At 66.2% G+C, this 43,341-nt stretch carries 42 protein-coding genes (1 of these 42 only partly in view); 21 read left to right on the top strand and 21 right to left on the bottom strand.

Annotated elements, in window-relative coordinates:
* The first annotated feature begins 301 nt into the window (after window positions 1-301).
* Window positions 302-985: an HAD family hydrolase gene (locus AUL32_RS05925; protein WP_062112542.1), complete on the top strand. Its 684-nt coding sequence runs from the start codon at window positions 302-304 to the stop codon at window positions 983-985.
* A gap of 24 nt (window positions 986-1,009) precedes the next feature.
* Here the strand turns inward: AUL32_RS05925 and AUL32_RS05920 are convergent, their stop codons facing one another.
* A complete protein-coding gene (locus AUL32_RS05920) occupies window positions 1,010-1,597 on the bottom strand; it encodes a hypothetical protein (RefSeq protein ID WP_148640011.1) in 588 nt (195 codons plus the stop codon).
* A gap of 143 nt (window positions 1,598-1,740) precedes the next feature.
* On the opposite strand from AUL32_RS05920, the gene thrC reads away from it, so the two are divergent.
* Genes thrC through AUL32_RS05900 form a run of 4 tightly spaced genes read left to right on the top strand, consistent with a single transcriptional unit; the run spans window position 1,741 to window position 8,018 of the window.
* Window positions 1,741-3,150, top strand: coding sequence for a threonine synthase (gene thrC, locus AUL32_RS05915; protein WP_062112541.1), 1,410 nt, complete (start codon window positions 1,741-1,743; stop codon window positions 3,148-3,150).
* A complete protein-coding gene (locus AUL32_RS05910) occupies window positions 3,147-4,457 on the top strand; it encodes a M16 family metallopeptidase (RefSeq protein WP_062112539.1) in 1,311 nt (436 codons plus the stop codon). The genes thrC and AUL32_RS05910 overlap by 4 nt, the downstream gene beginning before the upstream one ends.
* 10 nt (window positions 4,458-4,467) lie before the next feature.
* Complete coding sequence (locus AUL32_RS05905; protein WP_062112538.1) at window positions 4,468-5,109, top strand: GNAT family N-acetyltransferase; 642 nt, start codon at window positions 4,468-4,470, stop codon at window positions 5,107-5,109.
* Window positions 5,110-5,117: 8 nt separating this feature from the next.
* Complete coding sequence (locus tag AUL32_RS05900; protein WP_062112535.1) at window positions 5,118-8,018, top strand: EAL domain-containing protein; 2,901 nt, start codon at window positions 5,118-5,120, stop codon at window positions 8,016-8,018.
* A gap of 33 nt (window positions 8,019-8,051) precedes the next feature.
* Here AUL32_RS05900 and AUL32_RS05895 read toward each other — a convergent pair whose 3' ends face one another.
* Window positions 8,052-8,660, bottom strand: coding sequence for a YqgE/AlgH family protein (locus AUL32_RS05895; protein ID WP_061975647.1), 609 nt, complete (start codon window positions 8,658-8,660; stop codon window positions 8,052-8,054).
* Window positions 8,661-8,714: 54 nt separating this feature from the next.
* Here AUL32_RS05895 and AUL32_RS05890 point away from each other — a divergent pair, with 54 nt between their 5' ends.
* Window positions 8,715-9,539 carry a protein-disulfide reductase DsbD domain-containing protein gene (locus AUL32_RS05890; RefSeq protein WP_192847433.1) on the top strand — a complete coding sequence of 275 codons (825 nt, stop codon included), beginning with the start codon at window positions 8,715-8,717 and terminating at the stop codon, window positions 9,537-9,539.
* A 27-nt stretch (window positions 9,540-9,566) separates the two neighbouring features.
* Window positions 9,567-10,052, top strand: coding sequence for a peroxiredoxin (locus AUL32_RS05885; RefSeq protein ID WP_062112530.1), 486 nt, complete (start codon window positions 9,567-9,569; stop codon window positions 10,050-10,052).
* Between the two features lie 15 nt (window positions 10,053-10,067).
* Here AUL32_RS05885 and rnhA read toward each other — a convergent pair whose 3' ends face one another.
* The 11 genes from rnhA to coxB all read right to left on the bottom strand — a co-directional run bounded on the left by rnhA (window position 10,068) and on the right by coxB (window position 19,216).
* Complete coding sequence (rnhA, locus tag AUL32_RS05880) at window positions 10,068-10,550, bottom strand: ribonuclease HI (protein WP_062112527.1); 483 nt, start codon at window positions 10,548-10,550, stop codon at window positions 10,068-10,070.
* The gene (locus tag AUL32_RS05875) at window positions 10,547-11,527 is read right to left on the bottom strand and encodes a homoserine kinase (protein ID WP_062112524.1); all 981 of its coding nucleotides are present in this window, start codon (window positions 11,525-11,527) and stop codon (window positions 10,547-10,549) included. Before AUL32_RS05875 ends, rnhA begins: the two co-directional genes overlap by 4 nt.
* Before the next feature lies 1 nt (window position 11,528).
* A complete protein-coding gene (gene ispH, locus AUL32_RS05870) occupies window positions 11,529-12,557 on the bottom strand; it encodes a 4-hydroxy-3-methylbut-2-enyl diphosphate reductase (protein ID WP_062112522.1) in 1,029 nt (342 codons plus the stop codon).
* Window positions 12,558-12,612: 55 nt separating this feature from the next.
* Window positions 12,613-13,407: an SURF1 family protein gene (locus tag AUL32_RS05865; protein WP_082659316.1), complete on the bottom strand. Its 795-nt coding sequence runs from the start codon at window positions 13,405-13,407 to the stop codon at window positions 12,613-12,615.
* Window positions 13,394-13,786: a DUF983 domain-containing protein gene (locus AUL32_RS05860; protein ID WP_062112519.1), complete on the bottom strand. Its 393-nt coding sequence runs from the start codon at window positions 13,784-13,786 to the stop codon at window positions 13,394-13,396. Before AUL32_RS05860 ends, AUL32_RS05865 begins: the two co-directional genes overlap by 14 nt.
* A gap of 89 nt (window positions 13,787-13,875) precedes the next feature.
* Window positions 13,876-14,757 (bottom strand): cytochrome c oxidase subunit 3, encoded by an 882-nt coding sequence (locus AUL32_RS05855; RefSeq protein ID WP_061975633.1) that lies wholly within the window; start codon window positions 14,755-14,757, stop codon window positions 13,876-13,878.
* A 71-nt stretch (window positions 14,758-14,828) separates the two neighbouring features.
* Window positions 14,829-15,437: a cytochrome c oxidase assembly protein gene (locus AUL32_RS05850; protein WP_062112517.1), complete on the bottom strand. Its 609-nt coding sequence runs from the start codon at window positions 15,435-15,437 to the stop codon at window positions 14,829-14,831.
* Window positions 15,430-15,585 (bottom strand): hypothetical protein, encoded by a 156-nt coding sequence (locus tag AUL32_RS05845; protein WP_061975629.1) that lies wholly within the window; start codon window positions 15,583-15,585, stop codon window positions 15,430-15,432. Before AUL32_RS05845 ends, AUL32_RS05850 begins: the two co-directional genes overlap by 8 nt.
* A 1-nt stretch (window position 15,586) precedes the next feature.
* Window positions 15,587-16,519: a heme o synthase gene (locus AUL32_RS05840; RefSeq protein ID WP_062112514.1), complete on the bottom strand. Its 933-nt coding sequence runs from the start codon at window positions 16,517-16,519 to the stop codon at window positions 15,587-15,589.
* Between the two features lie 124 nt (window positions 16,520-16,643).
* Window positions 16,644-18,248: a cytochrome c oxidase subunit I gene (gene ctaD / locus AUL32_RS05835; RefSeq protein ID WP_061975625.1), complete on the bottom strand. Its 1,605-nt coding sequence runs from the start codon at window positions 18,246-18,248 to the stop codon at window positions 16,644-16,646.
* Window positions 18,249-18,271: 23 nt separating this feature from the next.
* Window positions 18,272-19,216 carry a cytochrome c oxidase subunit II gene (gene coxB, locus AUL32_RS05830; protein ID WP_062112507.1) on the bottom strand — a complete coding sequence of 315 codons (945 nt, stop codon included), beginning with the start codon at window positions 19,214-19,216 and terminating at the stop codon, window positions 18,272-18,274.
* Window positions 19,217-19,525: 309 nt separating this feature from the next.
* Between coxB and AUL32_RS05825 the strand changes: the two genes are divergently transcribed.
* Window positions 19,526-20,023, top strand: coding sequence for an invasion associated locus B family protein (locus AUL32_RS05825; RefSeq protein WP_061975622.1), 498 nt, complete (start codon window positions 19,526-19,528; stop codon window positions 20,021-20,023).
* A gap of 102 nt (window positions 20,024-20,125) precedes the next feature.
* Window positions 20,126-21,541: a metalloprotease TldD gene (gene tldD, locus AUL32_RS05820; protein WP_061975619.1), complete on the top strand. Its 1,416-nt coding sequence runs from the start codon at window positions 20,126-20,128 to the stop codon at window positions 21,539-21,541.
* A 22-nt stretch (window positions 21,542-21,563) separates the two neighbouring features.
* Here the strand turns inward: tldD and pdxH are convergent, their stop codons facing one another.
* Window positions 21,564-22,181 (bottom strand): pyridoxamine 5'-phosphate oxidase, encoded by a 618-nt coding sequence (pdxH, locus tag AUL32_RS05815; protein WP_061977766.1) that lies wholly within the window; start codon window positions 22,179-22,181, stop codon window positions 21,564-21,566.
* A gap of 76 nt (window positions 22,182-22,257) precedes the next feature.
* Between pdxH and AUL32_RS05810 the strand changes: the two genes are divergently transcribed.
* The 4 genes from AUL32_RS05810 to AUL32_RS05795 all read left to right on the top strand — a co-directional run bounded on the left by AUL32_RS05810 (window position 22,258) and on the right by AUL32_RS05795 (window position 25,356).
* The gene (locus AUL32_RS05810; protein WP_062112505.1) at window positions 22,258-22,674 is read left to right on the top strand and encodes an RT0821/Lpp0805 family surface protein; all 417 of its coding nucleotides are present in this window, start codon (window positions 22,258-22,260) and stop codon (window positions 22,672-22,674) included.
* Window positions 22,675-22,842: 168 nt separating this feature from the next.
* Window positions 22,843-23,802, top strand: a complete 960-nt coding sequence (locus AUL32_RS05805; protein ID WP_062112503.1) for a DnaJ C-terminal domain-containing protein — start codon at window positions 22,843-22,845, stop codon at window positions 23,800-23,802.
* A gap of 124 nt (window positions 23,803-23,926) precedes the next feature.
* Window positions 23,927-24,745, top strand: a complete 819-nt coding sequence (gene fabI / locus AUL32_RS05800; protein WP_062112501.1) for an enoyl-ACP reductase FabI — start codon at window positions 23,927-23,929, stop codon at window positions 24,743-24,745.
* Between the two features lie 17 nt (window positions 24,746-24,762).
* The gene (locus AUL32_RS05795) at window positions 24,763-25,356 is read left to right on the top strand and encodes a histidine phosphatase family protein (protein ID WP_156421340.1); all 594 of its coding nucleotides are present in this window, start codon (window positions 24,763-24,765) and stop codon (window positions 25,354-25,356) included.
* Between the two features lie 24 nt (window positions 25,357-25,380).
* Here AUL32_RS05795 and AUL32_RS05790 read toward each other — a convergent pair whose 3' ends face one another.
* Window positions 25,381-25,605, bottom strand: a complete 225-nt coding sequence (locus tag AUL32_RS05790) for a DUF1344 domain-containing protein (protein WP_061975612.1) — start codon at window positions 25,603-25,605, stop codon at window positions 25,381-25,383.
* Between the two features lie 183 nt (window positions 25,606-25,788).
* Here AUL32_RS05790 and aroC point away from each other — a divergent pair, with 183 nt between their 5' ends.
* From aroC to AUL32_RS05755, 7 genes are all read left to right on the top strand, one after another.
* Entirely contained in the window at window positions 25,789-26,883 is a 1,095-nt protein-coding gene (aroC, locus tag AUL32_RS05785) for a chorismate synthase (protein WP_062112499.1), read from the top strand.
* 39 nt (window positions 26,884-26,922) lie between these two features.
* Window positions 26,923-27,849, top strand: coding sequence for a histone deacetylase family protein (locus AUL32_RS05780; protein WP_062112497.1), 927 nt, complete (start codon window positions 26,923-26,925; stop codon window positions 27,847-27,849).
* A 25-nt stretch (window positions 27,850-27,874) separates the two neighbouring features.
* Window positions 27,875-28,144, top strand: coding sequence for an exodeoxyribonuclease VII small subunit (locus tag AUL32_RS05775; RefSeq protein ID WP_061975607.1), 270 nt, complete (start codon window positions 27,875-27,877; stop codon window positions 28,142-28,144).
* A gap of 148 nt (window positions 28,145-28,292) precedes the next feature.
* Window positions 28,293-30,209: a 1-deoxy-D-xylulose-5-phosphate synthase gene (gene dxs, locus AUL32_RS05770; RefSeq protein WP_062112495.1), complete on the top strand. Its 1,917-nt coding sequence runs from the start codon at window positions 28,293-28,295 to the stop codon at window positions 30,207-30,209.
* A gap of 34 nt (window positions 30,210-30,243) precedes the next feature.
* Window positions 30,244-31,002, top strand: a complete 759-nt coding sequence (locus tag AUL32_RS05765; protein ID WP_062112493.1) for a TlyA family RNA methyltransferase — start codon at window positions 30,244-30,246, stop codon at window positions 31,000-31,002.
* Window positions 30,999-32,225, top strand: a complete 1,227-nt coding sequence (locus tag AUL32_RS05760; protein ID WP_062112491.1) for a class I SAM-dependent RNA methyltransferase — start codon at window positions 30,999-31,001, stop codon at window positions 32,223-32,225. Before AUL32_RS05765 ends, AUL32_RS05760 begins: the two co-directional genes overlap by 4 nt.
* A gap of 21 nt (window positions 32,226-32,246) precedes the next feature.
* A complete protein-coding gene (locus AUL32_RS05755) occupies window positions 32,247-32,909 on the top strand; it encodes a DedA family protein (RefSeq protein WP_062112489.1) in 663 nt (220 codons plus the stop codon).
* Here AUL32_RS05755 and AUL32_RS05750 read toward each other — a convergent pair.
* Window positions 32,856-33,605, bottom strand: coding sequence for a crotonase/enoyl-CoA hydratase family protein (locus AUL32_RS05750; protein WP_062112487.1), 750 nt, complete (start codon window positions 33,603-33,605; stop codon window positions 32,856-32,858). The two genes, AUL32_RS05755 and AUL32_RS05750, sit on opposite strands and share 54 nt — an antisense overlap.
* The gene (locus AUL32_RS05745) at window positions 33,602-35,401 is read right to left on the bottom strand and encodes an acyl-CoA dehydrogenase (protein ID WP_062112485.1); all 1,800 of its coding nucleotides are present in this window, start codon (window positions 35,399-35,401) and stop codon (window positions 33,602-33,604) included. Before AUL32_RS05745 ends, AUL32_RS05750 begins: the two co-directional genes overlap by 4 nt.
* 146 nt (window positions 35,402-35,547) lie before the next feature.
* Here AUL32_RS05745 and AUL32_RS05740 point away from each other — a divergent pair, with 146 nt between their 5' ends.
* Window positions 35,548-36,390: a fumarylacetoacetate hydrolase family protein gene (locus tag AUL32_RS05740; protein ID WP_062112483.1), complete on the top strand. Its 843-nt coding sequence runs from the start codon at window positions 35,548-35,550 to the stop codon at window positions 36,388-36,390.
* Window positions 36,391-36,516: 126 nt separating this feature from the next.
* Here AUL32_RS05740 and AUL32_RS05735 read toward each other — a convergent pair whose 3' ends face one another.
* The 4 genes from AUL32_RS05735 to purD all read right to left on the bottom strand — a co-directional run.
* A complete protein-coding gene (locus tag AUL32_RS05735; RefSeq protein WP_062112481.1) occupies window positions 36,517-38,610 on the bottom strand; it encodes a 3-hydroxyacyl-CoA dehydrogenase NAD-binding domain-containing protein in 2,094 nt (697 codons plus the stop codon).
* 12 nt (window positions 38,611-38,622) lie between these two features.
* Window positions 38,623-39,906 (bottom strand): acetyl-CoA C-acetyltransferase, encoded by a 1,284-nt coding sequence (locus tag AUL32_RS05730; protein WP_062112479.1) that lies wholly within the window; start codon window positions 39,904-39,906, stop codon window positions 38,623-38,625.
* Window positions 39,903-42,176, bottom strand: a complete 2,274-nt coding sequence (locus AUL32_RS05725) for an acyl-CoA dehydrogenase (RefSeq protein WP_062112477.1) — start codon at window positions 42,174-42,176, stop codon at window positions 39,903-39,905. The genes AUL32_RS05730 and AUL32_RS05725 overlap by 4 nt, the downstream gene beginning before the upstream one ends.
* 111 nt (window positions 42,177-42,287) lie before the next feature.
* Window positions 42,288-43,341 carry the 3' portion of a phosphoribosylamine--glycine ligase gene (purD, locus tag AUL32_RS05720; RefSeq protein ID WP_062112593.1) on the bottom strand. Its footprint extends 206 nt past the window's final position, so only the last 1,054 of its 1,260 coding nucleotides appear in the window; its start codon lies off the right edge, out of view; its stop codon occupies window positions 42,288-42,290.

Genomic DNA, 43,341 nt, shown 5'->3' with positions numbered 1-43,341 from the left:
CTCATCAACGCAAAACACGAAAGGCAGCCGATATCCGCCGCCGACCCTCAGGCAACATGGTTACCGAAGAGGGTTAATGGCCGGTGAAGCTCGCGCTCGATTGGCCACCGCCGCCCTCACGTGCTAGAGGCGCCCCACCTCGTGTCTGACCACCGACGGCCCGAAATCGCATCGGCAATCCAGGCACTATGGGACCGTTCCGGTCCGTCCCTTTGTTTTGCGCCTTCGATGCCGACGGCGTTCTTCCCCGTGCCTCGCCGCGCCGACGATCGGCCGGGCACACGTCTGAAAGGCAGCTCCGATGGCCCTCTCCCTGATCCTGTTCGATTGCGACGGCGTCCTGGTGGATTCCGAGATCATCTCGGCCAAAGTCGACGCCTCGCTTCTCGGCGAACTCGGCTACGAGATTTCGGCGGAAGAGATCGCGGAGCGCTTCGCCGGCCTGACGCAGGACCGAATCCTCGAACTCCTGACAGCCGAGGCCGGCATCCGCTTTCCCGAAGACTATGCCGACCGGCAGCGGGCGGAACTCGACCGGCGCCTCGCCGCCGAGATCACGCCGATCGCGGGCGTGCACGAGATGCTGGACCGGCTCGACCTACCGCGCGCCATCTGCTCGAACTCCTCCTCCGAGCGGCTGAAGATCGTGCTGGAGCCGACCAAGCTCTGGGATCGGTTCCGCCCCTATGTGTACGCCGCGCGCGAGGTCGGCACCAAGCGCCCCAAGCCCGCACCAGACGTCTATCTATTCGGCTGCCGCCAGTTCGAGACCGAGCCGCGCGAGACGATCGTGCTGGAAGACTCCGTGCACGGCGTCGCCGCGGCCGTCGCGGCGGGCTGCCGCGTCGTCGGCTTCACCGGCGGGCAGCACAGCTATTCCGGCCATGGCCACGCGCTGGCGGAAGCCGGCGCGGAGACCGTCATCAAGCGCTTGTCGGAATTTCCGAGCGTGGTGGAAGCGTTTTCGAGCTGGGAAGCGGCCTGACCGGCCGCCTTCCCCGCTTCGGGGTCAGCGGCTCGCGGTCTTGGCGCCGGCCGGCTTGGCTCCCGCGGGTGCCGGGCCTTCGTCGAAGCCGGCATAGATCACGAGCGTGCGGCCGGTCGGTTTGGGGAAGCGGACGGCGCGGTCGACATAGGTGAAGTTCACCGCGCCGCCGCTGGAATCCAGAAGCACGCCCTGCTGGCCGAGCTGGCTGTAGACCAGCTTCCCATTGTCGACGATCGCGACGCGCACCGGCAGGTTCACCGTGCCGCCCTTGGCCGCCGGCCCCGGCACGACCCGTCCCGTCACGGCGACTTCCAGAAGATACTGCCCATCCCGCTCGCGGCAGGAGCGCGTCGTGCCGGTGATGGAGGCGACATAGTCGATCGAGTCGCCCGCGCCCTTGCGCAGGATCGCCGTCCCCTCACGCAGCGCCACGGGCGGGCAATAGTCCGGCACGCTGCCGGCCGTCGCCACCTGTGCGGCCGAGGCGGGCAGGCTGGCCGAGGAGGCGGGCGCTGGCGCGGGCCCCCTGCCGGAGGTGCTGCAGCCGGCGCTGACGAGGCCCGCCAGCGCGAGAATCGCGAGACGGTCGAAGGGGGTGCGTGTCGACATATGCATCGGCCGGTTCTTCCCATAGGATGGTCGCTCGGTCTATATCAGGCACCCAGCCGAGTTGCGACCAGTCTCGGCATGGGAAGGGCGAACGTCCCGACATGCCGGAACCAGCCGCCCGCAAGGGCCGACGGGAGTCATCTTTGAGATATGTGAGTTCGCGGGGCGAAGCTCCGAACCTTGGTTTTGCCGACGTTCTCCTGGCGGGTCTTGCGACGGACGGCGGACTCTACGTGCCTGAGACTTGGCCGACCCTCTCACCCGAGACGATCGCCTCCTTCGCCGGCCGCCCTTATGCCGACGTGGCGCTCGAAGTGCTGTCGCCCTTCGTCGGCGACGACATCGCTCCGGCCGATCTGGAGCGCATGGTGTGCGAGGCCTATGCAACCTTCCGCCACCCCGCCGTCGCGCCGCTGGTGCAGATCGGCGACCGGCATTTCGTGCTGGAGCTTTTCCACGGGCCGACGCTCGCTTTCAAGGACGTCGCCATGCAGCTCCTGTCGCGGTTGATGGACCATGTTCTCGCCAAACGGCAGCGGCGCGCCACGATCGTCGGCGCCACCTCGGGCGACACGGGCGGCGCCGCCATCGCCGCCTTCGCCGGCAGCGACCGCACCGACATGTTCATTCTCTTCCCCAAAGGCCGCGTCTCGCCGGTCCAGCAGCGTCAGATGACGACCGCCGGCATGGCGAATGTCCATCCGGTCGCGGTGGAAGGCACGTTCGACGACTGCCAAGCCCTGGTGAAGGCCATGTTCAACGACGCGAGCTTCCGCGCCGAGTCGGCTTTGTCGGGCGTCAATTCGATCAACTGGGCCCGCATCATGGCTCAGATCGTCTACTACTTCACCGCCGCCGCCAGCGTCGGCGCGCCGCGTCGCCCGGTGTCCTTCACGGTGCCGACGGGAAATTTCGGCGACATCTTCGCCGGCTATGCCGCCAAGCGCATGGGCCTGCCGGTCGAGCGCCTGATCATCGCGACCAACCAGAACGACATTCTGGAACGCACGATGCAGACCGGGCGCTACGAGATGGAGGGCGTCCACGCCACCATGTCGCCCTCCATGGACATCGAGATTTCTTCCAATTTCGAGCGTCTCCTGTTCGAGGCGAGCGGGCGCGATGCCGAGACGGTGCGCCGCCTCATGCAGCAGCTGCGCCAGTCCGGCGCTTTCACGTTGCCGGATGATATGGTCGCGAGAATCCGCGCCGAATTCGATGCCGGCCGCACGGACGAGGCCAAGACCGCCGAGACCATCAAGCGCTATCTCGGCACCACGGCCTATCTCCTCGACCCGCACACGGCCGTCGGTGTCTCGGTGGCCGACCGGAACATGGGCGATGTCACGATGATCACGCTCGGCACCGCCCATCCCGCCAAGTTCCCGGCCTCCGTCAAGGCGGCGTGCGGCATCGAGCCGCCGCTGCCGCCGAGCCATGCCGACCTGATGGTGCGGGACGAGAAGTTCGACGTGCTGCCGAACGATCTCGACGCCGTCCAGACCTATATTCGCGAGCGCAGCCGCGCCGTTCGACACGGGGCCGCCGCATGAGCGTCGAGATCACGCGCCTTTCCAATGGACTGACGGTCGCGACCGAAACCATGCCGACGCTGGAGAGCGCGGCCTTGGGCGTCTGGGTCAAGGCCGGGGCGCGTGACGAGACGGAGCGCGAGCATGGCATCGCGCATCTCCTCGAACACATGGCCTTCAAGGGCACGACGCGCCGCACGGCGCGCCAGATCGCCGAGGAGATCGAGGATGTCGGTGGCGAATTGAACGCCTCCACCAGCGTCGAGACCACGGCCTTCTACGCGCGCGTCATGAAGGACGACGTGCCGCTGGCGCTCGACATCCTGTCGGACATCCTTCTCGACTCGCGCTTCGACGAGGAAGAACTGGAGCGCGAGCAGCAGGTCGTGCTGCAGGAACTCGGCGCCGCCGAGGACACCCCGGACGACATCGTCTTCGACCATTTCCAGCAATGCGCCTTCGAATCGCAGGTGATTGGCCGCCCGATCCTGGGCACGCGCGATAGCGTGCGCTCCTTCACGCCCGAAGACCTGCGCAACTATCTCAAGCGCCATTACGGGCCGGATCGCATGGTGGTCTCGGCCGCCGGCGCGGTCTCGCACCAAGACATCGTGGACCGCGTATCCGCTGCCTTCGGCTCGGAGATCGCCAGCAGCCCCGGCGGGATCGAGCGCACGCCCGCGCTTTATACAGGCGGCGAGTTTCGCGAGGAGCGCGACCTGTCCGACGCGCAGATGGTGCTCGGCTTCAAGGGCCGGCCCTACTACCAGCGCGACTTCTACTCCGCGCAGGTTCTCTCCATCATCCTGGGCGGCGGCATGTCGTCCCGCCTGTTCCAGGAAGTGCGGGAAACGCGGGGCCTCTGCTACGCCATCTCGGCTTTCCACTGGAGCTTTTCGGACTGCGGCATCTTCGGCGTCCATGCTGCGACCGGCGAGGAAGAGCTGGCCGAGCTTGCGCCGGTGATCGTCGAAGAGCTGATCCGCGCCGCCGAGGGCATCACAGAGAAGGAAGTCGTGCGGGCGCGGGCGCAGATGCGCTCCAGCCTTCTGATGAGCCAGGAGAGCCCGGCTTCGCGCGCGGGGCAGATCGCCCGTCAGCTCATGTTCAACGGCGCCATCATCAGCAACACGGAGCTTCTCGACCGGCTCGCCGCCATCACGGCGGAACGTCTGGCGGGTCTGGCGCAGACGACCTTCGTCGATGCCGTGCCGACGCTCGCCGCGATCGGGCCGGTGTCGCGCCTGCCTTCCCTCGACCAACTGATGCAGGGCGGCGCGACCCCCGCCCTGTCCGGACGGCCGCGCGTGGCCGCGGCGAACGTCTGATCCAGCCGGCATGGGTTGGCTGGATTGGGTTCAGGCTTCCGCTCAGCCCGTCCTGAGCGGACCCGGCATCCTGCTTCGGATGCCCCGCCGGGGCGACTACGAGCGCTGGCGGGAGCTGCGCGAGGCAAGCCGCGCCTTTCTCACGCCTTGGGAACCCAGCTGGACCGGCAACGAGTTGAGCCGATCGGCCTTCCGGCTGCGACTGGACCGCTATATCAAGGACGCTCGTGAGCGCACGAGCTACACGTTCTTCGTGTTCGACCCGAGCGGCGCCACGCTCTATGGCGGGCTGACACTTGGGCGCATCCAGAGGGGGGTGGCCCAATCCGCCACCCTCGGCTATTGGATGGGCGAACGCCATGCCGGGCGCGGCATCATGACACGCGCCGTGCGCACGATCTGCGTTTTCGCATTCGAGATCGAGGGGCTGCACCGGGTGGAGGCGGCTTGCGTGCCTAACAATGCGCGCTCGATCGGCCTTCTGGAAAGCTGCGGTTTCAGCCGGGAGGGCCATCTCAGGCGATACCTGAAAATCGCCGGTGTCTGGGAGGATCATCTGCTCTATTCGTTGCTGGCCGAAGACTGGGCTGCCAGTGGCGGCTATCATGCCGATTCGATGCCCGATCTTTCGCTCGCCGGGACAAGGCCCTGACGCTCTCCATGCCCCATCTCGCCCGCCTGTCGGCCATCCTGCTCTGGGTTTTCGGCTGTTTCCTGGTCGCGCTCTGCAGCGCCCTGCCCGCACAGGCCTTCTCGCCCGTCAGCATCGGACGGGAGGACGTGGCGATCGATCTCGCCCCCGCCGTCGATCTGCATCGCGGACGCGGTGCCAATTTTCAGGTCTCAACCATTCCGGGCTCGGACGGCATCGTCCGGCGCATTGAGGTGGAATCGAGTTCGCCGAACCCCTCGGGCAACTGGGCGGTCTTCGCCCTGTCCAACAACACGGACGAGCAGATCGACCGGCTTGTCGTCGCGCCGCATTTCCGCCTGTCGGGCTCGGGGCTCATCTGGCCCGATCTCGGCTCGCAGCGCGTCGTCGCCATCACGCCGTCGGAAGGCTTCGCGCTCGACCGGCAGGACAGCCCGGAGGCCGACGTCTTTCTCGTCACGCTCGATCCCGGCTCGGTCATCACCTTCGTGGCCGAACTTGCGAGCGACAAGCTGCCCGAAATTCGCCTTTGGGAGCCGAACGCCTATAAGGACACGGTCAACGCCTTCACGCTCTATCGCGGCATCGTGCTCGGCATCGCCGGCCTGCTCGCCGTCTTCCTCACGATTCTCTTCGTGGTGAAGGGCTCGCCCATGTTTCCGGCCACCGCCGCGCTCGCCTGGGCGGTGCTGGCCTATATCTGCATCGACTTCGACTTCTGGCAAAAGCTCGTGCCGATCGTGCCTGGGGAGGAGCGCATCTGGCGCGCGGGTACGGAGGTCGCCCTCGCCTTCACGCTCGTCGTGTTTCTCTACGCCTATCTCAACCTGAACCGCTGGCACGGCATTCTCTCGGCCTTCACCGCGCTCTGGCTGATGGGCCTCGGCGGTCTGGGTGCGCTGGCCGCCTTCGATCCGCCCATGGCGTCGGGCATCGCCCGAATGTCGATGACAGCCACCGCCGGCATCGGCCTCCTCCTGATCCTCTACCTCTCCGCCGTGCGCTACGACCGCGCGATCATGCTGATCCCGACATGGCTGCTGATCATCGCCTGGCTCGGCACGGGCTGGCTGACGATCACCGGCCAAATCCACAACGACATCATCCAGCCGGCGCTGGGCGGCGGCCTCGTGCTCATCGTGCTCCTGATCGGTTTCACGGTGATGCAGCACGCCTTTGCCGGAAACGGCAGCTTCGGCAGCGGCATCCTGTCGGACATGGAGCGCCGCGCCCTGGCGCTGGCCGGCACGGGCGATGCGATCTGGGATTGGGACGTGGCGCGCGACCGCATCTTCGCGGGATCGGACACGGACGGTCTCGCCGGCATGCCCGTCGCGGCCATGAACGGCCCGGCACGCGACTGGCTGCCGATCCTTCATCCCGACGACCGCGACCGGTTCAAGGTGACGCTCGATACGATCCTCGAGCACCGGCGCGGCCGTATCTCGCAGGATTTCCGGGTGCGCAGCGACGACGGGCATTATCACTGGATGAACCTCCAGGCGCGCCCTGTGCTCGGTTCTAACGGCGAAGTCGTGCGCTGCGTCGGCACGCTTAAGGACGTGACGGACCGCAAGAAGGCCGAGGAGCGCCTGCTCCACGACGCGCTGCACGACCAGCTCACGGGCCTTCCCAATCGCGAACTCTTCATCGATCGGCTGAACTCCATCGCCGCGCTGGCCATGAGCCATGCCGACGTGCGGCCGACCCTCTTCGTCATCGATCTCGACCGCTTCAAGCAGGTGAACGACGATTTCGGCATGGCGACGGGCGACACGATCCTGCTCACCGTCGGCCGCCGCCTGAAGCGTGTGTTGAAGCCGCAGGATTCGCTGGCGCGTCTGACGGGCGATCAGTTCGGTCTGATTCTCATGTCGGAAACCGAAATCGGCGCGGTCGGCACCTTTGCCGAGACGCTGCGCGAAGTGGTGCGCGCGCCGATCGCCTTCGGCGAGCGCGACATCATCCTGACCGCCTCCGTCGGCCTTACGGGCTGGACCGAAGGCGCCAGCGCCGACGAAGTGCTGCGCGACGCGGAACTGGCGATGTATCAGGCCAAGCGGCTCGGCGGTGACCGGATCGAGCCCTTCCGCCCGGCCTACAAGACGCATTCCTCCGGGCGCGTGGAACTGGAATCCGACCTTCGCCGCGCCTTCGGTCGGAACGAGCTTTCGCTCATGTTCCAGCCCATCGTGAAGCTTTCGTCGGGCGAGATCGTGGGTTTCGAGGCGCTCCTTCGCTGGAACCACGCCAAGCGCGGTCCTGTCTCGCCGGTCGAGTTCATTCCGATGGCCGAGAGCACGGGGCTCATCGTGCAGCTCGGGCAGTTCGCCCTCGACGAGGCGACGCGCCGCCTGTCGGACTGGCAAAAGCTGCCGGGCCAATCGAAGCTCTTCTGCTCGGTGAATATTTCGAGCCGCCAGCTGATCCGTCAGGACCTTCTCAACGACGTGCGCCATATCCTGAAGCGCTACAACCTACCGCCGGAAACGCTGAAGCTGGAACTCACCGAGTCGCTCGTGATGGACAATCCCGAACGTTCGGCCAAGCTTCTGGAGCGTTTGAAGGAGATCGGCGTCGGCTTGTCGCTGGACGATTTCGGAACGGGCTATTCCGCCCTCTCCTATCTCATGCGCTTCCCCTTCGACACGCTGAAGATCGACCAGTCCTTCCTGCGCGGCGAGGCGCATCCGCAGAAGCCGATCATCGTGCAGTCGATCGTCACCATGGCGCACGAACTGGGTCTGGCGGTCGTCGCCGAGGGCGTCGACAACGAGACCGACGCCCAGCGCCTGCGCCAGCTCAACTGCGAATATGTCCAAAGCTACATGTTCTCGCCGCCGCTCAGCGCCGAGGAAGCGCGACGCCGGCTGCAGGAGCGCCAGCCGCGCAAGGCGGCTGCCAGCTAGCGGCAGCCGATCGTCCGAGCCGCGAGAGGCGCGTCAGGCGTGGCCGGCTTCGCTCGTCAGGAAGGCCGGGTTGATGCCGAGGATGCCGAGCGCACGGGAATATTTGTTGTCGAGTTCGGCATCGAAGACGATGTCGAGTTCGGCTCGGCAGGTGAGCCAGCCATTGGCGGCGATCTCGGCTTCCAGTTGCCCGGCGCCCCAGCCGGCATAGCCCAGCACCATCAACGCGGTGGACGGGCCGGCGCCGTTCGACATGGCTTTCAAAATATCGAGCGTCGGGGTGAGCGCGATGCCCTGCTCGACCACGACGGTGGAGTCGGAATCATAATCGTCCGAGTGCAGTACGAAGCCTCGGCCGCGCTCCACCGGCCCGCCATGGCAGACCGGCACTTCCTGCCCCTTGCCGGGCAAGCGGATCTCGTCGGGATCGCTGACGATCTCGAGCTGCGTCAATAGTGCGCCGAAGCTCAGCGGCTGCGCCTTATTGACGATGAAGCCCATGGCCCCGCTGGATGAATGCGCGCAGACATACACGACGGAACGGGCGAATCGCTCATCTTCCATGCCGGGCATGGCGATAAGGAAATGCCCCTCCAGCGAGGAGGCTTCGTCGGATCGGTTGCGGATGTTTTCGAAGTCCATACGCTGAAGATAAAGATGTCCGAGCCGATTTGCACCTGTGACATGAGGGAAGACATGCCGCCTCACGAAATTTCTCCGGCCGGAGCGGCGGTCGCTCGCTGGCTCCGCCCCTTGGCGCTGCTTCCCCTTTTTCTCGCGGCCGTCCTGCCGGCCTCCGCCGCCTCGCAGGCCGAAGTCGAGGGCGCGCATGTCACCCTCACCGCGATCGAGTCGGAGAGTGCGATCCGCGCCGCGCTCGACATTGATCTGAAGCCGGGCTGGAAGACCTATTGGATCTCGCCCGGTGCAGCCGGCCTCGCGCCTCGGATCGACTTCGGTGGCAGCGAGGGTATCACGGGTGTCGAACTCTCCTATCCCGTGCCCACTCGATTCCTGGAGGGTGACATCGAAAGCATCGGCTATGTCGAGCCGGCAAGCATCGCGATCGAAGCGCAGCGCGCGCCCGGCCCCCGCCCGGTCCTGCGCGCGCAAATTCTCATCGGCCTTTGCCGCGAGCTTTGCCTGCCCCTCCAACTTCAACTGGAAACGGAGCCGAGCACCAGCCTCGGCGCGCGCGCCGCGGTCCGCCGCGCGTTTGACGCGCTCCCCGCGCCCAATCCGGCGCCCGGGTGGCAAGCGTCGCTCTCGACGGACGGAGCCGCGCTCAAGGTCAGCGGGCCATCCGGCGCGCTCGCCACCGCCAGCGATCTCTTCGTGTCCGGGCCGGAAGGCTGGGCCTTCGCCAAGCCGTCGATGACCTCCCTTTCGGGCCAAGCCCACGCCAAGCTTCCCGTGCTGTCCCGGCCGAGCGCCGGGCCGGCTCTCGAGCGCGTCGATCTCATGTTGACGGACGGGGGCAAGGGCGAGCTAATCCGCGCGCTTCCGGTCCGCCGGAACTGACCGAATCGACGAGACAAGAGGACTGCCATGACCCTATCGATCGGCGACAAACTGCCTGCCGCCACCTTCCGCACGCCCAGCGAGGACGGCCCGAAGACGCTCACGACGGACGAGGTCTTCAGCGGAAAGACCGTGGTTCTGTTCGCCGTTCCCGGCGCGTTCACGCCGACCTGCACGATGAACCACCTTCCCGGCTTTCTGGAGCTCAACGACGAGATCCGCGCCAAGGGTGTCGACACGATCGCCGTCGTCGCGGTGAACGACGTCTTCGTCATGAAGGCCTGGGCCAAGGCGACCGAGGCAGGCGATCGGATTCTCTTCCTTGCGGATGGCAGCGCCGAGTTCACGCGCGCCGCCGGGCTCGACGCCGATCTTTCGGTTGGCGGACTCGGCGTGCGCTCCAAGCGCTATTCGATGATCGTGCGGGACGGAATGGTGGCGGCCCTCAACATCGAGACCTCGCCCGGTCAGGCCGAGGTCTCGGCGGCCTCGGCGCTCCTGCAGCAGCTCTGATTCGCCATTGAGGCGTCAGGCCGGCGAGGCGATCCTCGCCGGCTTGCGCTTGAAGGGCTCCATGCCCGCGCGGGCCAGTTCGTCCGCCCGCTCGTTCTCGGCATGGCCGGCATGGCCCTTGACCCAGTGGAACGTCACGTCGTGGCGGTTGCGCTCCTCGTCCAGCCGCTGCCAGAGTTCGGCGTTCTTCACCGGCTTCTTGTCGGCCGTCCGCCAGCCGTTCCGCTTCCAGCCGTGAATCCATTTGGTGATTCCGTCGCGCAGATATTGCGAGTCGGAATGAAGATGCACGGCGCAGCCGCGTTTCAGCGCGCCTAGACCTTCGATCGCTGCAAGAAGCTCCATCCGGTTGTTGGTCGTGTGCGCCTCCCCGCCAGACAGCTCCCGCTCCGTCTCTCCGCTGCGCAGGATCGCGCCCCAGCCGCCCGGCCCCGGATTGCCGGAGCAGGCACCGTCGGTGAAGATGTCGACGCGCGTCTTGTCTGTCGTGTCGGTCATGCGATGGGAGCCTTGGAGAGAACGCCGTAGTCGGAAAGGCTGCGAACCTGCCGATGGAAGCGGGACTTGCGCAGATACTCCTTCGGGTCCTTCTTGGTCACGAAGGAATTGGCCGGCGTGTTGATCCAGTCGTAGAGCCGCGTCAGGAGGAAGCGCACGGCCGCGCCCCGCGCCAGGATCGGCAGCGCCTCACGCTCCGCCGCGCTCAAGGGGCGAACGCTCTCGTATCCCTCGATCAGCTGGCGGCCCTTTGTGACGTTGAACGCGCCGTCCAGCTCGAAGCACCAGGCACAGAGACAGATCGCCAGATCATAGGCGAGGATGTCGTTGCAGGCGAAATAGAAGTCGATAAGGCCCGACAGCTGCCCCTCCAGAAAGAAGACGTTGTCCGGAAACAGATCGGCGTGAATCACACCCCTCGGCAACCCTTCAGGCCAAGCACTCTCCAAGGCGCCGAGTTCGGCCTCGATCTCGGCGCGAAGCCCCGCCTCGACCTTATCGGCATCCTCGCCGCAGGCCTCCAAAAGCGGGCGCCACGCGCCGACCGAGAGACTGTTCTCCCGCCGCAAAGCGAAGTCGCCGGTGGCCAGATGCATTCTCGCCATGGCCTGACCCACGGCGCCGCATTGCTCGGCGGTGGGACGGCGCGACCACATGCCCTCGAGAAACGTGAAGAGCGCCGCCGGGCGCCCCGCGAGTTCCCCGAGCGTGTCGCCGTCGCGCGGCTGAACCGGCAGTGGGCAGGACAGGCCCTTGCCCGCCAGATGCTCCATCAACCCGACGAAGAAGGGCAGATCGGCCCGGTTCACACGCTTTTCGTAAAGCGTCAGGATGAACGTCCCGCCCTCTGAGCGCAGCAGGAAGTTGGAGTTCTCCACGCCTTCCGCGATGCCCTTGTAGGACAGGAGGCGCCCGACATCGTAGCGCGCGAGAAAGGCGCTGAGCTCGGCCTCGCCGACTTCGGTATAGACGGCCATGTCAGTTCGTCCTCTCGCTTGCGAGCGGCCGGTTGCCGTTGACGAAGGCCATGTCCTCGGCCGTCAAAGGCACGTCGCGCAGCGAGCGCATCACAGGGAAGTTCTCGTTCTCGATCGCGGTCTGAACCAGTTCGATCCGCACCTCGAAGCGCTCGCGCAGCGCATCGAGAATGCCGTCGGTCAGCACTTCTGGCGCCGAGGCGCCGGCGGACATGCCGACGAGATCGCCGGCTTTCAGCTCGTCCAGCGGCAGTTCGGCCGAACTCTGCACGAGAAGCCCGCGCTTGGAGCCCGCCTTCTCAGCCACTTCCACGAGGCGCCGGGAATTGCTGGAATTGGGCGCGCCGACGATGAGGAACAGATCGGTGCCCGGCGCCGAGGCCTTCACGGCGTCCTGCCGATTGGTTGTGGCATAGCAGATCGATTCGGAGGACGGAGCGTGCAGCTCCGGGAACTTGCGCTGCAGCGCCGCCAGAATGCCGGCCGTGTCGTCCACCGACAGCGTCGTCTGCGTGACGAAGCCGAGCGCGGACGGGTCCGCCGGCGCGAAGGTTGCGACATCCGCCTCGGTCTCGATCAGCACCACCGCGCCGTCGGGCAGCTGTCCCATCGTGCCGACCACTTCCGGGTGGCCGCGATGGCCGATCAGGAGCACTTGCCGACCCAGCCGCATATGCCGCATGGCCTGCTTATGAACCTTGGAGACCAGCGGGCAGGTCGCGTCGAGATAAAGCATCTCGCGCCGCTCCGCCTCGGCGGGGACGGTTTTGGGAACGCCATGCGCGGAAAAGACCACCGGCTGCCCGTCGTCGGGAATGGCGTCGAGTTCCTTGACGAAGACGGCGCCCATCTGGCGCAGACCGTCCACGACATACTTGTTGTGCACGATCTCGTGCCGGACATAGACCGGCGCGCCGTAGCGCTTCAGCGCCAGGACGACGATCTGGATGGCACGGTCCACCCCGGCGCAGAAGCCGCGCGGTTCGCATAGGCGGATGGTCAGGGGCGGCTTGGTCACGAGCGCGGACAAGGCAGTCTCCGGTCGGCGGTTTCAAGTCCGAATGAGGGGATGGGGCCCCCTTCTGTCAACCCGTCGCCGCGCCGCGTCGCCTTTGAACGAGGTGCTTGACGAAAAGACCGAGCATGACCGCCAGCGCCAGAGCCAAGCTGAACCATGTGATGGCGTATTGAAGATGGTCGTTCGGAAGATCCATCACGGTCACACCACCGATCGGCAGCCCTCCGGCTGCCGCGCCCGGCCCGGCGTCGACGAAGAACGGAAGCACGCGGTCGGCGGGAAGCGCCAGGCCTTGTGCCATGTCGGCTATGTTGCGCCAGAAGAAGACGTTCTGCTTGGGGTCGTTGTCCGGCAGGAAGGAGCCCGGCTTTTCCGCCGGCGCGCTTCGCGCCAATCCCGTGATCTCCACCGGTCCGGCCGGATTGCCGGCGGATCGGGAGGCCGGGTCTTTCATCGCATAGGGAACGAAGCCCCGATTGACGAAGATCCAGCGGTCCGACCCGTCCAAGCGCAGCGGCGTGAAGACATGCCAGCCGGCCTCGCCTTCTCGCGTCGCGAGGAAATAGCGCTCCCCGGAATGCTCGAACGTACCGCGAACCATGACCGGAACGTAGTCGATCGGCTCCCCTGCATTTTGGGCTGCCAGCACGTCTGCGACTGGGCGCGCTGGCTGGTGGATGCGTGCATCGATCGAGGCGAGCATCGCCTCCTTCCAGGCCTTGCGTTCGAGTTGCCAGGTGCCGAGGGCAATCAGGATGCCGAGCGCGGCAAAGCCGACGACGAGGATCGCGATGATACGCCCGCGCCCGAGTGGCAGAGCGGGCACGTTCTCCCCGGTATCGGGCTGCTCACTGGTCGTCATGGGACTGAAGACGGCCTTCCGCGGCGCTGGACCGGAACTGCAGTCCGACCATCAGACCCTTCACGATCCTCATCAGCGGCGCGGCGAGGATGAAGGCAAGCGGCACCCAGAGCAGGACGTGGACATAGAGCGGGGGACTCCACGCAACCTCGGTGTAGAGCGCGAGCCCCACCACGACGAAGCTGACGATGGACATGACGAAGAAGGCTGGGCCATCGGCCGAATCCAGCGCGGCGAGATCGAGACCACAGCGCGAGCACACGGGCTCAAGCCGGAGATAGCCCGCGAAGAGCCGCCCCTTGCCGCAGCGCGGACAATGGCCGGACATGCCCGCGCGCGGAGGATCGACGCCTGGATAGGCCTGGTTGGGATTGTCCATGATCCCCTTTCCGATCGAGCGGGGTTTCAGACGAAAAAAGGCGGCAGCGCCGCCTTCTTCCTTTTCATGGAATGGCCGCGAAGACTGCGTCAGGCGCCGTGGATCTGACCGCCCCAACCGCCCCAGACATAGATGGCGAAGAAGAGGAAGAGCCAGACGACGTCGACGAAATGCCAGTACCAGGCGGCCGCCTCGAAGCCGAAATGCTTGTGCGGGGTAAAGTGGCCGCGCACGGCGCGCAAAAGGCAGACGGCGAGGAAGACAACGCCGACGAAGACGTGGAAGCCGTGGAAGCCGGTCGCCATGAAGAAGGTCGCGCCGTAGATCGAGCCTTTGAACGCGAAAGGCGCATGGGCGTATTCGATATACTGGACGAACGAGAAGATAGCGCCGAGTGCGACCGTTAAGGCAAGGCCGGTGATGAGCGACTTGCGGTCGTCCTCCAGCATCGCATGGTGCGCCCAGGTCACCGTCGTTCCAGACAGAAGCAGCGTGATGGTGTTGAAGAGCGGCAGGTGCAGCGGGTCGAGCACCTCGATGCCCTTGGGCGGCCAGACACCGCCCAACGCCTGAACGCGCGCGGCCTGGATCGCCTCGCCGGGGAACAGGCTGGCGTCGAAAAAGGCCCAGAACCACGCCACGAAGAACATAACCTCGGAGGCGATGAACATGATCATGCCATAGCGCAGATGCATGGAGACGACGGGTGTGTGGGCGCCCTGCCGGCTTTCACGGATCGTGTCCGACCACCACGCGTACATCGTGTAAAGGACGATCGCGAGACCGAAATAGAAGATCCAAGGCGTCGCCAGATTCACGCCGAAGATCTGGAAGGCCGTCCCGTTGTGGAAGCGGAACATCGCCACCGCGCCGAACAGCAGGAAGAAGGCCCCGAGAGACGCCAGCGCCGGCCACGGGCTGGGATCGACCATGTGATAGTCGTGATGCTTCGTGTGTGTCGTGTCGGCCATCGCTCTCCCCCTCGCGCCCTTCCCTAACCGTCCTTATCAGACGGATCTTACCTGTTCACGCTGCGCGTCAGCTAGAGACGCCCGCGCGCTTGATCGTCCTTGGTCGCGTCCGCGACCGGCGTCTTCTTCGGCTCGGCCGGAAAGAACGTGTAGGACAGCGTGATGGTCGGCAGGGTGCCGACATCCGCGTCGTCCAGAATCGCCGGGTCCACGAAGAAGACCACCGGCATGTCCACTTCCTCGCCCGGCTTCAAGGTCTGATCCGTGAAGCAGAAGCACTGGATCTTGTTGAAATAGGCGCCCGCCAACAGCGGTGTTACGTTGAACGTGGCGCGAGCCGTGAGTTCGCGGTCCGAGGCGTTGCGCACGCGGTAGGAAATCTGGCGGGTTTCGCCCAGACGCACCGTGACCTCGCGCTCGTTCGGCTGGAAGGTCCAGGGCACGCTCGGGACCGCGTTGCTGTCGAACCGGACCTTCACGGTCTGGTCGAGCACGCGCGAGGCGCCCATCTCGGCCCGCTGCGTCGTGCCGCCGTAGCCCGTCACCTTGCAGAAGAGATCGTAAAGCGGAACCGAGGCATAGGCCGCGCCGATCATGCCGCAGGCGAAGGCGAGGCAGCTGAACGCCGTGATGCGAAAGCGGCGAAGCCGCTGGCGCGCCGCCTGATCTCCGTCACGCATGTTGACCCACCATCTTGAACAAGGTCACGACATAGAACAGCACCACGAGCGCCATGAGCGTCAGCGCGATGGCCACCGAACGGCGGCGCTGAGACTGCTTCTCCTGGCTCGTGAGCCGAACCCGATCCTCTTCCCCCTCGCCCACCATATCATGCGACCACGAGAGCGAAGACGCTTTCGCCGAGCAGGATGGCAAAGAGCGAGAAGAGATAGACGATCGAGAAGCCGAACAGCTTCTTGGCCGGCACCATGGTCTCGTCCCCGTCGGGCATCCGCAAGACGAGCACTGCCCTGCGCACGAACTCGGCGCCCAGGAGCAGCGACGCGACGCCATAGACCGGGCCGCCAAAGCCCATGGCGAACGGAAGGACGCCGACCGGCGCGAGGATCAGCGAATAGGCGAAGATATGGCGACGCGTCGAGCGCTCACCCGCCACGTTCGGCAGCATCGGGATGCCGGCCGCGCCGTAGTCCTTCATCTTAAAGAGTGCCAGAGCCCAGAAATGGGGCGGCGTCCAGAGGAAGATGATCAGGAATAGGACGAAGCTCTCGACCGAGACGCCGCCCGTCACCGCGGCCCAGGCAACCATGGGCGGAAAAGCGCCGGCGGCGCCGCCGATCACGATGTTCTGTGCCGTGCGGCGCTTGAGGCCCATCGTGTAGAAGACGGCATAGAAGGCGATAGTGAAAGCCAGAAAACCGGCGGCGAACCAGTTGGACGCAAGGCCCAGAAGCATCACCGACAGGACGGACAGCGACAGGCCGAAGGCCAGCGCGCCGCCCGGGGTGATGCGGCCCGACGGCACCGGCCGACCGGCGGTGCGCTTCATGACCCGATCGATATCGGCGTCGTACCACATGTTCAACGCGCCGGACCCGCCCGCGCCGAGCGCGATCGCCAGCAGCGAGACGAAGCCGAGAACCGGATGCATATGGCCGGGTGCAGCGAGGAAGCCGGTCACTGCCGTCAGCACCACGAGCGACATGACGCGCGGCTTGAGGAGTTCCAAGAAGTCGCCGGGTTCGGCGAGACTGATCCCCGGACGAGCGATCCGCATGGCCGTCGCGTCGATGGCACTCATGAAACGTTCCTGTCCATTCGCGAGGCGCGACGAGCCGCGCCTCCATTTGGGTCTCGGCGCCGGACGTCATGCCCGGCGTGGCGATCCCGCCCAGGGGCGGAATCGACGATCGCTTGAACGCGGGTCAGCGGATGCGCGGCAGTTCTTCCCACTGGTGGAAGGGCGGCGGCGAGGACAACTGCCATTCCAGCGTGGTCGCACCCGCGCCCCAGGGATTGGCACCCGCCAGACGCTTCTTCGCGAACGTGTCGTAGACACCATAGAGGAAGATCAGCACCGAGACACCCGAGATGTATGAGCCGATCGAGGAAACGAAGTTCCAGCCTGCGAAGGCATCGGGATAGTCGGCGTAGCGGCGCGGCATGCCGGCGGCGCCCAGGAAATGCTGCGGGAAGAAGACGAGGTTCACGCCGACGAACATGACCCAGAAATGCAGCTTTCCAATCGTCTCGTTGTACATGTAGCCGCTCATCTTCGGCAGCCAGTAGTACCATCCGGCGAAGATCGCGAAGACCGCCCCGAGCGACAGAACGTAGTGGAAGTGTGCGACGACGTAATAGGTGTCGTGCAGCACGCGATCCATGCCGGCATTGGCGAGCTTGACGCCCGTGACGCCGCCGACCGTGAACAGGAAGATGAAGCCGATCGACCAGAGCATCGGCGTCGCGAAGCGGAGCGAGCCGCCCCACATGGTCGCGATCCAGGAGAAGATCTTGATGCCGGTCGGGATGGCGATGACCATCGTCGCGAACACGAAGTAGCGCTGCGTGTTGAGCGAGATGCCGGTCGTGTACATGTGGTGCGCCCACACGACGAAGCCGACGACGCCGATCGCCACCATCGCGTAGGCCATGCCGAGATAACCGAAGACCGGCTTCTTCGAAAAGGTCGAAATGATGTGGCTGACGATGCCGAAGGCCGGCAGGATCATGATGTAAACTTCGGGGTGGCCGAAGAACCAGAACAGGTGCTGGTAGAGGATCGGGTCACCACCGCCCTCCGGTGCGAAGAAAGTCGTGCCGAAATTGCGGTCCGTCAGCAGCATGGTGATGGCGCCCGCCAGGACCGGCAGCGACAGAAGCAGCAGGAAGGCAGTGACGAGCTGCGACCAAGCGAAGAGCGGCATCTTGTGCAGCGTCATGCCGGGCGCGCGCATGTTGAGGATCGTCGTGATCATGTTGATCGCCCCGAGGATCGACGAGGCGCCCGAGAGATGCAGCGCGAAGATCGCCAGATCCACCGCGGGACCCGGATGCCCGGCCGTCGACAGCGGCGGATAGAGCGTCCAGCCCGTGCCCGCGCCGTTGGAACCCGGGGCGCCTTCCACGAACATCGACAGGATGAGCAGCAGCAGCGAAGGCGGCAGCATCCAGAAGGCGATGTTGTTGATGCGCGGGAACGCCGTGTCCGGCGCGCCGATCATGATGGGAACGAAATAATTGCCGAAGCCGCCGATCAGCGCCGGCATGACCAGGAAAAACACCATCACCAGGCCGTGCGCCGTGGTGAAGACGTTGAAGATCTGCGGATTGCCAAAGATCTGCAGGCCGGGCTGCTGGAGCTCGGCGCGGATGGCGATGGACAGGCTGGCCCCGATGATGCCCGCGAAGATCGCGAAGATCAGATAGAGGATGCCGATATCCTTGTTGTTGGTCGAATAGACCCAACGAACCCAGCCGGTCGGTTGCGCATGGGCATGCGCGTGATCATGCGGTGTGGCGTGATCCATCAAGGCGTCCCCCGGTTGTCTTGTCAGCGCGCGGCAACGACCGGCGCCTGTTGGGCGATCTCGGCCGAAAGCTGGGCGTTGGCGTTCTGAAGATTGGTGGCGGCGCTGGCGAGCCACGCGTCGAACTGCTGCTGGCTCACGACGCGAACGGCGATCGGCATGTTGTAATGGCTGGAGCCGCAAAGCTCCGAGCACTGGCCGTAGAAGATGCCTTCGCGATTGACCTCGAACCAGTACTCGTTGAGGCGGCCGGGAACGGCGTCCACCTTCACGCCCAGCGAGGGCATGGCGAAGGAATGGATGACGTCGCCGCCCGTCGACAGCAAGCGGACCACCGTGTTGACCGGGATCACCATCTCGTTGTCGACCGCCAGAAGACGGGGATAGAGGCCCTTGTCCTGCTTGCCGGCGCCGTCGCGGGCGTCCTCGGTCAGCGGGTACGACAGGAAGCTAACCGGCTGGGCAGCGGGCTCGGCCGGATTGGCGGCGGTGCCTGCGGCGGGCGAAGCAGCGGCGGCATTGGTCTTGGCCGGCTGATACTCGTAGCCCCAGTACCATTGATAGCCCGTCGCCTTCACTGTCAGCTCCGGCTCGCGCGGCGGATTGTACTGCGCCGTCAGAAGCTGGAACGAGGGAATGGCGAGGCAAAGGAGAATCAGGACCGGAGCGATGGTCCAGATGATCTCGATCGTCGTGTTGTGGCTGGTGCGCGACGGGTTCGGGTTGCGCGCCTCGGTGTAACGGTACGAGACATAGGCGAGCAGTGCCGCGACAAAGATCACGATGGGCACGATGAACCACAGCGTGTAGTCGCTGAACCAGTGGATCTGCGCTTCCACGGGCGAAAGCGCTTCCTGCAGGCCCATCTGCCAGGGATGCGGTTGCCCAGGATGAATCGCGGCCTCCTGCGCCGACGCCGCGAAGGGCGAAGCGACGAGACTCAGGGCGGCAAGGGCTGTTCTCTTCACGATTCTCCCCCTCGTGGAAGCAAATGAACCCGGCTGACCGAACGAATCATCGGCATTCGATCCGCGGCAGATCCTCCCGGGATTTCGAATGCCGCTAATGTGCAGCTAGAGGTCGGTTCAACCACGAAACCGCCGCCTTCGCAACACGACCGCGCCATGCCTCGTTGCGACATAAACGGGGCTGTGGCCGCATTGCCTCCCTCGCCGCGGACTTATCCTCGTGTGGCTCGACGCCGCGCGCCGACATGCTTTAACCTTTGGCTTCGTTCTTGACGCCGATTCCGAACGGCGTCGCATCGGGAAGACCTCATGAAGACCCTCCTCGCCTCGGCCGCCGCCGCCTTTCTGGTCCTGCAGCCCTGGGCGGCCAATGCGCAGACCGGAACCGTCAAATCCCAACACGGCGCCTGGGCCGTGGTCTGCGACCAGCCGGCCGGCGCGGCGGGCGAGCAGTGCGCTCTGCTGCAAAACGTCGTGGCGGAGGACCGGCCTGAGGTCGGCCTGTCCGTGCTGGCGCTGAAGACGGCGGACGGCAAGGCGCAGATCCTGCGGGTGCTGGCGCCGCTCGGCATCCTGCTTCCCAACGGCCTCGGCCTTTATGTCGACGGCAAGGACATCGGCCGCGCGCAGTTCGTGCGCTGCTTCGAGGACGGCTGCTATGCCGAGGTGATTCTGGACGAAACGCTGCGCCAGACCCTGTCAAGCGGCAAGGCTGCGACCTTCATCGTCTTCCAGACGCCCGAAGAGGGAATCGGCATTCCGGTGGAGCTGAACGGATTCGCGGAAGGCTTCGCAGCCCTTCCGTAAGTCCTGCTCCCCTCCCCGCTTGGGTCGGACCAGCGAAGGGGCGGATGACAGCGAGGCGTCGGGCTCCTATCTCTGGCGCACGAATCCCAAGCGGAGCCTCCCATGTCCCTTTCTCTCGTCGATCGCTTCGACATGTCCCGGTCGCAGCTCGAAGCGCTCGTGTCCGATACGCTGCAGGGGGCGGACGACGGCGAGCTGTTTCTCGAATATCGCGAGCAGGAATCGCTTCTGTTCGACAATGGTCGGCTGAAGGCAGGCGACTTCTCGACCGACCAGGGCTTCGGCCTGCGCTGCGTGGCAGGCGAAGCGGTGGGCTATGCCCATGCCGGCGACCTGTCGGACGCCGCGCTTCGCCGGGCTGCCGGCACCGTAACGGCCGTACGGAGCGGCCATGCCGGCACGGCGGCCGAAGCCCCGCGCGGCACCAACAGCCGGCTTTATGGCGACGGCAATCCGATCGGCGAGCCGAGCTTCGAGGCCAAGGTCAAGCTGCTTCAGGAGATCGACGGCTATCTGCGCGCCAAGGACGACGAGGTCCGGCAGGTTAGCGTTTCCGTTGCTGCGCAGTGGCAAGTGGTCGAGATCCTGCGTGCCGACGGCCAGTGGATCCAGGACGTGCGCCCGATGGTGCGTCTCAATATTTCCGTGGTGGCCGGTCGTGGCAACCGGCAGGAAACCGGCTCATCCGGCGCCGGCGGGCGGCTCGATTTCGGCGGCTTCATCGCGGTGGATCGTTGGCAGTCGTTGGCCGACGAAGCGCTGCGCCGCGCCAAGATCAATCTGGAAGCGGTGCCAGCACCGGCGGGAAGCTTCGACATCGTCTTGGCCTCAGGCTGGCCTGGCGTCATGCTGCACGAGGCGGTGGGCCACGGGCTGGAAGGCGATTTCAACCGGAAGGGCACCTCGGCCTTTTCCGGCCTGCTCGGCAAGCAGGTGGCGGCCAAGGGCGTCACCGTGGTGGACGACGGCACGATCACCGAGCGACGCGGCTCGCTGACGATCGACGACGAGGGCACGCCGACCAACCGCACCGTTCTGATCGAGGACGGCAAGCTGGTGAACTACATGCAGGATCGCCAGAACGCCCGGCTGATGGGCATGGAGGCGACCGGCAATGGCCGCCGCCAGTCCTACGCTCATGCGCCCATGCCGCGCATGACCAACACGATGATGCTGAACGGCCAACACACGCCCGAGGAGATCATCGCCTCGGTGAAGGACGGCGTCTATGCCGTGAGCTTCGGTGGCGGTCAGGTGGACATCACGTCGGGCAAGTTCGTCTTCGGCTGCACCGAGGCCTATCGCATCCGCGACGGCGTCGTGAGCGAACCGCTGAAGGGCGCCATGCTGATCGGCAACGGGCCGGATGCGATGCACCGCGTCTCGATGATCGGCAACGACACCGATCTCGACACCGGCATCGGCAATTGCGGCAAGGCCGGACAGTGGGTGCCGGTCGGGGTCGGGCAGCCGCATCTACGGATGGACCAGATCACGGTGGGCGGGACGGAGGCCTGAGCCTCCGCCCTTTCTTCTTCCGTCAGGGATTCAGGCGCGTGGCGATCCACTCGCCTGTCTCGTCCTTCACCAGACGATAGCTGTCGTGCAGGCGGAACGCGCCGTCTTGCCAGAACTCGAACTGGACCGGCACGACGCGGAAGCCCGACCAGTGCGGCGGGCGCGGAATGTCGTCGCCGGGAAAGCGCGCGTCGAGTTCGGCAACGCGCGCTTCGAGTTCGGCGCGCGAGGCGAGCGGGCGCGACTGCTGCGAGGCCCAGGCGCCAAGCCGGCTGACGCGGGCGCGGGTGCCGTAATAGGCGTCGGCCTCGGCGTCGGTAACCATCTCCACCGTGCCGCGAACCCGCACCTGTCGCCGCAGCGACTTCCAATGGAAGCACAGGGCGGCTTTGCGCTGGCCGAGCAGTTCCTGCCCTTTTCGGCTTTCGAAATTCGTGTAGAAGACGAAGCCGCTGGCATCGACTCCCTTGAGGAGAACGGTTCTGACGTCCGGCAGGCCGTCGGCGTCCACGCTCGCCAGCGCCATGGCATTGGGATCGTTGATCTCCGTGCGTTCCGCTTCGCCCAGCCAGATCTGGAACGCGGCGAACGGATCGGATGGCAACTCGGTTTCACCAAACGTTAAGGCCGTTTTGAGCATCTTTCGCGCACACTCCTGTTCCCGTTTTCGGCTTCGTAGAACCGAACGAAGCGGACGGCAAAGGTTAAACGGCGACATGCACGGGATTTGGAAAGCCCTGGCGGCAAGCTGCGTTCTCACCGTGCTCGGTGGCTGCACCGTCATGAGCGGAAAGGCCTTGGAGGATGCAGCCAAGGTCGATCATTCCATCCAGACCGCCTCGCTCGAACCCGCCCCTTCGCCCGAGACCGAATCCGACGGGCTAACGGTTCGAAACGCGGTCTCGTCGGCCAATCTGGACCGGACGCAGGCCGAGCCGCTGGCCTGGAGCAACACCGACACCGGCGCCTCGGGCACGATCACCGCGATCGAGGAAACCCGCGCCGGCGATCAGATCTGCCGAAGCTTCAAGACCTCGCGTCAGCGCTTCGATGGGGTGGCCGTCTACAAGGGCGAGACCTGCACGCGCGGCAGCGGAGAATGGACCCTGACCCGGTTCAACGAAGGGGGCTGACGCGCACCAGGGCCGGCCTAGCCGGCACGAGGCGGGTCTTGACGGACGCAAAGGACTTCATTTCCGTTCCGAGTCTCGCCATATAGCGCTCAAAGCCAATCGCAAACCGGTTGCGCCGGGCCGGTCTGGTTCGGCGCTCCGTCGTTCCAGACAGGATTCCGACGCTCCATGCGCGACCCCTATACCGTCCTCGGCGTCGCCAAGACCGCCACGGAAAGCGAGATCAAGTCCGCCTTCCGCAAGCTCGCCAAGAAATACCATCCCGACGCCAATACCGACGATCCTGCGGCCGCGCCCCGTTTCAACGAGGCCAATCAGGCCTACGAGATCCTGGGTGACAAGGACAAGCGCGAGAAATTCGACAACGGCGAGATCGACGCGGAAGGCAAGCCGAAGTTCCAGGGGTTCGGCGGCTTTGGCGGTGGTGGCGCGTCGGGCGGCAATCCGTTCGGCCAGACGCGCGGCACGGGCGGCGGGTTCGACTTTCGCGGCGGCGGCAACGGGGCCGAGTTCGGCGACGGCATCTTTTCCGATTTCTTCGACCAGGCCTTCGGCGGCGCCCGCAAGACCGGCGCGCGTGGCGGGGCCGGCTTCACCGCCGCACGCAACGCCGCCGGCAAGGGCGAGGATATCAACGCCACGCTGAAAGTCCGGCTCGAGGACGTAATCTCGGACGAGAAGGTCGAGGCCGTGTTCCCGACGGGCAAGCGACTCGCGATCCGCCTTCCCGAAGGCGTGGAGGACGGACAGGTGATCCGCCTGCGCGGCCAGGGCCAGCCGGCGCCGATCAGCGGCAGCCAGCCGGGCGATGCGTTGGTAACCATCCAATTCGTCGATCATCCCCGCTTCAGCGTCGAGGGCCGCGATCTCGTCGCGGAGCAGACCGTCGATCTGGAGGACGCCGTGCTCGGCGGTCGAATCACGATCGACACGCTGGACGGACGGGTCGCTACCAAGATCCAGCCTTGGACGAATTCCGGCAAGACCCTGCGCCTCAAGGGCAAGGGTTTGACGCGCAAGGATGGCGGGCGCGGCGACATTCTCGTGTCGCTTGTCGTCGCCCTGCCCGCTTTGCCGGACGCCGATCTCGTGGCCCTCCTACAGAAGCGCCGCGACGGCAGGCTGTGACCATTTTTCCGGGTGCAACCGGGGCGGGCGGCGGACGGATCGTCCGGTAAGCTTGCTGGTCTCGGCCTGCTATGCCATACCGCCGCCCCAATACGGACTCTCGAAATCGAGCAGGAGCGGCACCATGGTTGAATCGGTCGGCCTCATGAAAGGCAAGCGCGGCCTCATCATGGGCGTCGCGAACAATCGCTCGATCGCCTACGGCATCGCCAAGGCGCTGGCGGACCAGGGCGCGGAAATCGCCTTCACCTACCAGGGCGACGCGCTGCGCAAGCGCGTCGAGCCGCTCGCGGCCGAGCTCGGCGCCTTTGTGTGCGGCCATTGCGACGTCGGCGACGCCGCCACGATCGACGCCTGCTTCCAGGCGCTCGAAGACAAGTGGGGCAAGCTCGACTTTCTCGTCCACGCCATCGGCTTTTCCGACAAGGACGAGCTGACCGGCCGCTATGTCGACACGAGCGAGGCGAACTTCTCCAAGACCATGCTGATCTCGGTCTATTCCTTCACGGCGGTCGCCCAGCGCGCCGAGAAGCTGATGACCGATGGCGGCGCCATGCTGACGCTGACCTATTACGGCGCCGAGAAGGTCATGCCGAACTACAACGTCATGGGCGTCGCCAAGGCCGCGCTCGAGGCGAGCGTGAAGTATCTGGCGGTCGATCTCGGCCCCAAGAACATCCGCGTCAACGCGATCTCGGCCGGGCCGATCAAGACACTCGCAGCGTCCGGCATCGGCGATTTCCGCTACATTTTGAAGTGGAATGAGTACAACGCCCCGCTGCGCCGGACCGTGACGATCGAGGAAGTCGGCGATGTCGGCCTCTACCTCCTGTCCGATCTGTCGCGCTCGGTGACCGGCGAGGTCCATCACGCCGATTCGGGCTACCATGTCGTCGGCATGAAGGCCGTGGACGCGCCGGACATCTCGGTGGTGAAGGATTGATCGGCGAAGCCTGCGCCGTGATCGCTCCCCTCCTCTATCTCTGCCGCCACGGCCAGACCGACTGGAACGCCGAACGTCGCCTGCAAGGCCAAAGCGACATTCCGCTGAATAGCTACGGTCGCGGACAAGCGCGCCGCAATGGGCGTTATCTCCGAAACGTGCTGGCAGGGACGGCTTGGGATTTTGATTTTGTCTCAAGCCCCATGCAGCGGGCCGCCGACACGATGCGAATCCTGCGGCGCGAGATGGGTCTCGATCCCGACGCCTTTGCGGCGGACGAGCGTTTAAGGGAAATCCATTTCGGGGACTGGCAAGGTCAGACCCTGCGCGAGCTCGCAGCGTCCGAGCCGGTTCTTCTGGAGGTGCGCCGCACCGACAAGTGGAACTTCCAACCGCCCGGCTTCGGCGCCGAGACCTATGAAGGCTTGGCGGATCGCGTTGCGCCCTTTTTCCAATCCCTGGTCCGGCCTACCATCGTGACCGCACATGGCGGCGTCACGCGCGCCGTTCTCCAGCGATTTACGGGAATGTCGCGAGACGATGCCGCTTCGATCGACGTGCCGCAGGATCGCATTCTGCGAATCGAGAAGGGCGAGATCGCCTGGGTCTGATCCGGGCGCTCCCCGCCAGTCGTTTCAGGCCAACGGTTCGTGAATGATGTGAACTTCCATGCCCGGCTGAACCGCCTCGATCGGCAGATCCTTGGGCATGAGGTAGATCTGCCCGTCGCTCAGTTTCAGCACCTCTCTTTCCCGGTCCACCTTCTCGACCACCCCGCCCGTTTCTTCCGCCTGTGCCGAGATGGTCATGGAGACCGAAAGCACGGAGCAGGCGAAGAAGGCGACGATGCGTCGGGTCATGGGCGGGAGCTCTCTCATCGGGCGGACGGACAGGCGACGGCGATTCGCCGTTCAATCTAGAAGAATTCGATCTCGATTGTGGTTTTTATCGGCCGGCCTTCCCAGCCTCAAACCGCCATTTGACGCGCCCGGTTAGCAGGTCGTAAACGAGCGCACCGTCTTTGCATCGGACCCGTATCCTTCATGTCACACAACAGCTTCGGCCACCTGTTCCGCGTCACGACCTGGGGCGAAAGCCACGGACCTGCGATCGGCTGCGTGGTGGATGGCACGCCGCCGGGAACGAAGCTGAGCGAGGCGGGGATTCAGCAATTCCTGGACGAGCGCCGCCCCGGACAGTCCCGCTACACCACGCAGCGCCAGGAGCCGGATCAGGTGCGGATTCTATCCGGCACCATGCCGGGCGAGGCCGAGGGCGAGTTGATCGCCACCGGCACGCCGATCGCGCTCGAGATCCAGAACGTCGATCAGCGTTCCAAGGACTATAGCGACATCGCGCGTCGTTACAGGCCGGGTCACGCCGACATCACCTACGATATCAAATACGGCATCCGCGACTATCGCGGCGGTGGACGCTCCTCGGCGCGCGAGACGGCAATGCGCGTCGCCGCCGGTGCCATCGCGCGGCAGATCGTGCCCGGCCTCGTCGTGCGCGGCGCTCTCGTGCAGATCGGCAACATAAAGATCGACCGCTCCCGCTTCGACTGGGAGGAAACGCGCCGCAACCCGTTCTTCTGCCCGGACGCCGAGACGGCCGAGCGCTGGACCGAACTGCTCGACGCAACGCGCAAGAGCGGCTCCTCCATCGGCGCGGTGGTGGAAATTGTGGCCGAGGGCGTGCCCGCAGGCCTCGGAGCGCCGATCTATGGCAAGCTCGACGCCGACATCGCCGCCAATCTCATGTCGATCAACGCCGTGAAGGGCGTCGAGATCGGCGACGGCTTCGCCTCCGCCACTCTATCGGGCGAAGAGAATGCCGACGAGATCCGCGTCGGCAACGACGGGAAGCCACAATTTCTGTCGAATCACGCGGGCGGCATCTTGGGCGGCATCAGCACCGGACAGGCCGTGGTGGCGCGCTTCGCGGTGAAGCCCACCTCCTCCATCCTGACGCCGCGCCGCTCGATCGACGCCGAGGGGCAGGAAGTCGATGTCATGACCAAGGGCCGTCACGACCCCTGCGTCGGAATTCGCGCGGTGCCGATCGGCGAGGCCATGGTCGCCTGCGCGGTTGCGGACCATTTTCTCCGGCATCGTGGCCAGACCGGCCGCATCTGACGCTTCAACTTCGCGCCGCCTTTCGCCGGGGATCTGCCCATGATGACGCGCCTCTACCACCATCCCATCTTTCGCGAGCACCTGACCGGGCCGGGGCACCCGGAGCGGCCCGAGCGCATCGTGGCGCTCGAGGCCGCGCTGGAGGCCGAGACCTTCCAGAATCTCGACCGCGTTCTGGCGCCCGAAGGCTCGGTGGAGGCAATTTACCGCTGCCACAGCGTCGATTACGTCCGCCGCATCGCGCGTACCATCCCGGAAGAAGGGATGGCGCGGATCGACGGCGACACGATGGTCAGCCCCAAGAGCTTCAGCGCTGCTTTGCATGGCATCGGTGCCGCCTGCGCCGGGGTGGACGACGTGGTGAGCGGCGCGGCCCGCAACGTCTTCGTCGCGGCCCGCCCGCCCGGCCACCATGCCGAGCGCGAAACCGCCATGGGCTTCTGCCTGTTCAACCAGGCCGCCATCGCCGCGCGCCATGCGCAGGCCATTCATGGGCTGGAGCGCGTCGCCATCGTCGACTGGGACGTTCACCACGGAAACGGCACGCAAGACATTTTCTGGACCGACTCGAGCGTCCTCTATGTCTCGACGCACCAGATGCCGCTCTATCCCGGCACGGGCGCGCGCACGGAAACGGGGGCGGGCAACATCGTCAACGTGCCGCTGCGCGAGGACGATGGGACCGACGAGTTTCGCCTGGCCTTCTCGGAGATCGTGCTGCCGGTGCTGGAAAACTTCCGCCCCGATCTCGTGATCGTCTCGGCCGGGTTCGACGCCCATCACCGCGACCCGCTGGGCGGGCTGAACCTAATCGAGGCCGATTTCGACTGGGCGACCGGCAAGCTTCTGGAGATCGCGGACCGGTTCAGCCAGCGCCGCCTCGTCAGCGTGCTGGAGGGCGGCTACGACCTGCAGGGCTTGTCGCAGTCGGTCGCCGCCCATGTGAAGCGCTTGATGGTCGGCTGACCGCCGCGCCAGAGAAGGAGTATCCATGTCCGAAACTGCCCATCAGATCCCGGCTGACGATTCCGACATCAAGCGCCTGAGCTTCGAGGAGGCCCTGGCGGCGCTGGAGCGCATCGTGTCGGACCTCGAGCGCGGCGACGTTCCGCTGGAAATGTCGATCCGCATCTACGAGCGGGGCGAGAAGCTGAAGAGTCATTGCGACCGCCTGCTTTCGGCGGCCGAGGACAAGGTCGAGAAGATCAAGCTCTCGCGCGCCGGCAAGCCGAGCGGCACGGAGCCGCTGGACCCCGCCTGAGCCGCGGAGCCTTCCCGCTGGAACGTGCGGATGGACAACCCTATTTGAAACGGCTCTAAGGGCATTCCGCCGAATGCTCCCGACGCTTGTTCTGCCCCTTCCGCAGGACGGGCCCTTGCGAGGCGTTCGTTCCTCAGGAGACCTTTTTTTGTCCCCCATCCTCTCGACGCCGCTTCTCGACCGCATCTCCTCTCCCGAAGAGCTTCGGCAGCTGCCGGAATCCGATCTGCGGCAGGTGGCGGACGAGTTGCGCGCCGATTTGATCGACGCCGTGTCGAAGACGGGCGGCCATCTCGGAGCGGGCCTCGGCGTCGTGGAACTGACGGTGGCGATCCATGCCGTGTTCGACACGCCGCGCGACCGGCTGATCTGGGACGTCGGCCATCAGGCCTATCCGCACAAGATCCTGACCGGGCGCCGAGACGCCATGCGCACCGTGCGCCAGGAAGGCGGTCTGTCCGGCTTCGCCAAGCGGACGGAAAGCGAATACGACCCGTTCGGCGCTGGCCATTCTTCCACCTCGATCTCGGCCGGGCTCGGCATGGCGGTGGCGAGCGAGCTCGACGGGCGGCGCAACAATGTGATCGCGGTGATAGGCGACGGCGCGATGAGCGCCGGCATGGCCTATGAGGCGATGAACAATGCCGGCGCGCTTGACGCGCGGCTGGTCGTCATCCTCAACGACAACGACATGTCGATCGCGCCGCCGACCGGCGCGATGAGCGCCTATCTCGCGCGGCTCGTCTCGGGCAAGGCCTATCGCTCGCTGCGCGAGCGGGCCAAGGCGGTGACCCGTCATCTGCCGGAATTCGTGCGCGAGCGGGCGCGGCGAACCGAGGAGTATACGCGCGGTCTTTTGACCGGCGGCACGCTGTTCGAGGAACTCGGCTTCTTCTATGTCGGGCCGATAGACGGACACGATCTAGACCATCTGCTACCGGTCATGAAGAACGTGCGCGACACGATCGACGGGCCGGTGCTGATCCATGTCGTGACCAAGAAGGGCAAGGGCTATCCGCCGGCGGAGGCCAGCGCCGACAAGTATCATGGCGTCTCGAAATTCGACGTGGTGACGGGCGCGCAGTCCAAGCCCAAGGCCAATGCGCCGACCTACACCAAGATTTTCGCCGAAAGCCTCGTGCAGGAAGCGCGCGAGGACGAGAAGATCGTCGCCATCCACGCCGCCATGCCGGACGGGACGGGGCTGGATCTCTTTGGGCAGGCCTTTCCCAAGCGCACCTTCGATGTCGGCATCGCCGAGCAGCATGCCGTGACCTTCGCGGCCGGGCTGGCAACCGAGGGCTACAAGCCCTTTGTCGCCATCTATTCCACCTTCCTTCAGCGCGCCTACGACCAGATCGTCCATGACGTGGCGATCCAGCATCTTCCCGTGCGCTTCGCCATCGACCGCGCCGGCTTTGTCGGCGCCGACGGCCCGACCCATGCCGGTTCCTTCGACACCGGCTTCCTCTGCCCCCTGCCGGACATGGTGGTGATGGCAGCGGCGGACGAGGCCGAACTGCGCCACATGGTCCGCACGGCCGCCGACTATGACGATGGGCCCATCTCCTTCCGCTACCCACGCGGCAACGGCACGGGCGTCGATCTTCCCGAGCGCGGCGCGATCCTGCCGATCGGCAAGGGCCGCATCGTCAAGGAGGGCACGAAGGTCGCCATCCTCTCCTTCGGCCCGCGCCTGTCGGACGCGGTGGCGGCGGCGGAAGATCTTGACGGGTTCGGCCTGTCCACGACGGTGGCCGACGCGCGCTTCGCTAAGCCGCTCGACGGCGCGCTTATCGCGCAGCTGGCGCGTCATCACGAGGTGCTGATCCTCCTGGAGGAAGGTGCGTCGGGTGGTTTCGCGGCGCAGGTTCTGGAACACCTTGCGCGCAACGGGCTCCTCGACCATGGGCTGAAGGTGCGCCCGCTCACCATGCCCGATCGGTTCGTGGACCATGCCGCGCCGGATGCGATGATGAAAGGCTCGGGGCTCGACCGCGCCGGGATCGTGGACGCCGTGTTCCGTGCGCTGGGGGACGGCGCGCGGCGCGTGTTGCAGGCCTGATGCGCCCGCCCGCGCCCCTTCGCGCTCGCGCCTGATGGCGCCCGCCTTTTCCGAAAGCCGCGTGAGGCTCGATCTCCTGATGGCGGAAGCGGGTATCGCCCCCAGTCGGGCGCGTGCGCGCGACGCCATCCTGCGCGGTCATGTGCGGGTGGACGGCGCGGTCGCCACCAAGCCCGGGCAGCTCGTGTCGCCGCAGGCCACGATCAGCCAGGACGATCCGGCCGCGTCCTACGTCTCCCGTGCCGCGCTGAAGCTCGTCGCCGGGCTCGATACGTTCGGCCTTCTCGTCGAGGGCCGCACGGCGCTGGATGTCGGCGCCTCGACCGGGGGCTTTACCGAAGTGCTGCTCCAGCGCGGCGCTCGGCATGTCGTGGCGATCGATGTCGGCCACGACCAGATGCATCCGAGCTTGAAGGACGATCCGCGCGTCACCTGCCTCGAAGGGCTGAACGCGCGGGACCTCGCGAGGGAGCATCTCGGTGGCAACCCGATCGATCTTGTGGTCTGCGATGTGTCCTTCATCTCCATGCGCTTGGCGCTGCCCCCGGCTTTGAGCCTCGCCGAGAGCGGCGCCGACGGCGTGTTTCTGGTCAAGCCCCAGTTCGAAGCCGGGCGCGCCGCGATCGGCAAGAACGGCCTTTTGCGCGATCCGAGCCTTGGCGAGCGCATCGCTGCCGACATGGCGACCTGGCTCGCCGACGAGCAGGGATGGCCCGCCCATTCCCCCATTCCGTCACCGATCGAAGGTGGAGACGGGAACCGCGAATTTCTCCTGGTAGGACGCAAGGCATGAGCGAACGGCTCTCCATCGAAACGCTCGGCCAGAAGGGCGACGGCATCGCCCATCTCGGGGGCGAGGCGGTGTTCGTCCCCTTCGCGCTGCCCGGCGAGATCGTCACCGTCGAGCGCGACGGCTCGCGCGCTCGCATCCTCGACATCGAGGCTTCTTCGCCTAAGCGCGTCGCCGCCCCCTGCCCGCATTTCGGCGTCTGCGGCGGCTGCGAGCTGCAGCACATGAGCGAGGAAACCTATCGCGCCTTCAAGCGCGGCACGGTGGTGGAGGCCTTCCGCCGCGCTGGTCTCGACGTGCCGGTCGGTGAGCTCGTGCCTTGCGCCCCCGCCTCGCGCCGCCGCGCGGTCTTTTCGGCGCTGCGCATCGACAACCGCGTCCTGTTCGGCTTCCACGAGGCGCTGAGCCCGCGTATCGCCGCGATCCACACCTGCCTCGTCGTGGTGCCGGAGATCGCCAGCCGCCTCGCCTTCTTGGAAAAGCTCGCCGTCGCGCTGATCGACCGCAAGCGCGAGTTGCGCATGACGGTGACGCAGACCCGGGCCGGGCTCGATATCGCCATTGCCGACGCGGCCAAACTCAATGCCCAGTTGCGCCAACGGGCTCTGGAACTCGCGCTCGCGCCCGGTATCGCACGCCTCTCCGTCGACGGCGAGACCATCGTCGAGCCGCAGGCGCCGAGCGTCGATGTCGATGGTTTCGCCGTGCCGCTGCCGCCGGGCGCCTTCCTGCAGGCCGTGGCGCCCGCCGAGCGCGCCATGGCCGAGGTGGCGCTGCCGCATCTCGACAAGGCCAAGCGCGTCGCCGATCTCTTTTGCGGCATCGGAACGTTCACGCTGCGGCTGGCGCGCCGGCAGGCCGTGCACGGCGTGGAGTTCGACGCGCCGGCTCTTGCCGCCATCGAGACGGTTCGGCGCGGCTCGCAAGGGCTCAAGCCGATTACGACCGAGCGGCGCGACCTGATGCGGCGGCCGGTGACGGCGAAGGAGCTCGCCAAGTTCGACGGCGTCCTCTTCGATCCGCCCCGTGCCGGCGCCGAGGCGCAGTGCCGCGAACTGGCACGCTCGACCGTGAAGCGCGTCTCTGCCGTATCCTGCAATCCGACGACGCTGGCGCGCGACGCTGCGATCCTGATCGAGGGCGGCTACAAGCTCTTGTCCGTGACGCCGATCGACCAATTCCTTTGGTCGCACCATTTGGAAGCCGTGGCCCTGTTCGAACGCTGAGGTCGAAGGGGATATCGCGTCATGTGGGACACGCTCACCGGCTTTCTTCAGACCTACGGCTATGTCGCTGTTTTCGTCTCGATCTTTCTGGAATCGACCGGCCTGCCCTTTCCCGGCGAAAGCATCCTGATCGCGGCCGGCATCATGGCCGGCCATGGCGAATTGAACATCTGGGGCGTCGTCGGCTCGGCCTTTGTCGGCGGCGTGATGGGCGATAATCTCGGCTATTATCTCGGCCACCGCTTCGGCCGTCGCTTCGTCGATCGCTACGGCAAGCGTTTCCATGTCACGCCCGAGAAGTTCCAGATGGTGGAGGAGCGCTTCCGCAAGGTCGGCCCGCCGATCGTGCTGGTCGCCCGCTTCATTTTGATCCTGCGGCAGCTGGCGGGCGTCGTCTCGGGCACGCTGCGCTTTCCCTGGTGGGAATTCCTTCTCTTCAACGCTCTCGGCGCGGCGCTTTGGTCAGGGGCCTACGGGTTCGGCTCCTATATCCTGGGCGACCGGATCGACACCTATCTCCACGGCAGCCCCTGGGCCTATGCTGCGATCGGGGCTGTGTTTCTCCTGTTCACGGCCACGACCATCTTCAAGTTTCGCAAGAGCGTGAAGACCTTGCGACAAGAGCCTGATTCAGTGCGCTCTTCGGTCGAAGAACGCGGCGAAGGCGGCCCGCGCCTCGGCTGAAACCAGACGCTCCGCGAAGGCGGTGGCCTCTTCCCCGATGCGCACGCGCACCGCCGCGCCGTCCCCGCGTATCAGGCGACGGGCAATGCGCAGCGCCTCGGGCGGCTTGGTTGCGAGGCGCGCCGCAGCCTTAAGAGCGAGAGTTTCTGCGTCATCGCCCACGCTGACGAGCAACCCGGCGGCCAGCGCTTCCTCCGCTGACAGTGCCTCGCCCAGCACCAGAAGCGCGAAGGCGCGTTGGTATCCCATCAGGCCGGGCGCCAGAAGGCTGGACCCTGCCTCCGGCACGAGGCCGAGATCGAGAAAGGGCGTGCGGAAGCTGGAGCGCGGCGTGGCATAGGCGAGATCACAGTGGAACAGGACCGTGGTTCCTATGCCGACCGCCAGCCCATCCACCCCAGCCACCAGCGGCTTTTCCAGGTCCACCAGCGCATGGAGGAAGCGTAGCACTTCGGCCAAGCCGGCCTTCGCGTCGAAGCCGGCGAAATCGGCAATGTCGTTGCCGGACGAGAAGTGCCCCTCGCCGCCGAGCAGCAGGACGGCGCGAACCGCCTCGTCCGCATTGGCGCCTTCCAGCGCCTCGGCCAGCGCGCCATACATGGCTCGGTTCAGGGCGTTCTTCTTTTCCGGCCGGTTCATGCGCAGCGTCAGGACGCCGTCTGCCAGCTGCCGCTCGATCAGGGTCGTCTCGTTCATTGCAGACACTCCCGCGCCGCTTCCAGGCTTTCGCCACCTGTGAGCACCTGCCGCTTCAGCCCGGAAACCTCGGTAAGCAGCGAGTCGGCCATGAAGCGCGCCAGATGCAGGCGGGCCGTTCCGCCCCTTTCCGCCAGAGCCCCCTTGGCGAGATAGCAATTGCCGGCGACGAGTGCGAAAAGGCGCTGGTAGGGCGTCGCGCCGGCCAGCGCGTCTCCCATGCGGCCTTCTCCAAGCCAGCTCAGAAGCCGGTCGGTGGCCTCGGTGAGGTCTCGCAGCGCGTCCTCTAGCCGTTCGGCCAAAGCGGAGAAACCCGGCTCGTTGCGCCCCCTCGCGGCGGCAGCGATCTCGCCGAGCTCACCGAGGTAGGCGCGCACCGATTCGCCGCCCGACTGCGGCAGCTTGCGCGTGACGAGGTCGATGGCCTGGATGCCGTTGGTGCCCTCGTAGATCGGCGCGATGCGCGCGTCACGCAGCAGGCGCGCGGCGCCGGTTTCCTCGACATAGCCCATGCCGCCATGGATCTGGATGCCCAGCGAGGCGACGTCGACGCCGACATCGGTCGGGAAGGATTTGGCGAGCGGGGTCAGCAGATTGGCCCGCTCGCGCCAGAAGCGCGCTTCTTCCTCGCCTGCCGCGTGCTTCGCGCGGTCCAGCGCGTGGCCGCAGCTATAGGCGATGGCACGGGCGGCCGAGACCTGGGCCTTCATGGAGAGCAGCATCCGCGCCACGTCGGGATGCTCGATAATGGGCACCATATCGCGCGAGGGCGGTTCGGCGCGATCCTTGGCGAGCAGCGTCGAGCGGCCCTGCCGGCGCTCCCGCGCATAGGCCAGCGCCTGCCCATAGGCCGCTTCCGCAACGCCCAGGCCCTGGACGCCGACGAAGAGCCGCGCCGCGTTCATCATCGTGAACATGCAGGCGAGACCGCGATTTTCCTCGCCCACCAGCCAGCCGATGGCGCCGGCCTCGCCGCTTTCGCCACGGCCGTCGCCAAAGATCATGGTGCAGGTCGGCGAAGCGTGGATGCCGAGCTTGTGCTCGATCGCGTGACAGAAAGCGTCGTTGCGGGCACCGGGCGTGCCGTTCTGGTGCGGCAGGAATTTGGGCACCAGGAAGAGCGAGATGCCCTTCACGCCCTCCGGCGCGTCTGGCAGGCGGGCGAGAACGAGATGGACGATGTTGTCCGTCAGGTCATGTTCGCCATAGGTGATGTAGATCTTCTGCCCGAAGATCCGGTATGTGCCGTCCCCTCGACGCTCCGCCCGCGTGCGCAGCGTCGAAAGGTCCGAGCCGGCCTGGGGCTCGGTGAGATTCATCGTGCCCATCCATTCGCCGGACACGAGCTTGGGCAGATAGCGCTGCTTGAGTTCGTCCGATCCATGCGCCTCCAGCGCCTCGATCGCCCCGGCGGTCAGTGTCGGGCCGATGCCGAAGGCCATGGACGCGCCGTTCCACATTTCGGACGCGGCAACGGCAAGCGACAGCGGCAGGCCCTGCCCGCCCTGCTCTTCCGGCGCCGAAAGCCCATTCCACCCACCCTCGCGCCAGGCGGTGTAGAGCGCCTTCCAGCCGGCGGGCATGGTGACGCGCCCGTCCTGAAACCTCGCGCCCTCGCGGTCGCCGCCGGCGGCGAGCGGCGCGATCTCCTGCTCGGCGAAGCGCCCGGCCTCGGCCAAGATGGCATCCAGCAGATCGTCCGTGAGATCGCCCGCGCGCCCTTCCGCCATAGCCTGTTCCAGGCCCACGATGTGCCGCAGGGTGAAGGCGATCTCCTCGATCGGGGGTCGATACATGCTTTGCTCCTCCCAGGCGGCCGACATGACCGAAGCCGGCGACACGGCTTCATGTGGAACTTGAACGTAAACGTCAAAACAAAAGGTTGGAAGATCGAAAGCGCTGTCCCATTTCCCGCAGCAAGGGCAGTGTAGGAGTAGCGAGAATGCGGCTGGTGCGGTTCGGCGCGAGAGGGGCCGAGAAGCCGGGGATCGTGGACGGCGACGGGCGGATTCGAGACCTGTCCTCCCACGTGCCGGACTGGCGGGACCAGTTCATCGACCCCGTGGCGCTGGCAGAGCTTCGCTCGCTGGATCTTTCCGCCTTTCCCGAGGCGCCGGAGGACAGTCGACTCGGCGCCCCCGTCAGCGAGATCCGTAAGATCATCGGCGTCGGCCCCAATTATCACGAGAGCGCCCGTCTGGCCGGGTTCAAGGTCAATCCCGAGCCGACCCTGTTCATGAAGGCGGCGACCGCCGTCAGCGGGCCGAACGACCCGATCGAGATTCCGCGCCTGTCCACTCGCACGGACTGGGGCGTGGAACTGGCCGTAGTGATCGGGCGCACCGCGAAATATGTCAGTGTCGAAGCCGCCATGCAGCATGTCGCCGGCTTCACTTTGTCGAACGACCTGACCGAGCGCAACTTCCAGCTTCAGCGCGGCGGCCAGTGGTTCAAGGGCAAGTCGCACGACACGTTCGCGCCCGTCGGGCCTTGGCTCGTGACACCGGACGAGGTGCCGAACTACCACGACCTGACGCTCTGGCTCGAGGTGAACGGCGAACGGGTGCAGTCCGGCGAAACCAACCGGATGATCTTCAAGGTGCCCTATCTCATTTCCTACGTGTCGCGCTTCCTGCGGCTGGAGCCGGGCGACGTCATCATGACGGGCACGCCCGCCGGCGTCGGCCTCTCCCACGATCCGCCTCGCTTTCTCGCCCCGGGTGATCGCATGGTTCTCGGCTGCGACGAACTCGGCCAGCAAAACTACATCTGCATGCAGGGCTGAGTTTCGAAGGCTCTTTGGCGTCTGGGTGCCCATTGCGGTGAAGTCGAATTCACCGCAATGGGACGAAGGTTTCGTTCTTGCTGCAAGATGGGACGGCAAGGCGTGTCCGCCTTGCCGGGAAACGCTCTAGAATCGGTCCCAACCCTTGTCCGGCTCGAACCGCGCGCCGTGCGACATTTCGAGTTCCGTGAGACGAGCGACGACCTGATCGACGCCGCGCTCGCGTGCGTAGCGCAAGGGGCCGCCCCGGAAGGGCGCGAAGCCCGTTCCGAACACCATGGCGCCGTCCGCGATCTCCTCGCTGTCCACTACGCCTTCGCGCAGGGCCGCCACCAGCGTGTTCAGCATCGGCAAGATCAGCCGGTCGATCAGCGCCTCGTCGTCGCGCGAGCCGTCGGGCAGCGCTTCCAGCGCGATCTTCTTCGGCTTGCCGTCCGCATCGTAGTCGTAGAGCCCTCGCCCGGTCTTCCGGCCGAGCCGGCCCTCCCGGATCATCTCGTGCATCCAGCCCGGCGTTTCCGGCAGCGGCATCTTCAGCCGCTCGCGCAGCGTGTCGGCCACCTCCACCGCGATGTCGAGCCCGACCTGATCGGCCAGCTCCACCGGTCCCATCGGCATGCCGAAGGCCTCGGCCCTGGCGTCGATGCGCTCCTTGGGCACCCCCTCGTCCACGAGCTTCAGCGCCTCGGCGATGTAGGGCGTCAGCGCTCGGTTCACGAGGAAGCCGGCGCTGGGCTTTACAGGCGCCGGCAGGCGCGAAAGCTCCACGACGAAGCTCGTCGCCCGGCGCAGGGTCTCGTCCGACACGCCGTCATGGCGCACGATCTCAACCAGCTGCATCCGCGACACGGGATTGAAGAAGTGAATGCCGACGAAGCGCGACGGGTCGCTGAGGCCTTCCGCCAATTCGGGGAGCGGCAGAGCCGATGTGTTGGTGGCGAGAATCGCGCCGGGCTTCAGCCGCCCTTCGGCCTCTTGAAGGATGCGCCGCTTGAGATCGAGCTTTTCCGGCGCGGCCTCGATCACGAGGTCGGCGCCGGCAAGACCTTGACCATCGGGGTCCGGCACCAGCCGATCCAGCGCGTCGCGCGCTTTCAGCGGGTCCTTGAGCACGGCCTCCAGCATCTTCGTGGCGGCCTTCACCGCCCGGCCGATCGGCTCCAGCGCGATATCCTGCAAGGTGACGGCGAAGCCTTCCTTGGCGGCCCAGGCGGCGATGTCGCCGCCCATGGCCCCGGCGCCGATCACATGAACACGCTTGATCTCGCTCCGTCCCTTGCGAAGGCCGCGCATCGTCTCGCGCAGGAAGAAGACGCGCACGAGGTTCTGTGCGGTCGGGCTCTCCACAAGCTTGGCGAAGCTTTCCAGCTCGGCCTCGCGCATGCGCTCCGGCCGGCCGCCATGCGCCTCCCAAAGGTCGATCAGCGCGAAAGGAGCTGGATAGGTGTCCGGGCGCGCCTTCTCCAACGCCTTGGCCCGCATCTGCCGCGCGGCGAGGCTGCGCGCCGGCTTGAAGGAGAAGGCGCGGGAGCGCAGGCTCGGGTCGGGGCGCACGAGATCGCCGAAGATCGCGGCATGAGAGGCGTTGAGAACATGCCGCTCCTCCACCACCGCATCCACCAGGCCGATCGCCTTGGCCTTGCGGGCGGAGATGGATTTGCCCGTCAGCATCAGGCCCATAGCCTCGATAGGATCGGCCAGTGTGACGGAGCGAAACGTGCCGCCGAGGCCAGGGTGTAGGCCGAGCATCACCTCGGGAAAACCGAGCGTGGCGTTCGACACGGCAATGCGCATCCGGCAGGCGAGCGCCAGTTCCAGCCCGCCGCCGAGGCAATGGCCATGCACCACGGCAACGCTGACGCAGGGCAGCGCCGCCAGCCGGTCGAGCACGCGGTGCCCCTCCTCCAGCATCTCGCGCACGGCGGATTGGGAGGCGCCGACGAACCCGTTGATATCGGCGCCCGCTGCGAAGCCGTTCGGCTTGGCGGAGCGGATCACCAGCCCGCGCGGGCGGTCGGCCTCCAGCGCGGCGAGATGCCGGTCCAGCTCTTCCAGCACACTGCGGTCGATCGTGTTGACCGACTTGCCGGGCTTGTCGAGCACGAGCCAGGCGATGTTCTCGTCGTCGCGCGAAACACGCCAGTTCCCCTCCGGCGCGGCGTGCCGGGCGGCCGAGAGCTCCAATGCGCGGTTTTGCAGGGCGTTGAGCATCGTATCCATGAGCGTGTCTCCTCAGGCCGCTTCGAGAAGCATGGCGCCGCCGAGGCCGCCGCCGATGCATTGCGAGGCAACGCCGAACCGCGCGCCGCGACGGCGCAGCGTTCGCGCCAAATGCAGCGTGATTCGGTTCCCGCTGGCGCCGACGGGATGCCCGAGCGCGATCGCCCCGCCATCGACATTCAGCCGATCGCGCGGAATGCTGCCCAAGGCTCCATCGAAGCCGAGCACCTTGCGGCCCACCCCCTCGTCCTCGAAAGCCCGCAGACAGGCCAGGACCTGCGCCGCGAAGGCCTCGTTGATCTCGAACAGGTCGATATCGGCGAGCGAAAGCCCGCGCTTCTTCAGCAGGCCCGCCATGGAGACCACAGGCCCAAGCCCCATGATCGAAGGGTCGAGGCCCGCCCAGTGGGCGTCCACGATCCGCGCCAGCGGTTCAAGCCCGTGCTCGCGTACTGCCTCTTCGGAGGCGAGGATGGTCCAACTGGCGCCATCGGTGATCTGCGAGGAATTGCCGGCCGTGACATTGCCATAGGGGCGCTCGAACACGGGCTTCAAACCGGACAAGGCCTTGGCGGTCGAGTCGGGGCGCACCCCATCGTCGTGATCGTAGACGCGCCCGTCCTGCGCGAAGGCCGTGAGCACTTCGCCTTTGAGCAGTCCCTCGCTTTGCGCCTGGGCGAGCCGGCGATGGCTTTCGGCGGCGTATTCGTCGGCCTCGCGGCGCGTGACGCCGAAGAGATGGCCGATCTTTTCCGCCGTCTGGCCCATGTTGAGCGAGGTGATCGGATCGGTCAGCCCGCGCTCCAGGCCGATCACCGGCTTCAGAAAGTCGGGACGAAGGGACGAGACGACCTTCAGCCGCTCGCCCGGCGACTTCGCGCCGTTCAGCCGCGCGAACCAGTCCACCGCGCCGCGCTGGAGCACGAGCGGAGAATGGCTGAGCGCTTCCGCCCCGCCGGCCAGCGCGATCCGCGAGCGACCCGATTCGACGGCGCGAAACGCCTCATCGATTGACAGCATGCCCGAGCCGCAATTGATCTGCACGGTATAGGCCGGCACGGCTTCGGGCAGGCCGAGGCGCAGGGCTGCGACGCGAGCCGGGTTCATCTCCTCGGCCACGACATTGACGCAGCCGAGAACAACGAGATCGATCAGGGCGGGGTCAAAGCGCTGGCGCAGGAGAAGCGGGCGGCCGCATTGCACGGCGAGATCCACCGGCGTGAACGGGCCGGGCTTGCCGCGTGCCTTGATGAAGGGCGTGCGGGCGCCATCGACGAAATAAACGGCGCGGCTCATTCGGCGGCCTCCGCCGTCACGGCGTTCGGTCGGTCTTCCGGCGGCTTGCGATGCTGCGCGGCGATCGGCGACACCTCCTCCATCGGGAAAGCATCCACGGCCACGACGCGCGCCACGGCCTCGTCCCGCTCTCGCAGGAGAGCGATTTCTTGATCGGTGATCAGCCCTGCCCCGTGCGCCTTCTCGATGTCGCGCAGCTTGGCCTCGCGCAGCCGCTTGTCGATCGGAGCGGCCTCCACCACGAGCCGGAAGGCGCGCTCCAAAATCGCGACGGGATAGTCCGGCTTGCCCTCGCCAAGATAGAGATCGGCGCAGAGCCGATCCCGCTGCGAGGACGGGCGCATCAGAGTCTCGGCGACCTCGCGCACCAGCTCGTCTGCCGGCGGGCGCAGCGGAACGCCGAGCGGGAAGGACAGGAGACGTGCCGCCACCGCCGCCCAGCGGCTCGGCAGGTTGACGAAGACGCCGCTGAAGGCGAGGCCCATGCGGTTGTAGCCGCGCTGCATGACATATTCGACGATGGGGCGATCGACCTCCGGCCGGCCTTCCGTCTCGAAACGCTTCAGCGTCGCGCCGAGGAGATACAGCTCGGAGAGAATGTCGCCGAGGCGCGCCGAGATCATCTCGCGCCGCTTCAAGGCCCCGCCGAGCGTCAGAAGCGCGAAGTCGGCCAGCATGGAGAAGGCGGCGCTATAGCGCGACAATTGCCGCCAGTGGCTGAGGAAGGCGGCGCCGCGTGGCGCCGGCGCGGCGAGGCCCCCGGTCCAGCCGAACAAAGCCGTGCGTGCGGCATTGGTCAGCGAATGGCCGACATGGCCCCAGAAGGCCTTGTCGAAGCTCTCCAGGCCCTTCTCTTGGTCAGGATCGGAGAGGGCGCGCATCTCGGACAGCATGAAGGGATGGGCGCGGATCGCCCCCTGCCCGAAGATCATCAGGTTGCGCGTCAGGATGTTGGCGCCTTCCACCGTGATGCCGATGGGCACGGACTTGTGCTGGGCGCCGAGCATGTTCATCGGTCCGTCGATGATGCCCTTGCCGCCATGCACGTCCATCGCCTTCTCGACCGAGCGGCGCATCATCTCGGTGGCGTTGTATTTCATGATGGCGGAGATCACCGAGGGCCGGTGCCCCTCGTCCAACGCCGCGACCGTCAGGCGCCGCGCGGCGTCGACCTGATAGGCATTGGCGGCCAGCTCCGCCAAGGGCTCCTGAATGCCCTCGAACAGGCCGATCGGGACGTTGAACTGCGTGCGCACGCGCGCATAGGCGCCGGTGAGCCGAGCAGCCATGGCGGCGGCGGCAGCCGATTGCGAAGGCAGCGAGATGCCGCGACCGGCGGCCAGCGCCGTCATCAGCATGGTCCAGCCCTCGCCGATCCGCTCCGGGCCGCCCAGCACCCAGTCCAGCGGAATGAAGACGTCGCGGCCCGAGATCGGCCCGTTCTGGAAAAAGGTGAACTGCGGAATGTGCCGGTCGCCATGGCGCACGCCGGGGGTCGAAGTCGGCAGGAGGGCGACCGTGATGCCGAGATGTTCGCCGCGCCCGAGATGGTTTTCGGGGTCCTGAAGTTTGAAGGCGAGGCCCATGACGGTGGCGACGGGCGCGAGCGTGATGTAGCGCTTGTCGAAATTCAGGCGGATGCCGAGCACCCGCTGACCCTCGTGCTCGCCATATTCGACCACGCCGTGGTCCTTCATGGCGGCGGCGTCGGAGCCGGCATCGGCCGACGTCAGGCCGAAACAGGGGATCTCGCGCCCATCGGCCAAGCGCGGCATCCAGTAATCGCGCTGCGCCTGCGTGCCGAAATGCAGCATCAGCTCGCCGGGCCCGAGGGAATTGGGCACCATGACGGTGACGCCGGCGGCGACGCTGGCGGACGAGACCTTGCGCACCACTTCCGAATGCGCGGTGTTAGAGAAGCCGAGGCCGCCATATTGCTTCGGGATCACCATGCCGAAGAACTTGCGGGACTTGATGAAGTCCCAGACCTCGGGAGAAAGGTCCCGGTCCTTCCAGGTGATCGCCCAGTCGTCCAGCATGGTGCAGAGTTCGACCACGGGCCCGTCGAGAAAGGCCCGCTCCTCGTCGGTCAGACGCGCGGGCGCCATGGCCAGAAGCTTGTCCCAATCGGGCGCGCCGCTAAACAGCTCGCCGTCCCACCAGACCGTGCCGGCGTCGATCGCCTTCTCCTCGGTCTCGGAAATGGCGGGCATCGCCGTCTTGGCCCAACGGTAGATCGGCCGGGTCAAACGATCCTTGCGAAACGACATAAGCTTCCTCCCTTCGCGAAATGCGCCCTTTTCGCATCGTCAGACATCTTACGTAAGTGGCAATGCGTCGATTCCCACCCTCCCGTGGGTCTCGGCGCGCTCAAGCCTTCGTCAGCGTCGGGCGCGATGGGCGATGTCGCGGCGGCAGAAGCCCTCGCTCCACTCCACCCGGTCCACCAGAGCGTAGGCCTTATCGACTGCCTGCGCCACATCGGGTGCGCGCGCCGTCACGTTGAGCACGCGCCCGCCACTCGCCACCAGCGCGCCGTCGATGAGGCTCGTGCCGGCATGAAAGATCATTTCACTCTCGCCGGTTTCCGGCAGAGCTTTGATCGGCGTGTTCTTGGCGTAGCTGCCGGGATACCCCTCGGAGGCGAGAACCACAGTCACCGCCGGCTCGGCCGACCAGCGAAGATCGACCGCATCCAGCGAACCGGTCCCGGCTGCGAAGAGAACCGGCAGGAGATCGCTTTCCAGCCGCATCATCAGGACCTGCGTTTCAGGGTCGCCGAAGCGGACATTGTATTCGATGAGCTTCGGCCCATCCTGGGTCAGCATCAGGCCGGCGTAGAGAACGCCCCGGAAAGGCGCGCCCTTCTCTCGCATGCCCTCCAGCGTCGGTCGCACGATCTCGGCCATGGCCTGCTCGATCAGCTCGGGCGTCATGAGATAGGAGGGGGAATAGGCGCCCATGCCGCCGGTGTTCGGCCCCTTGTCGCCGTCGAAGACGCGCTTGTGATCCTCGGCCGTCCCGAAGACGACGGCGCGCTCGCCGTCACAAAGGCAGAAGAGCGAAGCTTCCGGCCCAACCATGCACTCCTCGATCACCACTTCCACACCGGCGGCTGCGAGATCGCCGCCGAAGCAATCGTCGATCGCGGCGATCGCCTCCTCGACGGTGGACGCGACCGTGACGCCCTTGCCGGCCGCTAGCCCATCGGCTTTCACCACGATCGGCGCGCCTTCGCGGAGGACATAATCCTTGGCGGCGTCGGCCTGGGAGAAGCGCTCGTAGCGCGCGGTCGGAATGGACTTAAGGGTGCAGAGATCCTTGGTGAAGCCTTTCGAGCCCTCCAGCCGCGCGGCGGCGGCGCTCGGCCCGAACACGGCGATGCCGGCCTCGCGAAGGCTGTCGGCCAGACCGGCAACGAGGGGCACCTCGGGG

The organism is Aureimonas sp. AU40 (assembly GCF_001463785.1).
Taxonomy (GTDB): Bacteria; Pseudomonadota; Alphaproteobacteria; order Rhizobiales; family Rhizobiaceae; genus Aureimonas.
Note: the sequence above shows the minus strand (reverse complement) of the source record. Positions and strands in the feature narration are given on the sequence as shown.

Excerpts from the sequence above, each read along its gene's own strand:
- AUL32_RS05750 (WP_062112487.1), bottom strand. The coding sequence starts at position 33,605 with ATGAACGAGACGACCCTGATCGAGCGGCAGCTGGCAGACGGCGTCCTG.
- AUL32_RS05745 (WP_062112485.1), bottom strand. The coding sequence starts at position 35,401 with ATGTATCGACCCCCGATCGAGGAGATCGCCTTCACCCTGCGGCACATC.
- AUL32_RS05925 (WP_062112542.1), top strand. The coding sequence starts at position 302 with ATGGCCCTCTCCCTGATCCTGTTCGATTGCGACGGCGTCCTGGTGGAT.
- AUL32_RS05735 (WP_062112481.1), bottom strand. The coding sequence starts at position 38,610 with ATGGATACGATGCTCAACGCCCTGCAAAACCGCGCATTGGAGCTCTCG.
- AUL32_RS05790 (WP_061975612.1), bottom strand. The coding sequence starts at position 25,605 with ATGACCCGACGCATCGTCGCCTTCTTCGCCTGCTCCGTGCTTTCGGTC.
- AUL32_RS05840 (WP_062112514.1), bottom strand. The coding sequence starts at position 16,519 with ATGAGTGCCATCGACGCGACGGCCATGCGGATCGCTCGTCCGGGGATC.
- AUL32_RS05865 (WP_082659316.1), bottom strand. The coding sequence starts at position 13,407 with ATGACGACCAGTGAGCAGCCCGATACCGGGGAGAACGTGCCCGCTCTG.
- AUL32_RS05855 (WP_061975633.1), bottom strand. The coding sequence starts at position 14,757 with ATGGCCGACACGACACACACGAAGCATCACGACTATCACATGGTCGAT.
- AUL32_RS05890 (WP_192847433.1), top strand. The coding sequence starts at position 8,715 with ATGCCGCCTCACGAAATTTCTCCGGCCGGAGCGGCGGTCGCTCGCTGG.
- AUL32_RS05730 (WP_062112479.1), bottom strand. The coding sequence starts at position 39,906 with ATGAGCCGCGCCGTTTATTTCGTCGATGGCGCCCGCACGCCCTTCATC.
- rnhA (WP_062112527.1), bottom strand. The coding sequence starts at position 10,550 with ATGACCGACACGACAGACAAGACGCGCGTCGACATCTTCACCGACGGT.
- fabI (WP_062112501.1), top strand. The coding sequence starts at position 23,927 with ATGGTTGAATCGGTCGGCCTCATGAAAGGCAAGCGCGGCCTCATCATG.
- ctaD (WP_061975625.1), bottom strand. The coding sequence starts at position 18,248 with ATGGATCACGCCACACCGCATGATCACGCGCATGCCCATGCGCAACCG.
- AUL32_RS05755 (WP_062112489.1), top strand. The coding sequence starts at position 32,247 with ATGTGGGACACGCTCACCGGCTTTCTTCAGACCTACGGCTATGTCGCT.
- AUL32_RS05900 (WP_062112535.1), top strand. The coding sequence starts at position 5,118 with ATGCCCCATCTCGCCCGCCTGTCGGCCATCCTGCTCTGGGTTTTCGGC.
- AUL32_RS05805 (WP_062112503.1), top strand. The coding sequence starts at position 22,843 with ATGCGCGACCCCTATACCGTCCTCGGCGTCGCCAAGACCGCCACGGAA.
- AUL32_RS05860 (WP_062112519.1), bottom strand. The coding sequence starts at position 13,786 with ATGGACAATCCCAACCAGGCCTATCCAGGCGTCGATCCTCCGCGCGCG.
- AUL32_RS05845 (WP_061975629.1), bottom strand. The coding sequence starts at position 15,585 with ATGGTGGGCGAGGGGGAAGAGGATCGGGTTCGGCTCACGAGCCAGGAG.
- AUL32_RS05775 (WP_061975607.1), top strand. The coding sequence starts at position 27,875 with ATGTCCGAAACTGCCCATCAGATCCCGGCTGACGATTCCGACATCAAG.
- AUL32_RS05910 (WP_062112539.1), top strand. The coding sequence starts at position 3,147 with ATGAGCGTCGAGATCACGCGCCTTTCCAATGGACTGACGGTCGCGACC.
- AUL32_RS05740 (WP_062112483.1), top strand. The coding sequence starts at position 35,548 with ATGCGGCTGGTGCGGTTCGGCGCGAGAGGGGCCGAGAAGCCGGGGATC.
- AUL32_RS05850 (WP_062112517.1), bottom strand. The coding sequence starts at position 15,437 with ATGCGTGACGGAGATCAGGCGGCGCGCCAGCGGCTTCGCCGCTTTCGC.
- AUL32_RS05825 (WP_061975622.1), top strand. The coding sequence starts at position 19,526 with ATGAAGACCCTCCTCGCCTCGGCCGCCGCCGCCTTTCTGGTCCTGCAG.
- AUL32_RS05725 (WP_062112477.1), bottom strand. The coding sequence starts at position 42,176 with ATGTCGTTTCGCAAGGATCGTTTGACCCGGCCGATCTACCGTTGGGCC.
- aroC (WP_062112499.1), top strand. The coding sequence starts at position 25,789 with ATGTCACACAACAGCTTCGGCCACCTGTTCCGCGTCACGACCTGGGGC.
- AUL32_RS05760 (WP_062112491.1), top strand. The coding sequence starts at position 30,999 with ATGAGCGAACGGCTCTCCATCGAAACGCTCGGCCAGAAGGGCGACGGC.
- AUL32_RS05895 (WP_061975647.1), bottom strand. The coding sequence starts at position 8,660 with ATGGACTTCGAAAACATCCGCAACCGATCCGACGAAGCCTCCTCGCTG.
- AUL32_RS05905 (WP_062112538.1), top strand. The coding sequence starts at position 4,468 with ATGGGTTGGCTGGATTGGGTTCAGGCTTCCGCTCAGCCCGTCCTGAGC.
- AUL32_RS05875 (WP_062112524.1), bottom strand. The coding sequence starts at position 11,527 with ATGGCCGTCTATACCGAAGTCGGCGAGGCCGAGCTCAGCGCCTTTCTC.
- AUL32_RS05765 (WP_062112493.1), top strand. The coding sequence starts at position 30,244 with ATGGCGCCCGCCTTTTCCGAAAGCCGCGTGAGGCTCGATCTCCTGATG.
- AUL32_RS05920 (WP_148640011.1), bottom strand. The coding sequence starts at position 1,597 with ATGTCGACACGCACCCCCTTCGACCGTCTCGCGATTCTCGCGCTGGCG.
- AUL32_RS05885 (WP_062112530.1), top strand. The coding sequence starts at position 9,567 with ATGACCCTATCGATCGGCGACAAACTGCCTGCCGCCACCTTCCGCACG.
- AUL32_RS05810 (WP_062112505.1), top strand. The coding sequence starts at position 22,258 with ATGCACGGGATTTGGAAAGCCCTGGCGGCAAGCTGCGTTCTCACCGTG.
- tldD (WP_061975619.1), top strand. The coding sequence starts at position 20,126 with ATGTCCCTTTCTCTCGTCGATCGCTTCGACATGTCCCGGTCGCAGCTC.
- pdxH (WP_061977766.1), bottom strand. The coding sequence starts at position 22,181 with ATGCTCAAAACGGCCTTAACGTTTGGTGAAACCGAGTTGCCATCCGAT.
- AUL32_RS05780 (WP_062112497.1), top strand. The coding sequence starts at position 26,923 with ATGATGACGCGCCTCTACCACCATCCCATCTTTCGCGAGCACCTGACC.